Annotated in this window: 52 protein-coding genes (2 of these 52 cut by a window edge); 27 read left to right on the forward strand and 25 right to left on the reverse strand. The window is 75.2% G+C overall.

Translation table 11 applies throughout. The features are described from left to right. The 10 genes from GA0070609_RS20490 to GA0070609_RS20535 form a co-directional block, all read left to right on the forward strand. Positions 1–283, forward strand: the final stretch of a protein-coding gene (locus GA0070609_RS20490; protein WP_088995268.1) for a pyrimidine reductase family protein. Its footprint begins 464 nt before the window's first position; 283 of the gene's 747 nt are visible here — the last part of the coding sequence; its start codon lies beyond the left edge, outside the window; it ends in the stop codon at positions 281–283. Positions 284–496: 213 nt separating this feature from the next. Then, the gene (locus tag GA0070609_RS20495) at positions 497–2,248 is read left to right on the forward strand and encodes an ATP-binding protein (protein WP_088995269.1); all 1,752 of its coding nucleotides are present in this window, start codon (positions 497–499) and stop codon (positions 2,246–2,248) included. Between the two features lie 68 nt (positions 2,249–2,316). Next, positions 2,317–3,465, forward strand: a complete 1,149-nt coding sequence (locus GA0070609_RS20500) for an exonuclease SbcCD subunit D (RefSeq protein WP_088995270.1) — start codon at positions 2,317–2,319, stop codon at positions 3,463–3,465. Then, a complete protein-coding gene (locus GA0070609_RS20505) occupies positions 3,465–5,939 on the forward strand; it encodes an AAA family ATPase (protein WP_088995271.1) in 2,475 nt (824 codons plus the stop codon). Before GA0070609_RS20500 ends, GA0070609_RS20505 begins: the two co-directional genes overlap by 1 nt. After that, a complete protein-coding gene (locus tag GA0070609_RS20510) occupies positions 5,936–6,901 on the forward strand; it encodes a hypothetical protein (protein WP_088995272.1) in 966 nt (321 codons plus the stop codon). Before GA0070609_RS20505 ends, GA0070609_RS20510 begins: the two co-directional genes overlap by 4 nt. A 167-nt stretch (positions 6,902–7,068) precedes the next feature. Next, on the forward strand, positions 7,069–7,926 hold the full coding sequence (locus tag GA0070609_RS20515; protein WP_088995273.1) for a spermidine synthase: 858 nt from the start codon (positions 7,069–7,071) through the stop codon (positions 7,924–7,926). Between the two features lie 83 nt (positions 7,927–8,009). Beyond that, positions 8,010–8,702, forward strand: a complete 693-nt coding sequence (locus GA0070609_RS20520) for a sigma-70 family RNA polymerase sigma factor (protein WP_088995274.1) — start codon at positions 8,010–8,012, stop codon at positions 8,700–8,702. Then, positions 8,699–9,484 (forward strand): anti-sigma factor family protein, encoded by a 786-nt coding sequence (locus tag GA0070609_RS20525; RefSeq protein WP_088995275.1) that lies wholly within the window; start codon positions 8,699–8,701, stop codon positions 9,482–9,484. The genes GA0070609_RS20520 and GA0070609_RS20525 overlap by 4 nt, the downstream gene beginning before the upstream one ends. A gap of 207 nt (positions 9,485–9,691) precedes the next feature. Next, positions 9,692–10,342, forward strand: a complete 651-nt coding sequence (locus tag GA0070609_RS20530) for a COG4315 family predicted lipoprotein (RefSeq protein ID WP_088995276.1) — start codon at positions 9,692–9,694, stop codon at positions 10,340–10,342. A gap of 271 nt (positions 10,343–10,613) precedes the next feature. After that, a complete protein-coding gene (locus GA0070609_RS20535; protein WP_088995277.1) occupies positions 10,614–11,525 on the forward strand; it encodes a DNA-3-methyladenine glycosylase family protein in 912 nt (303 codons plus the stop codon). A 157-nt stretch (positions 11,526–11,682) separates the two neighbouring features. Here the strand turns inward: GA0070609_RS20535 and GA0070609_RS20540 are convergent, their stop codons facing one another. Together GA0070609_RS20540 and GA0070609_RS20545 are read right to left on the reverse strand one after the other, a co-directional pair. Then, positions 11,683–12,186 carry a DUF1990 family protein gene (locus GA0070609_RS20540; protein ID WP_088997869.1) on the reverse strand — a complete coding sequence of 168 codons (504 nt, stop codon included), beginning with the start codon at positions 12,184–12,186 and terminating at the stop codon, positions 11,683–11,685. A gap of 72 nt (positions 12,187–12,258) precedes the next feature. Then, entirely contained in the window at positions 12,259–12,471 is a 213-nt protein-coding gene (locus tag GA0070609_RS20545) for a hypothetical protein (protein ID WP_088995278.1), read from the reverse strand. Between the two features lie 136 nt (positions 12,472–12,607). Here GA0070609_RS20545 and GA0070609_RS20550 point away from each other — a divergent pair, with 136 nt between their 5' ends. Both GA0070609_RS20550 and GA0070609_RS20555 read left to right on the forward strand, forming a co-directional pair. Beyond that, positions 12,608–13,720, forward strand: coding sequence for an ATP-dependent DNA ligase (locus GA0070609_RS20550; protein ID WP_088995279.1), 1,113 nt, complete (start codon positions 12,608–12,610; stop codon positions 13,718–13,720). Positions 13,721–13,774: 54 nt separating this feature from the next. Next, a complete protein-coding gene (locus GA0070609_RS20555) occupies positions 13,775–15,337 on the forward strand; it encodes an alpha/beta hydrolase (protein ID WP_231928903.1) in 1,563 nt (520 codons plus the stop codon). On the opposite strand, the gene GA0070609_RS20560 is transcribed toward GA0070609_RS20555, so the two are convergent. After that, positions 15,264–15,776: a potassium channel family protein gene (locus GA0070609_RS20560; protein WP_088995281.1), complete on the reverse strand. Its 513-nt coding sequence runs from the start codon at positions 15,774–15,776 to the stop codon at positions 15,264–15,266. The two genes, GA0070609_RS20555 and GA0070609_RS20560, sit on opposite strands and share 74 nt — an antisense overlap. Positions 15,777–15,850: 74 nt before the next feature. On the opposite strand from GA0070609_RS20560, the gene GA0070609_RS20565 reads away from it, so the two are divergent. After that, complete coding sequence (locus tag GA0070609_RS20565) at positions 15,851–16,303, forward strand: GNAT family N-acetyltransferase (RefSeq protein ID WP_088995282.1); 453 nt, start codon at positions 15,851–15,853, stop codon at positions 16,301–16,303. 139 nt (positions 16,304–16,442) lie between these two features. Beyond that, positions 16,443–16,976: a hypothetical protein gene (locus tag GA0070609_RS20570; protein WP_088995283.1), complete on the forward strand. Its 534-nt coding sequence runs from the start codon at positions 16,443–16,445 to the stop codon at positions 16,974–16,976. Between the two features lie 147 nt (positions 16,977–17,123). On the opposite strand, the gene GA0070609_RS20575 is transcribed toward GA0070609_RS20570, so the two are convergent. From GA0070609_RS20575 to GA0070609_RS20590, 4 genes are all read right to left on the reverse strand, one after another. Continuing rightward, positions 17,124–17,855 (reverse strand): ABC transporter ATP-binding protein, encoded by a 732-nt coding sequence (locus GA0070609_RS20575; protein WP_088995284.1) that lies wholly within the window; start codon positions 17,853–17,855, stop codon positions 17,124–17,126. A 67-nt stretch (positions 17,856–17,922) separates the two neighbouring features. Further along, positions 17,923–18,918 (reverse strand): ATP-binding cassette domain-containing protein, encoded by a 996-nt coding sequence (locus tag GA0070609_RS20580; protein ID WP_088995285.1) that lies wholly within the window; start codon positions 18,916–18,918, stop codon positions 17,923–17,925. A 1-nt stretch (position 18,919) separates the two neighbouring features. Beyond that, the gene (locus GA0070609_RS20585; protein ID WP_088995286.1) at positions 18,920–21,628 is read right to left on the reverse strand and encodes an FtsX-like permease family protein; all 2,709 of its coding nucleotides are present in this window, start codon (positions 21,626–21,628) and stop codon (positions 18,920–18,922) included. A 43-nt stretch (positions 21,629–21,671) separates the two neighbouring features. Continuing rightward, entirely contained in the window at positions 21,672–24,881 is a 3,210-nt protein-coding gene (locus GA0070609_RS20590) for an ABC transporter permease (protein WP_088995287.1), read from the reverse strand. Positions 24,882–25,133: 252 nt separating this feature from the next. Between GA0070609_RS20590 and GA0070609_RS20595 the strand changes: the two genes are divergently transcribed. Further along, positions 25,134–25,427: a hypothetical protein gene (locus tag GA0070609_RS20595; protein WP_088995288.1), complete on the forward strand. Its 294-nt coding sequence runs from the start codon at positions 25,134–25,136 to the stop codon at positions 25,425–25,427. Between the two features lie 32 nt (positions 25,428–25,459). On the opposite strand, the gene ligD is transcribed toward GA0070609_RS20595, so the two are convergent. Then, positions 25,460–26,491: a non-homologous end-joining DNA ligase gene (gene ligD / locus GA0070609_RS20600; protein ID WP_088995289.1), complete on the reverse strand. Its 1,032-nt coding sequence runs from the start codon at positions 26,489–26,491 to the stop codon at positions 25,460–25,462. Between the two features lie 47 nt (positions 26,492–26,538). Here ligD and msrB point away from each other — a divergent pair, with 47 nt between their 5' ends. Next, complete coding sequence (gene msrB / locus GA0070609_RS20605; RefSeq protein ID WP_088995290.1) at positions 26,539–26,943, forward strand: peptide-methionine (R)-S-oxide reductase MsrB; 405 nt, start codon at positions 26,539–26,541, stop codon at positions 26,941–26,943. Between the two features lie 117 nt (positions 26,944–27,060). On the opposite strand, the gene GA0070609_RS20610 is transcribed toward msrB, so the two are convergent. The 3 genes from GA0070609_RS20610 to GA0070609_RS20620 form a co-directional block, all read right to left on the reverse strand. After that, positions 27,061–27,681 (reverse strand): DUF305 domain-containing protein, encoded by a 621-nt coding sequence (locus GA0070609_RS20610; RefSeq protein WP_088997870.1) that lies wholly within the window; start codon positions 27,679–27,681, stop codon positions 27,061–27,063. 17 nt (positions 27,682–27,698) lie between these two features. Then, complete coding sequence (locus tag GA0070609_RS20615; RefSeq protein WP_088995291.1) at positions 27,699–28,445, reverse strand: lytic polysaccharide monooxygenase; 747 nt, start codon at positions 28,443–28,445, stop codon at positions 27,699–27,701. A 149-nt stretch (positions 28,446–28,594) separates the two neighbouring features. Continuing rightward, positions 28,595–28,870, reverse strand: coding sequence for an isoamylase early set domain-containing protein (locus tag GA0070609_RS20620; RefSeq protein ID WP_088995292.1), 276 nt, complete (start codon positions 28,868–28,870; stop codon positions 28,595–28,597). A 153-nt stretch (positions 28,871–29,023) separates the two neighbouring features. Here GA0070609_RS20620 and GA0070609_RS20625 point away from each other — a divergent pair, with 153 nt between their 5' ends. The 3 genes from GA0070609_RS20625 to GA0070609_RS20635 all read left to right on the forward strand — a co-directional run bounded on the left by GA0070609_RS20625 (position 29,024) and on the right by GA0070609_RS20635 (position 31,071). Further along, a complete protein-coding gene (locus GA0070609_RS20625; protein WP_088995293.1) occupies positions 29,024–29,284 on the forward strand; it encodes a Prokaryotic metallothionein in 261 nt (86 codons plus the stop codon). Between the two features lie 125 nt (positions 29,285–29,409). Continuing rightward, positions 29,410–29,865: a GNAT family N-acetyltransferase gene (locus GA0070609_RS20630; protein ID WP_088995294.1), complete on the forward strand. Its 456-nt coding sequence runs from the start codon at positions 29,410–29,412 to the stop codon at positions 29,863–29,865. A 123-nt stretch (positions 29,866–29,988) separates the two neighbouring features. Next, positions 29,989–31,071: a lytic polysaccharide monooxygenase auxiliary activity family 9 protein gene (locus tag GA0070609_RS20635; RefSeq protein ID WP_088995295.1), complete on the forward strand. Its 1,083-nt coding sequence runs from the start codon at positions 29,989–29,991 to the stop codon at positions 31,069–31,071. A gap of 180 nt (positions 31,072–31,251) precedes the next feature. On the opposite strand, the gene hemQ is transcribed toward GA0070609_RS20635, so the two are convergent. From hemQ to hemE, 3 genes are read right to left on the reverse strand one after another with little or no spacing between them, the layout of a single operon-like run. Beyond that, positions 31,252–31,953, reverse strand: coding sequence for a hydrogen peroxide-dependent heme synthase (gene hemQ, locus GA0070609_RS20640; RefSeq protein ID WP_088995296.1), 702 nt, complete (start codon positions 31,951–31,953; stop codon positions 31,252–31,254). Beyond that, positions 31,950–33,359: a protoporphyrinogen oxidase gene (hemG, locus tag GA0070609_RS20645; RefSeq protein ID WP_088995297.1), complete on the reverse strand. Its 1,410-nt coding sequence runs from the start codon at positions 33,357–33,359 to the stop codon at positions 31,950–31,952. The genes hemQ and hemG overlap by 4 nt, the downstream gene beginning before the upstream one ends. Positions 33,360–33,364: 5 nt before the next feature. Continuing rightward, positions 33,365–34,471, reverse strand: a complete 1,107-nt coding sequence (gene hemE / locus GA0070609_RS20650; RefSeq protein ID WP_088997871.1) for a uroporphyrinogen decarboxylase — start codon at positions 34,469–34,471, stop codon at positions 33,365–33,367. A 160-nt stretch (positions 34,472–34,631) separates the two neighbouring features. On the opposite strand from hemE, the gene GA0070609_RS20655 reads away from it, so the two are divergent. After that, positions 34,632–35,204 (forward strand): DUF3000 domain-containing protein, encoded by a 573-nt coding sequence (locus GA0070609_RS20655; protein WP_088995298.1) that lies wholly within the window; start codon positions 34,632–34,634, stop codon positions 35,202–35,204. A 67-nt stretch (positions 35,205–35,271) separates the two neighbouring features. On the opposite strand, the gene GA0070609_RS20660 is transcribed toward GA0070609_RS20655, so the two are convergent. Together GA0070609_RS20660 and GA0070609_RS34540 are read right to left on the reverse strand one after the other, a co-directional pair. Beyond that, positions 35,272–36,060: a hypothetical protein gene (locus GA0070609_RS20660; protein ID WP_088995299.1), complete on the reverse strand. Its 789-nt coding sequence runs from the start codon at positions 36,058–36,060 to the stop codon at positions 35,272–35,274. A gap of 84 nt (positions 36,061–36,144) precedes the next feature. Then, complete coding sequence (locus GA0070609_RS34540) at positions 36,145–37,530, reverse strand: S1C family serine protease (RefSeq protein WP_088995300.1); 1,386 nt, start codon at positions 37,528–37,530, stop codon at positions 36,145–36,147. Positions 37,531–37,742: 212 nt separating this feature from the next. On the opposite strand from GA0070609_RS34540, the gene GA0070609_RS20670 reads away from it, so the two are divergent. The 4 genes from GA0070609_RS20670 (at position 37,743) to GA0070609_RS34915 (ending at position 43,610) form a co-directional block, all read left to right on the forward strand. Further along, a complete protein-coding gene (locus tag GA0070609_RS20670) occupies positions 37,743–39,074 on the forward strand; it encodes a ribonuclease D (protein WP_088995301.1) in 1,332 nt (443 codons plus the stop codon). A 258-nt stretch (positions 39,075–39,332) separates the two neighbouring features. Beyond that, on the forward strand, positions 39,333–40,526 hold the full coding sequence (locus GA0070609_RS20675; protein ID WP_088995302.1) for a thiolase family protein: 1,194 nt from the start codon (positions 39,333–39,335) through the stop codon (positions 40,524–40,526). After that, a complete protein-coding gene (locus tag GA0070609_RS20680; protein WP_088995303.1) occupies positions 40,523–42,592 on the forward strand; it encodes a 3-hydroxyacyl-CoA dehydrogenase NAD-binding domain-containing protein in 2,070 nt (689 codons plus the stop codon). The genes GA0070609_RS20675 and GA0070609_RS20680 overlap by 4 nt, the downstream gene beginning before the upstream one ends. Positions 42,593–42,749: 157 nt before the next feature. Continuing rightward, complete coding sequence (locus GA0070609_RS34915; protein WP_088995304.1) at positions 42,750–43,610, forward strand: DUF3824 domain-containing protein; 861 nt, start codon at positions 42,750–42,752, stop codon at positions 43,608–43,610. Between the two features lie 67 nt (positions 43,611–43,677). Here GA0070609_RS34915 and GA0070609_RS20690 read toward each other — a convergent pair whose 3' ends face one another. The 4 genes from GA0070609_RS20690 to GA0070609_RS20705 all read right to left on the reverse strand — a co-directional run bounded on the left by GA0070609_RS20690 (position 43,678) and on the right by GA0070609_RS20705 (position 46,772). Next, positions 43,678–44,094, reverse strand: a complete 417-nt coding sequence (locus GA0070609_RS20690; protein ID WP_088995305.1) for a VOC family protein — start codon at positions 44,092–44,094, stop codon at positions 43,678–43,680. Then, a complete protein-coding gene (locus GA0070609_RS20695) occupies positions 44,091–44,498 on the reverse strand; it encodes a VOC family protein (RefSeq protein WP_088995306.1) in 408 nt (135 codons plus the stop codon). Before GA0070609_RS20695 ends, GA0070609_RS20690 begins: the two co-directional genes overlap by 4 nt. 157 nt (positions 44,499–44,655) lie before the next feature. Next, entirely contained in the window at positions 44,656–45,864 is a 1,209-nt protein-coding gene (locus GA0070609_RS20700; protein ID WP_088995307.1) for a sensor histidine kinase, read from the reverse strand. Between the two features lie 239 nt (positions 45,865–46,103). Continuing rightward, on the reverse strand, positions 46,104–46,772 hold the full coding sequence (locus GA0070609_RS20705; protein WP_088995308.1) for a response regulator transcription factor: 669 nt from the start codon (positions 46,770–46,772) through the stop codon (positions 46,104–46,106). A gap of 147 nt (positions 46,773–46,919) precedes the next feature. Between GA0070609_RS20705 and GA0070609_RS20710 the strand changes: the two genes are divergently transcribed. Continuing rightward, positions 46,920–48,179 carry a peptidase C39 family protein gene (locus tag GA0070609_RS20710; RefSeq protein ID WP_231928362.1) on the forward strand — a complete coding sequence of 420 codons (1,260 nt, stop codon included), beginning with the start codon at positions 46,920–46,922 and terminating at the stop codon, positions 48,177–48,179. Position 48,180: 1 nt separating this feature from the next. On the opposite strand, the gene GA0070609_RS20715 is transcribed toward GA0070609_RS20710, so the two are convergent. Beyond that, positions 48,181–49,473 carry an outer membrane protein assembly factor BamB family protein gene (locus GA0070609_RS20715; protein ID WP_088995310.1) on the reverse strand — a complete coding sequence of 431 codons (1,293 nt, stop codon included), beginning with the start codon at positions 49,471–49,473 and terminating at the stop codon, positions 48,181–48,183. A gap of 76 nt (positions 49,474–49,549) precedes the next feature. Further along, entirely contained in the window at positions 49,550–50,938 is a 1,389-nt protein-coding gene (locus tag GA0070609_RS20720) for an outer membrane protein assembly factor BamB family protein (protein ID WP_088995311.1), read from the reverse strand. A gap of 34 nt (positions 50,939–50,972) precedes the next feature. Between GA0070609_RS20720 and GA0070609_RS20725 the strand changes: the two genes are divergently transcribed. Beyond that, positions 50,973–52,811 carry a hypothetical protein gene (locus GA0070609_RS20725; protein ID WP_088995312.1) on the forward strand — a complete coding sequence of 613 codons (1,839 nt, stop codon included), beginning with the start codon at positions 50,973–50,975 and terminating at the stop codon, positions 52,809–52,811. 22 nt (positions 52,812–52,833) lie between these two features. On the opposite strand, the gene GA0070609_RS20730 is transcribed toward GA0070609_RS20725, so the two are convergent. Further along, the gene (locus GA0070609_RS20730; RefSeq protein WP_088995313.1) at positions 52,834–53,784 is read right to left on the reverse strand and encodes an SDR family NAD(P)-dependent oxidoreductase; all 951 of its coding nucleotides are present in this window, start codon (positions 53,782–53,784) and stop codon (positions 52,834–52,836) included. Positions 53,785–53,867: 83 nt separating this feature from the next. Here GA0070609_RS20730 and GA0070609_RS20735 point away from each other — a divergent pair, with 83 nt between their 5' ends. Then, entirely contained in the window at positions 53,868–54,785 is a 918-nt protein-coding gene (locus GA0070609_RS20735) for an AraC family transcriptional regulator (protein ID WP_088995314.1), read from the forward strand. Positions 54,786–54,862: 77 nt separating this feature from the next. On the opposite strand, the gene GA0070609_RS20740 is transcribed toward GA0070609_RS20735, so the two are convergent. Together GA0070609_RS20740 and GA0070609_RS20745 are read right to left on the reverse strand one after the other, a co-directional pair. After that, the gene (locus GA0070609_RS20740) at positions 54,863–56,656 is read right to left on the reverse strand and encodes a hypothetical protein (protein ID WP_088995315.1); all 1,794 of its coding nucleotides are present in this window, start codon (positions 56,654–56,656) and stop codon (positions 54,863–54,865) included. Then, positions 56,656–56,741 carry the end of a hypothetical protein gene (locus GA0070609_RS20745; protein ID WP_088997872.1) on the reverse strand. The gene runs 1,780 nt beyond the window's last position, so only the last 86 of its 1,866 coding nucleotides appear in the window; its start codon lies beyond the right edge, outside the window; it ends in the stop codon at positions 56,656–56,658. Before GA0070609_RS20745 ends, GA0070609_RS20740 begins: the two co-directional genes overlap by 1 nt.

Consider the following 56,741-nt stretch of genomic DNA (forward strand, 5'->3'; position numbering starts at 1 on the left):
GGTCCGCTGCGGCACGGAGACGGTCGACCTCGCCGCCGGCCTGGCCGAGCTGCGCCGCCGCGGCCACGACCAGCTGCTCTGCGAGGGCGGCCCGCGGCTGTTCGGCGCGCTGACCGCGGCCGGCCTGGTCGACGAGGTCTGCCTCACGGTCGCCCCGCTGCTCGCCGGCCCCGGCCCCGGCCGGATCACCGCCGGCGACCCGACCCCGGTGCGGCAGCTGCCGCTGCGGCACGTGCTCGCCGCCGAGGACGGCGTACTGCTGCTGCGCTACGCCCGGGACTGACGCCGGGCCGGGAGGGTGGCCCGCCGCCGGCACCGGGCGCCGACGGCCACGTCACCACGGGAGGTTCACCCAGGGCAGCTGCCCGGTCCCGGTCGGTGAACGCCGCTCGTTCTGCCCGTGGCGTCCGCCGCGTCGCGTGGCGACCTGTCGTACTCCTCGGGCAGGATGCAGGGCGTGCCTCCCCACCCCGATGACCAGCCGACCGGAGTTGCGATGACCGACGACGACGTCGACGGCCCCGGCGAGGGGGTCGGCCGGGTGCTGGGCACCGCCGACGCCACCCCGCTGCAGTTCTGGACGGCGGTCTCCCCCGGCAGCTACCTGCAGCTCGACGACGTGGTGGTGACCCGGCGCGAGCTGCCCGACCGCGAGCCGGTGACCATCGCCGGCGTGGTCACCCAGGTGCGTGCCCGGCACGAGGGCGCCCAGTTCGACTCCGACGTCTTCGCCATCGCCGACGGCACCCTCCCCGCGCAGGTGCAGGAGGCGGCCGAGATCACCACCACCCGGGTCGACCCCGAGCTCTACGTGCCGCCGGCGCCGGGTGCGGTCGTGCACCGTGCCGAGGGCGACGCGCGGGCCCGGGCGCTGCACTTCGACCGGATGGAACGGCGGATCCCGATGGGCATGGGCCGCGACGGGGTGCCGGTCTACCTCAACGCCGACTTCCTCGACGGCTCCCGGGGCGCGCACGTCTCCATCTCCGGCATCTCCGGGGTGGCCACCAAGACCAGCTTCGCCACCTTCCTGCTCTACTCGGTGTTCCGCTCCGGCGTGCTGGGCGGCGACGCGGTCAACGCCAAGGCGCTCATCTTCAACGTCAAGGGCGAGGACCTGCTCTTCCTCGACCACCCCAACACCCGCCTCGACGACGGCACCCGCGCCGGCTACGCCCGACTCGGGCTCACCGCCGGCGCCTTCCCCGACGTCCGGGTCTACGCCCCGCCGCGGGTCGGCGACTCGTCCGGCACCCCCGACGTGAGCAGCCGGCTCACCGGGGTCGACAGCTTCTACTGGACGCTGAGCGAGTTCTGCGCCGACCGGCTGCTGCCCTACGTCTTCGCCGACGCCGACGACGAACGCCAGCAGTACACGATGGTGGTGCACTCGGTCGCCGCCCACCTGGCCCGGCACGCCCAGCCCGCCGACGGCGGGGTGAGCCTCGACGGGGTGCGGCTCGGCTCGTACGCCGACCTGGTCGACCACGTCGTCGAGCAGCTCAACGACGACGAGACCCGCTCGGAGTGGGCCGGCAGCGCGGTCGGGCTCGGCACGGTCAACGCGTTCGCCCGGCGGCTGATCGGCAGCAAGAAGGACCTCTCCCGGCTGATCCGGGGCGACCTGGCCACCCGCCGGCCGCACTCGATCAACACCGCCGAGAGCGCCCAGGTCACCGTGGTCGACCTGCACAACCTGCCGGACCGCGCGCAGCGGTTCGTGGTCGGCGTGACGCTCAAGAGCGAGTTCGAGCGCAAGGAGAAGGCCGGCACCGCCAAGCCGCTGCTCTTCGTGGTGCTCGACGAGCTCAACAAGTACGCCCCCCGGGAGGGCTCCTCGCCGATCAAGGAGGTGCTGCTCGACATCGCCGAGCGGGGCCGGTCGCTCGGGGTGATCCTGATCGGCGCCCAGCAGACGGCGAGCGAGGTGGAGCGGCGGATCGTCACCAACTCGGCGATCCGGGTGGTCGGCCGGCTCGACCCGGCCGAGGCGTCCCGCCCCGAGTACGGCTTCCTGCCCCCCGCCCAGCGACAACGCGCGCTGCTGGCCAAGCCGGGCACCATGTTCGTCAACCAGCCCGACATCCCGGTGCCGCTCTGCCTGGAGTTCCCCTTCCCCGCCTGGGCGACCCGGGTCTCCGAGGCCGGCCGGGCCCCGTCCGAGACGTTGCGCTCGATCACCCAGTCCGCCGACCCGTTCGCGGTGGTCGGCTCGGGCGGCGGCGCCGACGACGACATCCCGTTCTAGGAGGACGGCACGGTGAGCGCGAGGAGTGAGCTTGCGAGCCCGGCAGTCGTGACCGGAAGGCTGGCACGGTGAAGATCCTGCACACCTCGGACTGGCACGTCGGCAAGGTCCTCAAGGGGCAGTCGCGGGCCGAGGAACACAAGCAGGTGCTGGCCGGGGTGATCGACATCGCCCGGGCCGAGCGGCCCGACCTGGTCATCGTCGCCGGTGACCTCTACGACACCGCGGCGCCGACGCCCGAGGCCACCCGACTGGTCACCCGGGCGCTGACCGCGCTGCGCCGTACCGGCGCCGACGTGGTCGCCATCGGCGGCAACCACGACAACGGGCAGGCCCTGGACGCGCTGCGCCCGTGGGCCGAGGCCGCCGGCATCACGCTGCGCGGCGGAGTCCGCGACAACCCTGACGAACACGTCGTCGACGGCACCACCACGGGCGGTGAGCGGTGGCGGCTGGCCGCGCTGCCGTTCCTGTCCCAGCGCTACGCGATCCGCGCGGTGGAGATGTACGAGCTGACCGCCGCCGAGACCACCCAGACCTACGCCGACCACCTGGGCCGGGTGCTGGGCCGGCTCACCGAGAGCTTCACCGAGCCCGACCGGGTGCACCTGGTCACCGCGCACCTGACGGTGGTCGGCGCGGCCACCGGCGGCGGCGAGCGGGACGCGCACACCGTGCTCGGCTACGCGGTGCCGGCGACGGTCTTCCCGGGCACCGCGCACTACGTGGCGCTCGGTCACCTGCACCGCTCGCAACGGGTGCAGGGGCCCTGCCCGATCCGCTACAGCGGCAGCCCGCTGGCGGTGGACTTCGGCGAACAGGAGAACATCCCGTCGGTGACGCTGGTCGAGGTGACCGCGACGACGGCGGCGCAGATCCGCGAGGTGCCGGTCGCCGCGGCGACCCCGCTGCGCACGGTCCGCGGCACGCTGGCCCAGCTCGCCGAGCTCGACGCCCCGGACGGCTGGCTGCGGGTCTACGTCCGGGAGCAGCCGCGCGCCGGGCTCCGCGAGGAGGTGCAGGAACTGCTGCCCCGGGCGCTGGAGATCCGGATCGACCCGGAGCTGGTGCCGGCGCCGGGCAGCGGCACCCGGGTCGCCCAGCGGTCCGGCCGCTCCCCGAGCGAGCTCTTCGCCGACTACCTGAGCGGCCGGGGGCACGCCGACGACGGAGTCCGGGAACTCTTCGACGAGCTCCTCGAGGAGGTGGATCACTGATGCGCCCGATGCGGCTGGACATGGCCGGCTTCACCGTCTTCCGCGACGAGACCACCGTCGACTTCACCGACGCCGACTTCTTCGCCCTGGTCGGCCCCACCGGCTCGGGCAAGTCGACGGTGCTGGACGCGATCTGCTTCGCCCTCTACGGCACGGTGCCCCGCTGGGGCGGCGCCCGTGGCCTGGCCAACGCCCTGGCGCCGTCGGCCACCGAGGCCCGGGTCCGGCTGGTCTTCGAGTCCGGCGGGGCCCGCTACGTGGCCACCCGGGTGGTGCGCCGGGACGGCCGGGGCAACGTCAAGACGGCCAACGCCGGCCTGCAGCTGATGCCGGCCGGGTTCGACGTCACGAAGCTGGACACCGGGCTCAGCCCGGAGGATCTCGGCGAGGTGGTGGCCGGCACGCCGGCCGAGATGGACGAGGCGGTGCTGGAGGCGGTCGGGCTGCCGTACGAGCAGTTCACCAGCTGCGTGGTGCTGCCGCAGGGACAGTTCGCCGACTTCCTGCACGCCAAGCCGGCAACCCGGCAGCAGATCCTGGTCAACCTGCTCGGCCTCGGGGTCTACGAGGAGGTGCAGAAGAAGGCGACCGCGCGGGCCGCGCAGGCCGAGGCGCGGTTGGAGACGGTCGACCAGCTGCTCGGCGGGCTGACCGAGGTCGACGACGCCGCGCTGGAGGCGGCGACCGCGCAGGTCGACCGGCTGCGCGAGCTGGCCGGGGCGGTGGCCGCGGCCGTACCGGAGCTGGACGCGGCCCGGGCCACGGCCCTGCAGGCGCGGGCGGCGCTGGCCGCCCTCGACGCCGACCTGGCCGTGCTCGGCGCGGTGCGGGCGCCGGCCGGGGTGGCCGAGGTGGCCCGGGCGGTGACCGCCGCGCGCGCCGACGCCGACGCGGCGGCGAGCGCGGTGGCGCTGGCCGAGGAGCGGGAGGAGAAGCTCCGGGGTGAGCTGGCCGCCGCCGGTGACGAGAGCGCGCTGCGGTTGCAACTGAAGGCGTACGCCGACCGGGAGAAGCTGGCCGGCGAGGCGGAAGCGGTCCGGGCGGCGCTGGCGGTGGCCGGGGCCGAGCACGACGCGGCCGTACGCGCCCTGGCCGAGGCGCGGGCGGCGGCGGAGCGGGCCGAGGAGGAGTTGGCGGCGGCGTTCCGGGCGCACGAGGAGGCGAAGGCCACCGACCAGGCGGTGGCGCTGCGGGCGCACCTGGCCGACGGCGACGCCTGCCCGGTCTGCGAGCAGGTGGTGGCGACGGTGCCGGCGGTGCCCGCCGGTTCGGCGGTGGCCCGCGCGGTGGCGGCCGGCAAGGCGGCCCGGGCGGCGAGCGAGGCGGCCCGGCGGCTGGTGCAGGAGCGCGACGCGGCGGCCCGCGACCTGGAGCGGGTGCTGGTGCAGGCCCGCGCCCGGCAGGACCAGCTGGACGACCGGTTGGCCGAGCTGGACGCCCAGCTCACCGGGGCCGCGACGGCCGAGGCGCTGCGGGACCGGCTCGCCGAGCACGCCCGGCTGCGGCGGTCGCTGGAGGAGGCGGGCGGGGCGGTCCGCGCCGGCCGGGAGTCGGCCCGCACAGCCCGCGGCGCGGTGGACGCCGCCGAGCAGCGGCTGCGCGCGGCGTGGCGGGCGTTCGACGCGGCCCGGGACGGGCTGGCCCGGTTCGGCCCGCCGGCGGCCGACCGGGAGGACGTCGCGGCGGCCTGGACCACGCTCACCGACTGGGCCGGGGCCGAGGCGGAGCAGCGCCGGGCGGAGCGGGCCGGGCGGGTCACGGCGGTGGCCGAGGCCGAGGGGGTCGCCGCCGCGGCGACGGAGCGGATCGCCAGCCTCTTCGCCGCCGCCGGGCTGCCGGCCGCCGACGACCCGGTCCGCGCCGCCGCGGTGGCCGTCGAGCGGGCCGAGGCCGACCGGCGGCAACTGGTGCAGCGGCGGGAGCAGGCGGCGGGGCTGCGCGAGCAGCGCGCCGGGCACGAGCGCGAGGCGCAGGTGGCCCGGGCGCTCGCCGGGCACCTGCGGGCCAACAACTTCGAGCGGTGGCTGCTGGCCGAGGCGCTGGACCTGCTGGTCGACGGCGCCTCCGGGATCCTGCGGGACCTCTCCGGCGGCCAGTACGACCTGGTGCACGACAAGGGTGAGTTCTTCGTCGTCGACCACCACGACGCCGGGCTGCGCCGGGGCGTGCGCACCCTCTCCGGCGGCGAGACGTTCCAGGCGTCGCTGGCCCTGGCGTTGGCGCTCTCCGAGCAGCTGGCCGGGATGTCCACCACCGCGGCGAGCCTGGAGTCGATCGTGCTGGACGAGGGCTTCGGCACGCTCGACGCGGCCACCCTGGACACGGTGGCCGCCACCCTGGAGAGCCTGGCCGCCCGAGGTGACCGGATGGTCGGCGTGGTCACCCACGTGCCGGCGCTGGCCGAGCGCATCCCGGTCCGGTTCGAGGTACGCAAGGACGCCCGCTCGGCGCGGGTGGAACGGACCGGCCGGTGACCGCCCGGTTCTTCGTCGACGCGTGGGATCCCGCGTACGGGGCGTCGTTCGAGGCGTCGGCGGCCGGGCCGGCCGCGCCGAGCAGCGCCCAGGTCGACCCGGACGCCGAACTGCCGGCGGTGGACTGGCGGGCCATCGACGTGCGCCCGGGCCTGCGCGCGCCGGACGTGGTGCTGCTCGTCGACGGGGTGCGCCGGATCGACGCCAGCGTCTGGACGGCGGAGGCCGACGGCGGTTCGTTCCCCGGCCTGGCCGCCTCCTACGCCGCCGGGGTGGTCCGCTGTGACCTGCAACGGGGCGCGGCGCAGCTGGCCGGCACCCGGGTGGGCCGGGGCCTGTTCACCGCGAGTCCCTCGGCCGAGGACGTGGTGGCCGGGCGGGTCCGCTATCCGGTGCACCGGGTCAGCGGCACCGGTGAGCTGGCCAAGCTGCCGGCGGCCGTGCAGGGTCCGCTGACCGCGCTGGAGGTGGAGGTCTCCGGCGCCGCCCGGGTCGACGGCGACCTGCTGGTGGTGGACGGTCCGCTGCGCAACCGGCGGCAGCTGCCCCGCACCCTCGGCTACATCAAGACCCAGCACAGCCAGTACCTCGACGCCCGGCTCACCGCAGTGGTCACCGGCCTGGCCGCCGGCCAGCGCTCCCCCGTGTTCCGGCTCGGCACCGCCTGGGGCGGCTGGTCCTGGTACCTGCGGTTGCCGGTGGCCGCCGGGGCGCCCTGGGCGGGCATCGTCCGGATGGAGTGCTCGGCCGACCTGACCATCACCGAGGCGGTCGAGCTGGCCGACCTGTCCCTGGTCACCCTGCCCCGGTTCGCCTCCACGCCGTACAAGGACCCGCGGGCCCCGCAGAACCTGATCCCGATCGCCGGCCTGGAGCGCCGGCTGCGGGCGCTGCTCGGTGACGCCCGGCTGCTGCACCGGGCGCTGACCGCCGCCGCCCGTCCCGCCGCCCGCCGCCCCTGACCCGGCGCGCGGCGCGCGCGGTGGAGGATCGACGCGGGATGCGGGAAGTCGGCGTATCCGACGGCCGGGCCACCCCGAGTTCCCGCGAACGGAGTCGATCAAGCGGGCGAGGCCGCGCGGGTGGGGCACGGGACGGCCGCCGGCGGGTCGCCGGGATACTGGGCGGCATGGGGCGCAGGCGGGCCGGGGACCGGGTGGTGGAGCAGGTCGACACCGGGCTCGCCGAGCTGGCGCCGGACCCGGACCGGGCCGGCTCGTGGACCCTGCTGCTGGACGGCGCGCCGCAGTCGCACGTCGACCTGGCCGATCCCACCCACCTGGAGTTCGAGTACGTCCGCCGGCTGGCCGCGGCGATCGACCTGGTCGCGCCGGCCGGCGCCCCGCTGCGGGTGCTGCACCTGGGCGGCGGCGCGCTGACCCTGCCCCGGTACGTCAGCGCCACCCGCCCGGGCTCGACCCAGCGGGTGGTCGAGGTGGACGGCGGGCTGGTGGACCTGGTCCGGCGGGTGCTGCCGTGGCGCGCCGACCCGCGGCTGCGGGTCCGGGTCGCCGACGCCCGAGCGGTGTTGGCCAGCACCCGCGAGGCCAGCTGTGACCTGGTGGTCGCCGACGTCTTCGCCGGCGCCCGGACCCCGGCCCACCTGACCTCCGTCGAGTACGCCGCCGAGGTGGCCCGGGTGCTGCGCCCGGAGGGCTGGTACCTGGCCAACGTCGCCGACGGCCCGCCGCTGCGGTACGCCCGCGGCCAGCTGGCCACGGTCCGTTCGGTGCTGCCCCGGGCCTGCCTGGTCGGGGACGCGGCCGTGCTGCGCGGGCGGCGCTACGGCAACCTGGTGCTGGTGGCCGGCCGGGTGGAGCCGTCGGTGCCGGAGCTGACCCGGCGGGCCGCCGGGGACTGGTTCCCCGGCCGGGTGCTGGCCGGGGCGGACCTGGACCGCTTCGTCGGCGGCGCCCCGGTGGTGCGGGACGCCGACGCCACCGCCTCGACGCCGCCACCGCCCGGGATTTTTTCCGTCCGCCGTTGATCCGTTCGGCCCGGCGCTGCGTACCACCGGGCGGCCATGCCCGTGGGGGGAGGGCCGATGTCATCGGACACCCGGAGGTCTGCATGCATGCGGTGGCGGTCGGCTGGCACGGCGACTCGGTGCGGGCGGACTGGATGTCGGCGCGGTCCCAGTCGCGCTCGACCCGGTCCGCACGTGGGGTCGACGCCCGCCCGTCGCCTCGCCAGAATGACCCGGTGACGCCGCGACCGGCGCCGGGACGCCACCAGGCGGCGTCGTCCGAGGCCGCTCACTCCGACCAGTTGATCCGGCTGCTCTACGCCGAGCACGCCGGCCCGCTGCTGATGTTCGTCATGCGGCTGACCGGTGGGGACCGGCAGCGCGCGGAGGACATCGTGCAGGAGACCCTGCTGCGGGCCTGGCGCAACGCGCACCGCCTGGGGGCGCAGGGGCAGGGGTCGCTGCGACCCTGGCTGGTCACCGTGGCCCGCCGGATCGCCATCGACGAGCACCGCAGCGAGCAGGCCCGGCCCGCCGAGACGTACGACCGGGACCTGACCGCGTTCGCCGAGGCGGACAGCACCGACCGGGTGCTGCGCACGATGACCGTGGCGGACGCGCTGCGTACGCTGAGCCAGTCGCACCGGGAGATCCTGGTGGCCACGTACTTCCGGGGCCGGACGGTGCCCGAGGCGGCGGAGGAGCTGGGGCTTCCGCTGGGCACCGCCAAGTCGCGGGTCTACTACGCGCTGCGCGCGCTGCGCACGGCTCTGCAGGAACGGGGGGTGACGGAATGAGCCGGGCGGACCACATGGACGTCGCGGCGTACGCGCTGGGCGTGCTGGACGAGCAGGACACCGAACGGTTCGAGGAGCACCTCGCCACCTGCTGGGCGTGCGCCGCGGAGCTGGAGACCATGGTCCCGGTGGTCGGGCTGCTCTCCGGCATCGACGGCGAGACGATGTCCGCGCTGGAGCAGACGCAGACCGACCCGGCGCTGCTGGACCGCACCCTGGTCGCGGTCCGGGCCGACCGGCGGCGTACCCGGTTCCGGCAGCTGCTGGCCACCGCGGCCGCCGTGGTGGCGCTCGGCGGCCTGACCGGGATCGGCTTCGCCAGCGTGGTCGAGCGGGACGACGCCCCGCCGGACGTGATCGCCGGACCGACCACCGGTGCCCCGCCCACCCCGCCGGACGGGACGCGCTCCGCCGGCCCGAACGAACCGGGCGTCGGCGGCAACGAGGAGGAGGGCGACCGGCACGACGTGGTGGACCCGAGCACCGGCGTGAAGTCGACGTTCTTCGTGGTGTCCAAGGAATTCGGCACCCGGGTCAACTTCAGCCTCTCCCGGCTGCCCGGGCCGCGGATCTGCCGGCTGGTGGTGGTGCGGAAGAACGCCACCACCGAGGTGATCTCCACCTGGTCGGTGCCGGGAGGTGGGTACGGCACCAACACCAACCCGCAGCTGCTGACCCTGTCGGCGGCCACCTCGACGCCGGTCGACGACATCAAGCAGTTCCAGGTGCAGTCGGTGGACGCGAACGGGGTGGCCAGCCCGCTGGTGACCGTACCGGTCTGACCGTCGATGCCGATCGGCGCCGGCCAGCGACAATGGCCGGCGCCGATCGGTCGTTGGCTCTTCTGAATGGCGGTCGTCGATGGCGCACACGCATCCGGAGCGCGCCCGGTTCAACCATTCCTTGTGAAATTGGCCACGGATCCGATTTCAACCTTGACAGCCCTCGTGCCGTATTACCCCGTGAACTGCCAAGCATGAGGAGGGCACGTGGCACAGATGAAGCGGACCGTCATCGTCGCGAGCGCGATGGTCGCACTTACGGCCTGCGCTCCCGCGGGTTACGACGGGGCGAACCAGAGCGCGGCCGAGCCGGTCGCCGTCGCCGCGGCCGAGCCCAGCGCGACGGCTGAACCGGAGGCGTCGGCATCGGCGGAGGCCCCGGTGGCCGACGCGCCGCCGCCCGCCGACGTCGAACTCACCGACCGGCTCATCGGCAAGAAGGTCGCCCGGATGGGCAGCGTGGTCACCGACCAGGACGGGTGGATCCTGTACCGCTTCGACAAGGACACCAACGACCCGGCGGCGTCCAACTGCGTCGACAAGTGCGCGGAGGTCTGGCCGCCGGCGCTCACCGACGGCAACCCGCAGCTCAACGGCGTCTCCGACGACAAGGTCGGCACCGTGACCCGGCAGGACGGCACCCGGCAGATCACCCTGGACGGCTGGCCGCTCTACCGCTACATCGGCGACAAGAAGCCCGGCCAGTGGAAGGGCCAGGGCGTCGGTGGCACCTGGTTCGTGGTGGCGCCGGACGGCAAGAAGAACCTGACCTGCCTGCCCACCGGCACGCCGAAGCCGGTGGCCCCGCCCTCGGACGACCAGGGCGCGCAGGGCGGCGACTCCGGCTACTCGTACTGACCCACTCCTGGGCCCGGTGGCCGGTCGCAGCCGGGGAGGGCGCGGCCGGTCACCGTCGTCGACCGGGTCGGCGGCACCGGCCGCCGGTCCCGGCGAACCGGGAGCGGGCCCGGGTCGGTGGCGCGCCGACGCCAGCAGGCGCTGCCCACCGAGGTCCCCCCAACCCGCACCCACGGCCGGATCCCGGCCGGTCCGCTCCCGAGGCACCGCCGACGCCACGCGCGTCGGCGGTGTCGTGTGTCACCCGGACCGGCCGTGACAGCATGTCCCGGTGACCGAACCCACCGCGCGCCGGGCGCTGCGCCCGCCGGCCGGCTACCGGCTGGCCGCGTCGGTACGGGCGCTCACCTTCAGCCCGTACGACCCGTGCGCCCGGATCGTGGACGGCGCCTTCTGGTGGGCCGCCCGCACCCCGGCCGGGCCGGCCACCCTGTCCCTGCGCCCGGCCGCCGGTGAGCTGGTCGCCGAGGGGTACGGCCCCGGCGCCGACTGGCTGGTGGACCGGGCGGACGCGGTGGCCGGGCTGCGCGACGACCTCACCGGCTTCGCCGCGCTCGCCGCCGCCAACCCGGTGGTGGCCCGGCTGGCCGCGCAGCACCGGGGGCTGCGGATGCCGGCCACCGGGCTGGTCTTCCCCCGGCTGCTGCGGGCGGTCTTCGAGCAGAAGGTGACCGGCAAGGAGGCCTACCGGGCGTACGCGGCGACGGTTCGCCACTTCGGCGAGCCGGCGCCCGGCCCGCTGCCGCTGCTGCTGCCGCCGGAGCCGGCCGCCGTCGCGGCCACCCCCTACTGGGTGTTCCACCCGTTCGGGGTGGAGCAGCGCCGGGCCGAGACGCTGCGCCGCGCGGCCGCCGCCGCGGAGCGGTTGCAGCGGTGCGCGGACGCCGCCGAGGCGACCCGCCGGCTCACCGCGATCGCCGGCATCGGCCCGTGGACCGCCGCCGAGGTGGTCCGGGTCGCGTACGGCGACCCGGACGCGGTCAGCGTCGGCGACTACCACATCCCGAACACGGTGGCCTGGGCGCTGGCCGGGGAGCCGCGTGGCGACGACGCCCGGATGCTGGCCCTGCTGGAGCCGTTCCGCGGGCACCGGGGTCGGGTCTGCGTGCTGCTGGAGGCCGCCGGCGTCCAGGCGCCGAAGTTCGGTCCCCGCGCCCCGATCCGCTCCTTCGCCCGGTTCTGACGACCGGCTCCGGCGACAGGCACGCCCGGCCGGCTCCGACGACAGGCGCGCACGACCGCTGCCGACCGGGACCGCGGGCCGGGTGGCCACGGCGGGCCGGGCGGGGCGATGGCCGGGGGCACGATCGCGCGCACCGGCGCGAGCCGTCGCGGCGGCGTCAGCGGCGGGCGCAGAGCCGGCGCAGGGTGCGCCCCAGCCACCAGGCGTACGCGTGCTGGAAGAGCCGGCCGGCCGGGCCGGCCGCGCGCATGAGGCACCCGCCGGGGCGGCTGAACGCCATCACCTCGAACCAGACCCGCCCGACGGCATCGCGGCTGACCACGAACGCCTCCTCACCCCGCGCCGGGTGCCCGGGCAGCGTGCCGTACCCGAAGCCGGCCCGGTCCGCGTCGTCGACGGCCCAGACCACCTGGCAGGGCGCGGCCATCCGCAGCGGGCCGACGCCCAACCGGGAGACGACCCGCACCCCGGGCTCGGCGCGGGCGGCGTCGGTGTCCATCCGGATCCCGGCGGACCGGTGCACGCGCCAGGAGAGCACCGCCGCGCCGGCGGCGGCGAAAGCGCCGTCCGGCAGCCGGACCCGGTGCCGCACGTGCCGCCAGCCGGCCGGCAGCCGGCCGTCCCGGGTGGCGCCGACGTGCGGATAGGTCAGTGCCGGCACGTGCACCCCCAGGCTCGACGGATCACCGCCAGCCTACGGGCGCGCCGGGCTCGCCCGCCGGGAACGCGCGGCTCAGGCGGCCTCGCGCAGGTCGGCCAGTTCGAGGGGGGTACGCCGGCGCAGCAACTCCTCCAGTTCGGCCACCGAACCGACCTCGCCGAGCACGTTCTTGCCGCCACCGAACTGCCGCGGGTAGCGGTGCACCAGCCGGTAGCGGTACCGGCCCCGGATCAACTCGACGGTGACCCGCCAGCGACCACAACACCCGCAGACCCACTCGGACACCCCGCGAAAGTAGCTCTGAGCTGCGGTTATCTGATCCGGCCGGCGGGGCGGAAGCGGGACGGGGGCGGACACGCCGCCCGCGTACCGGCGGTGATCTGCCTCACCGTTGTCGGTGCCGTCTGGTTGACTGGTCGCCGTGGAGCTGCCGATCAATCCGCCGGTCGAGCCGATGCTGGCCAAGAGCGTCCAGAAGATCCCCACCGCCGCCGGGATGACCTACGAACCGAAGTGGGACGGCTTCCGGTGCATCGTCTTCCGGGACGGCGACGAGGTCGAGCTGGCCAGCCGGGGCGGCAAGACGATGACCCGCTACTTCCCCGAGGTGGTCGAGCAGGCCCGGCGGCAGCTGCCCGAGCGGTGCGTGGTCGACGGCGAGCTGATCGTGATCCGCCGCGACGGGCCGGGCGGCCAGCCCCGGCTCGACTTCGAGCTGCTGGCCCAGCGCATCCACCCGGCCGCCTCCCGGGTGAAGCTGCTCGCCGAGACCACCCCGGCCGACTTCGTCGCCTTCGACCTGCTCGCGCTCGGCGACGAGACGCTGCTCGATGCGCCCTACCCGCAACGGCGGGCCCGGCTGGAGGCCGCGCTCGCCGGGGTGCGCCCGCCGGTGCACGTCACCCAGGTCACCACCGACCCGGACACCGCGCACCGCTGGTTCGACGTCTTCGAGGGCGCCGGCCTGGACGGGCTGATCGCCAAGCCGGCCGACCTGCCGTACGAGCCGGGCAAGCGGCTGATGTTCAAGGTCAAGCACGCCCGCACGGCCGACGTGGTGGTGGCGGGCTTCCGCTGGCACAAGTCCGGCCCGGTGGTCGGCTCGCTGCTGCTCGGCCTCTACGACGACGCCGGCGTGCTGCACCACGTCGGGGTGTGCGCGTCGTTCACCATGGCCCGCCGGGCCGAGCTGCTGGACGAGCTGGCGCCCTACCGGGACGCCGGCGCCGAGCACCCGTGGGTGCACGGCGACCACGAGCGGGGCCAGCGGATCCCGGGCGGGGTCAGCCGGTGGACCGGCACGAAGAACCTGGAGTGGGAGCCGCTGCGTCCCGACCTGGTGGTCGAGGTCGGCTACGACGCGATGGAGGGTGACCGGTTCCGGCACACCGCCCAGTTCGTCCGCTGGCGGCCCGACCGCGACCCCCGCTCCTGCGGCTACGACCAGCTCGACCGTCCGGTCCGGTTCGACGTCGACCAGGTGCTGCGCGGTGACCCGGCGGCGACCGTCGGGTCCGCCGCCGGCTCCGCGTAGCCTGGCCGTCGACCCGATCACGGAGGCTCGCTCGTGACCCGCACTTCCGACCGGATCCGCCGGTTCCGGCTCACCCTGGCCGGGCTGGCCGGCGCCGCGTTGATCGCCGCCGGCTGCACCCTCCCGGCGCTCGCGCCGCGCACGGACACCGACGACGGGGCCGCCGCGCCGGGCACCGCGCCGACCTGGCGGGCCTGCCCGGAGGTGGCCGAGGACCTGGTCGGGCGGAGCGCCCCGGGCATGCGCTACGAGTGCGCCCGGATCGCGGTGCCACGCAACTGGGGCGCCGGCACCGGGGCCACCACCGGGCCGGGCGTCGGCGAGACCTTCGAGATCGCGCTGCTGCGGGTCCGCTCCACGAAGCAGCGCGACCGGATCGGTTCGCTGGTGGTCAACCCCGGGGGCCCGGGCGGCTCCGGTGTGGACACCGCCGTCTACCTCTCCTTCGGCCCGGCGTTCGGCGGCCTGCCGGCCTCGGTGACCGACCGCTTCGACATCGTCGGCTTCGACCCGCGCGGGGTGTCCCGGTCCAGCCCGGTGAAGTGCATCTCCGACGCCGACCTGGACGCCAGCTTCGGCTACGACCCCGATCCGGAGAGCCAGTCGGCGTTCGACGGGTTCGTGACGCTCAGCCAGCGGATCGGGCGCGGCTGCGGCGAGCGCTACGGCGACCAGCTGCCGCTCTACGGCACCGAGCAGGCCGCCCGGGACATGGACGCGGTGCGCGCTGCCGTCGGCGACGACAAGCTGACCTACCTCGGCTACTCCTACGGCACCCTGCTCGGCGCCACCTACGCCCAGCTCTACCCGCAGCGGGTACGCGCCCTGGTGCTGGACGGCGCGGTCGACCCGAAGCTGGGCCTGATCGCCGGCTCGGAGAGCCAGGCCAAGGGCTTCGAGCGGGCGTTCGACAACTTCACCCGGTGGTGCGCCGCCAACACCGGGCGCTGCCCGATCGCACCGGACGCCCGGGCCGCGGTCACCTCGGCGATCGACAAGGCGCGGGTCTCCCCGGTGCGGGGCGCCGACGGGCGGGACGCGACCCCGGGCTGGGTCTTCTACGCGGTGATCTCCTCGCTCTACACCGAGTCCGGGTGGCAGGAGCTGGCCCGGGCGATCGACCGGCTGGAGGGCGGCGACCCGGAGCAGGTGTTCCGCCTCGCCGACGCGTACGCCGGCCGGGAGGAGGACGGGCGCTACTCGAACCTGTTCGACGCCAACCTGGCGGTGAACTGCGCCGACGAGGAGGAGAAGCCGAGTCGGGAGCGGATTCGCCAGTTGCAGTCGCAGTGGCGGGCGAAGTACCCGCTGTTCGGCCCGGCGCTCGCCGTCGGCATGCTCTCCTGCACCGAGTGGCCCGGTGGCCGCGACCCGTACCCGACGGGTCGGGCCGACGGGGCGCCGCCGATCGTGGTGGTCGGCACCACCGGCGACCCGGCGACCCCGTACGAGCAGACCGGGGCGCTCGCCACGATGCTCGGGGTGGGCCGGGTGCTGACCTGGGAGGGCGAGGGGCACACCGCGTACCCGCAGACCGCCTGCATCACCGCTGCCGTGGACGCCTACCTGATCGACCTGACCGTCCCCAGGGCGGGGCTGCGCTGCCCGGCCCGCTGACCGGGCGCTCCGCCGGCAGGTCCGGCAGCTCGATGCCGTGCCGGGCGGCGATCTCCTCCAGCAACGCCCGCATCCGGCGTACGTCGGCTTTGAGCTGCTCCTGCTCCTCGTGCTCGAAGGCGTCGTCGTCGACGATCAGCCGGCTGGCGAAGTGCGCGGTGATCAGCGGGATGACCAGCAGCACCATTGTGGAGATGAGCAGTGCGGCCAGCGTGCGGCCGGCCCAGCTGGTGGGTGAGATGTCGCCGTAGCCGACGGTGGAGGCGGTCACCACCGCCCACCAGACGGCGTCGGCGGGGTTGCGGTTCTCCACCTCGCCGTAGATGACGCCGGCCACCACGATCATCAGCAGGTACGAGGTGATCAGCGTCCGGGGCGAGTTGGCGAACCAGACCAGCCCCCGGTAGATCCACCGGAACGGCAGCAGCAGGGCGTCCATGTCGCATCATGCTGCCCGGTACCGGCAACCGGTGCCCACACATCGGCCGGGATCGCTGTGCCAGGCTCACCGGCATGAGCGACGTGATCTTCCGTGAGGCGGTCCGGGCCGATCTGCCCGCGATCGTCGCCCTGCTCGCCGACGACGTGCTCGGCAAGGCGCGCGACCACGCCGAGGTGGACGCGGCGTACGAGAAGGCGTTCGCCGACATCACCGCCGACCCGCGCAACCAGCTGATCGTCGCCGACGCCGGCGGCGAGCTGCTCGGCTGCATGCAGCTGACCTACATCCCCGGGCTCGGCCGGCACGGCGCCGAGCGGCAGCTGATCGAGTCGGTGCGGGTCCGCTCGGACCGGCGCGGCCAGGGGCTCGGCCGGACGATGATGACCTGGGCGATCGACCAGGCGAGGCGGCGGGGCTGCGCGCTGGTGCAGCTCACCACGGACAAGACCCGGCGCGACGCGCACCGCTTCTACCTGAACCTCGGCTTCGTCGCCAGCCACGAGGGGATGAAGCTCCCGCTCTGACGGCTCCCCGCGACGTCCGCGCGGCCGGCTCGACCCGCCGGCGCTCCCCCGCGTCGGGGAGCCGGATCCCCCGGCGGCGGGGTGGCGGGCCCGTCCCGGCCGGCCAGGCTGGAACGGTCGCCGAGGAACGGAGTCCGTCATGACCAGCGCAACCGCCGTCGCCCCCGCCCCGTCCCGCCATGCCAGGGACGGACGGCCGGCGCCCCGGTGGGCGGTGCGGACCGCCCACCTGATCCCGCTGCTCACCCTCCCGTCCGGGTTGTGGCGCATCGCGCTGGTGGCCGGCGTACCGCTGGGCACGGTGGGCGTGGACGGGCCGATCGAGGGCTGGCTGGCCGTCTACATCGTGTCGCTGAGCGTGGTCTCCGAGGCGCTCGCACTGCTCGCGATCGGGCTGGTCCGACCGTGGGGCGAGACCTTCCCGCGCTGGCTGCCGCTGGTCGGCGGCCGGCGGGTGCCGCCGGCGTTCGCCGTCACCGCGGCCACCGCGGGCGCCGTCGCGCTCATCCTGATCTGGGGGTACGCCGCGGTGAACCTGGTGCTCGGCGACCTGACGGGCTTCACCCCGGGCGGGTTCGCGCTGTTGGTGGTCTGCTACGCACCGCTGCTGCTCTGGGGGCCGCTGCTGCTCGCCCTCACCGCGGCCTACCACCAGCGCCGCTGCCGCGACTGAGGCCGGACGGACCGGGCTGCGCCGGGCCTGACGGTCGGACCCGGCGGCGCGACCGGAACCGATCCGGGGCAGTGGTCGCGGTCGAAGCAGGACGGACCGGGCCGGACGGCGGGTTCGCACCGTGAGCCGGTGCGAACCCGCCGTGGCTCAGTCGTCGACCAGGTGGCCGTCGCGCAGGGTGAGGACGCGGTCGGCCAGGTCGATCAGGGCGGAGTCGTGCGTGGCGACCAGGGCGGTCATCCCCCGGGCGTGCACCACCGCGCGCAGCAGGTCCATGATGGACCGGCCGGTCTCCGAGTCGAGCTGGCCGGTGGGTTCGTCGGCGATGAGCAGGTCCGGCTCGTTGGCCAGGGCCCGGGCCACCGCCACCCGCTGCTGCTGGCCACCGGAGAGCTCGTACGGCCGCTGCGCCGCGTGCCCGCCGAGACCGACCATCTCCAGCAGCACGGCCACCCGCTCCTCCCGCTCCGCCGCCGGCACCCGGGCCAGCCGTAGCGGCACCCCGACGTTCTCCGCGGCGGAGAGGATCGGCACCAGCCCGAAGGTCTGGAAGACGAACCCGATGGTGCCTCGGCGCAGCTCCAGCAGCTCCCGCTCGCCGGCGCTGGTCACCTCGTGCCCGGCCACCACCACCCGGCCGGCGTTCGGCCGGTCCAGCCCGCCGACCAGGTTCAGCAGTGTGGTCTTGCCGGCGCCGGAGCGGCCCCGGACGGCGACCAGCTCGCCGCGCCCGGCGCTGAACGAGACGTCCCGGACCGCGTGCACGGCGTGCTCGCCGCGCCCGAAGGTCCGGCTGAGCCCCTCCACCCGGACCACCTCGTCGGTGGTCACCGCGCGCCCGCCGACCGCCAGACCCCGCACCACGACATCCTCGCTCATGCCAGCACTCCGCTCCGCCCCGTACCGTCCTGAGGCACCACCGCGCTCAGCCTGATGGTTCGCCCGCTCATGCCCCCGCCTCCCGCTCGTCCCGGGCCCGGTCGCCCGGGCGCACCTCCACGTGGTCCGGCTCCAGGTTGAGCCGGACCCGGTCGCGCAGCGACAGCGCCTCGACGAAGGGCGCCGGCAGCTGCATCCGGCCGGACCGGTCGAGCACCGCGTACTCCTCGGCGACCAGCTCGGTGTTGCCGTCGGCGCCGACCCGCGCGGTCCGGCGTACCTCCGAGGCGGTCCGGCCGTCGCGGATCGCGACGGTCCGGCGGACCTGCTCGGCCACGGCGTGGTCGTGGGTGACCACGACGATGGTCACGCCCAGCTCGGCGTTGATGGTCCGCAGCGCGGCGAACACCTCGGCGCCGGTCGCCTCGTCCAGCTCACCGGTCGGCTCGTCGGCGAAGAGCACCTCGGGGTCGTTGGCCACCGCCACCGCCACCGCGCAGCGCTGCTGCTCGCCACCGCTGAGCTGGCCGGGCCGGCGGTCGGCGCAGTACCCGACGCCCACCATGTCGAGCAGTTCGCGGGCCCGCTGCCGGCGGGACCGCCGGCCACCACGCCCCGCCAGCTGCATGGGCAGCTCGACGTTCTCCAGCGCGGTCAGGTACGGCAGCAGGTTACGGCCGGTCTGCTGCCAGACGAACCCGACCATCTGCCGCCGGTAGCTCAGCCGTCGACGGGCGGAGAGGTCGAGCAGGTCGTAGTCCCCCACCCGGGCGATGCCGGCGGTCGGGGTGTCCAGCCCGGAGAGGATGTTGAGCAGGGTGGACTTGCCGGAGCCGGACGCGCCCACGATCGCCACCAGCTCACCCCGGTCGATCACCAGGTCCAGGCCCTGCAGGGCGACCACCTCGACGCCCTCGGTCTTGAAGATGCGCACCAGGCCGTCGCAGACGATGTGCCCGCGCAGCCGGTGCCGGCCGCCGGCCCGCTCGGCCGCACGCTCGGCGGCCCGTGCCTGGAGGGCGGCCAGGTCCGGCACCATCGGAGTCTGGGCGGTAGCGGTCATCTCAACTCTCCTCTCCGAGCCGGAGCACCTCACCGAGGCGCAGCCGGCGGTTGTTCAGGGTCTCGACGGCGACCGCGAAACCGAGCGCGACGGCCCCGAGCACGACGACCCCGGCGACCAGACCGGGCTCGAACGCCACCGTGACCGGCGCGCCGCTGGTGAAGCTGGCCAGGTTGAGCCGCGGGGTGAGCAGCAGCGGCAGCAGCGCCCCGACCAGCGCGCCGGTGAGCACCGACACGCCCACCAGCGGGGCCAGTTCGACCACCAGCAGGCCCCGCCACTGCCGGCGGGACAGCCCGAGGGTGCGCAGCCGGGACAGCACCTGCCCACGGGCCCGGGCGCCGGCCAGCACGCTGAACGCGACGGCGAGCAGACCGAGCACCGTGCCGCCGGCCGCGCCGGCCACGAACCCGAAGACCAGCACCCCGTTGGCCCCGCCCTCGCCCACCTGGCGACGGACGTCCGCCCAGGTGAGCACCTCGACGCCGCGCGGCCGTTCACCGCCGGTGACCGCACCGCCGGTCTGGTAGCGGGTCTGGCCCTCGTCGCCGACCCGGCGCAGCGCCTCGGCGTCGAGGCCGTCACCGGCGACCAGGAAGCCGGTCGGCACCGGGTCGTAGTCGCGGCGCGGCAGCGACTGCAACGGCAGGATGACGAACCGGTCGTTGGCGGGCCGGAGCAGTGGGAAACGCTCCGCCCGTTCGGCCACCCGGAACTCGTACCGCTGGCCCTGCACGCTGACGAAGGCGGAGTCGGCCAGCCCGGCCTCGGCCAGGTCCTCGGCGACCAGCGGGGAGACCACGGCGGGCAGCGCGCCCGCCTGGCCGACCGGGGCGAGCAGCGCCGCGGGCACCGCGACGTCGACACCGGCCGACCGGGTGAGCCGGTCCAGCGCCGGTCCGTCCACCAGCAGCACGGTCACCGTGCCCATCAGGGCCTCGGCGCCGAGCGCGTCCGCCGCCGGCCGCTGCGCCGGTTCGTCGAGCACCGCGGCGGCGACCCGCACGCCGGGCAGCCGTTCCAGCTCGGCGCCGGTGTCCGGGGCGAGCCGATCGCCGCGGATCAGCGCGTCGCCGGGCACCGTCCGGTCGGCGACCCGGTCGCGGCTGGCCTCGATGCCGGTGGCGACCACCGCGCAGAACGCCGCTGTCGCGATGGCCAGCACCACGACGACCAGCGGGGCGGCCACCACCGATCGGCCGGCCCGCGCGGTGCCCAGGAACGCGACGCTGCCCCGGGTCCGCGCGGCGAGCCGGCTGACCAGCCGTAGCGGCCACGGGTACACGCGCAGCGCCAGCACCGCCGCGGCGACCGCGAGCAGCACCGGGACCGACACCAGCAACGGGTCGACCTCGCCGGGGGTCAACCCCCGGCGGACCAGCAGGACGGTGGCCAGCGCGGCCAGCAGCAGCACGAACACCTCGACGGTGAGCCGGCGGGAAGACGGGCGCACCCGGATCAGGTCGCGTCGACCCGGACCGCCGACCGGGGCGACCAGCGTGGCCAGCGGCAGCACGACGGTGAGCAGCGCGGCCGCCGCGACGGCGAGCGGCCAGGTGCCGCCGGGCGGCCCCGGGACGAGCGTGCCGAGCAGCCAGCCCGCCGCCGCGGCGACCGGAATGACCAGCAGCGACTCGGCCAGGCTGCGCCGGGCACCGGCGGTCGCCGAACCGCCCCGCGCGCGCAGCAGGGTGAACTCCTCCCGCCGTCGCCGCGTGCTCAGCGCGGCAGCCAGCGCCACCAGCCCGGCCAGGGTGGCCAGTACGCCGGCCGCGATCACCGCGAGCAACGTCCGGGCGGCGGTCAGCGCGGCGGCGAACTCCCGCAGCGGGATGTCGAGCCCCTGCACGAGGGTCCGCCTCGGCGGCGTCTCCCGCTTCATCTGCTCGATGCTGTCGATCATCTGGCCCAGCTTCCGGGCGTCGATGCCGTCCGCGCCCATCCGGTAGCGCCAGCTGAACCGCAGCGGCACCCCGACCAGCGCCTGGTCGTCCAGCCCGGCGGGGCTGACCAGTCCGACACCGATGAACGGCATGCCGTCGCCGGGCGGCTCCACCACCTCCAGCGCGGACGGCAGGTTGTCCCAGATCCCGTCGGACCGGTCGATCGGCTCGAACAGCCCGACCACGGTCACCGGCAGCCGCGCCGACGTGTCGTCCGGCGTCCCGGTGGCCATCTGCAGCCGGCTACCGACGCTCAGGTTGAGCCGCCGGGCGACGTCGGTGTTCAACGCCACCTGCACCGGCTGGTCGGGCGCCCCACGGTCCTCGGGCCAGTGGCCCTCGACCAGCGTGGCGGCCTCCTGCACGCCGGGCATGGTGCGCAGGGCCAGGTCGACGAGGAGGTTCTTCGCCGCCAGGTGTGGACCGGTCACCCGGTGCTGCTCGGACTCAGCGGCGTACCAGCGCTGCGCCACCGCGTCCCGCACGGCCGGCGGCATGCCGGCCTGCAGCGTGTCCAACTCACGCTGGTACGCCTCGACCAGCTTGGTCGCCCCGGGAGCGGCGGTGAGCGGCTGGGTGCTGTAGGTCAGGTCCCGCCTCGCCGCCGGCTGGCCGGCCAGGTGTTCCCGCAGCCCCTGCTCGGCGAGCCGGTTCACCACCCGGGGCACCCCGCTGATCAGCAGCGAGACGACCAGGGTCAACATCGCCAGCAGCAGGAACTGCCCGCCGTGGGCCCGGACCCGGCGGATGGCCGCGCCGATGCTCATCGCGCCGTCTCCCCACACTCGCTGGTCAGTCCGTTCCGCCCGGTCACCGCTCTCCCCCGATCCGCAACTGCGCCGCCGCCACCCGCTGCCGGATGCCGAGCGCGATGAACACGCTGAAGGCCAACGCCGCCAGCAGGAGGCCGACCGCGGTCGCCCCGATCGGCGCCCAGTGCAGCGCGAACGCCGCCTCGGGCACCGGCCGGCCACCGGCCGGCGTGAGGATGACCAGCGGGGCCATGGTCGCGCCGACCGCCGCGCCGAGCAGCAGGCCGACGCCGACGCCGATGCCGGCCAGGAAGGTCTGCTCGGCCAGCAGCGCCCGGGCCAGCAGCCGTGGGCTCGCGCCGAGGGTGTGCAGCACGGCGAACTCGGTCAGCCGGTGCCGCGCGGTGGCCCAGACGTCCACCACCAGGCCGACCAGCGCGAGCAGCACGGAGCCGAGCGCGGCGGCGAGCAGCCCGGTCCGGGCACCCTGCCAGTACGGGTCGCGGGCGGCCTCCGCGGCCACCTCGCGCCGGTCGAGGACGGTGGCGCCGGCCAGTTCACCGGCGGCCCGGGCCGCCTCGTCGTGCCCGCCGGCGGTGGTACTCACCCACCATTCCGGCACCGGCCGCACCGCGCCCTGCTCCCGGACCAGCCAGTCCATCGCGGCGGGCAGGTCGAGCAGCACCCCGGCCCCGGCGGCGGACGGCAGCGCGTCCACCTCGCCGACCAGGGTGACCGGCACCGACACGCCGGAGAGCGCGAGGGTGTAGGTGTCCCCTTCGCGCAGGCTCAGCGCCTCCCGCACTGCCGGGGTCATCAGCGCCGGCACCGGGGGATTGTCGTCGTCGGGCACGACGGCGAACCGGGACGGCGGCTGGAAGGCGAACCGGCCACCGGCGAGGTATTCCACCGCGTAGTCGGCGGTCAGCCCGGTCGGCGTCACCGTCACGGGAGTGCTGTCGTCCCGCACGCCGCTGGTGGCCGCCCAGGTGCCGGCGAGCTCCGCCGGGCGTGCGGTGCCGTCGGCCCCGACCAGCTTGAGATCAGCGACCGCCAGCCGGTACGACCGGCCCGCCGCGTCGCCACCGTCGGCCTCGAAGCCGGCCAGGCGCAGCCCGGCGCCACCGGTGTCGGGCAGCTCGACGGTGAACGGGACGGCCCGACCGTCGCTGCCGGCGGTGGCCACCGGTAGCCGGAAGGCCAGCCCGTCCCGCTGGGTCAGCAGGATCGACACGGCGATCTCGTGCGGGCGCACCGCCTTCTGGACGGGGGTGCGGACGGTGCCGGTGAGCGAGCGGGTGCCGGCGGGCAGCTCGACCCCGGCCGGGGCGGCCCGCTTGCTGACCAGCCGGTCGTACAGCGCCGAGGGCGGGACGTCGGCGAGCCGCTCGTCGAGCCGCACCACATCGGCCGCGGCGGCCGCGTCCACGGCCACCACGGTCACCGGCAGGTCGTTCCGGCCGAGGCGCACCTCGTCCCGCCAGGCCGGCAGCGTCCGGTCGGCGCCGGCCAGCGCGGCGATCTCCCCGGCGCGCTGCCCGGTGGCCTCGACCGGCACCCCGCCGGTCCGCTCGACCACCCGCAGGTCGGCGCCGACCGTGTGGTCGGCCTGGTCGAGGTGGGACCGCTCGCCGGTGGCGACCAGCGACCAGGCGAGGGTGCTGCCACCGACGGCGAGGGCGAGCAGCAGCACCGGCCCGGCGTGTGGGCGGCGGCCGGCCTGCCACATGCCGAACATGGTCGCCGTCCACAGCTTGCGGTCGATGAACCGCTCGGCGAACCGGGTGGCCGGCGGGAGCAGCCGCAACGCGACCACCGCGCCGGCGAGCACGCCGAGCGTCGGCGCGGCGACCAGCAGCGGGTCGAGGCCGAGCCGGCCGGCCGCGCCGGTCAACGGGGAGGAGTACTGGCGCAGCTGCACCCAGGCCAGCACGGCGAGCGCGACCAGCGCCAGGTCGAGGCTGGCCCGCTGCATGGTGGCGGAGCGGGTGGGCCGGGACAGGGCGGCCATGTCGGCCACGTACGTGCCGGAGCCGCGCAGGGTCGGGGCGACCATGGCCACCAGGCACCCGGCGGCCGCCGCGGACGCCGCCGCCCAGACCAGCGTGCCGCCGCCAGTGGCGGTGCTCAGCCCGGCCGGCCCGCCGGTGCCCACCAGCCGTAGCGCCTCGCCGGCCAGCAACGGCCCGAGCAGGGCGGCCGGGAGGACGACCAGGGTCGCCTCGCGGGCGGCGAGGCCAGCCAGCTGGCGGCGCGCGGCGCCCCGGGCCCGCAGCAGCGCGGTCTGGCCCCGCCGGTCCTCGTGCAGCAGCGCGGCGACCAGCACCAGCGCGTACCCGCCGAGGACCACGATCAGCAGCAGCGGGGTGGCCAGCGCGGAGCGGCCCACCAGGTCGGCCCGGGCGATCCGGTCGATCAGCCGCTCCATCGACGTGACGGTGCGGGCGGAGGAGCCGAGGTCGGCCGCCTCGGGCACCTCGGCCACCGCCTCGGCCAACGCCTTGCGCAGCTCGGGCAGGCGGCCGATGCCGGCCGCCACGAGATCCGGTTCGACCACCCAGGACGCCGAGACCGAGCCCGGGAAGGTCGCCTCGAAGTCGGCCCGGTCCAGCACGAACGGCCCGTACGAGCTGCCGGAGTCGGCGCTGCTGCCCGCGCCCACCCCGGGTGCCAGCTGCCAGTACGGGTCGGTCGTGTCGCGCGGTCGCCAGGTGCCGGCGAGCACCACCTCGCTGGACCGCTCGGTGGCCCGGTCGCGCAGCGGCACCCGGTCGCCCGGGGTGAGGCCCAGCGCGCCGGCGACCTTCTCGGGCAGCGTCACCTGCGCCGGCACCGCCCCCGCGGTAGGCCAGGCGCCGCTGGTGAGGTCCGCGTGGGCGGGCAGGTCGTCCAGCGTGGCGAGGTTGGCGAAGATCGGGTCGTCGTCGGTCCGGACCACCGAACCGAGGTCGCCGGTGAGTTCCCGGCCGGTGCCGTAGCGGGCCCCGGTGACCGCGAACGGGGCGTCGCCGAGGGCGGCGGCGAAACCGTCCCGGATGGCCCGGTCGCGGGTGGTGTACTCGGCGACGTCCTTGCCGCCGGAGCCGGTCACCAGCAGGCTGCGCTCCTCCATGGGTGCCCGGGCGAGCAGGGCCTGCTGCCCCGCCTCGACCGCCCGCCGGCTGTAGTCGGAGAGCCCGGTGACCAACGCGACCGCGACCAGTGCCGCCACCACGGCGGCGGCCAGCAGACCCCGCGCCGCTCGGGCCCGCCTCCACACCAGCTTCATCCGACGCCCTCCCCTGGCCCCCGTCGGGCCGACGAACAGCTAGAGCGGCGACGGGTCGGGAAAGGTTCGCGGCCGTTACTTGATCGTTACCCGACGCTTCCCGGCTCGGCCGGCTCGCCCGACCGCCCGGAGGTCGCCGGGTCGGCGCATTTCGGACCTGGGCGGATCCCGCCGGGTCGGGGCCGCGGAGGTCGTCGAGGCGCCGGGGCGGGTGCGGCCGGGCGCTGGTCCCGGGCTGCTTGGATGGTCGGCATGGAGACCCCCCTCACCGTCCTGCTGCTGGGCGTCGTCGCGCTGCTCATCGCGCTGCTGGCCCGCACCCCGCAGCAGTCGCACACGGCGTACCGGCTCGGGCAGATCGAGCGCCGCCTGCAGCTCGTGATGGACCACCTGGGCGTGCAGGATCCGAACCCGGTGCCGGTGGAGGTCCGGGAACACCTGGCCCGGGGCGACAAGATCAAGGCGATCGCCGCGTACCGGAAGCTGACCGGCGCCGACCTGCGCACCGCCAAGGCCGCCGTGGAGAGCTTCGCCGGCCCCCGCTGACGGCGTGATCCAACCCGCTGACGGTCGGACGATCACGAATCGCGGGGGCGGTCGCGGTCCTTGGAGGGTTGGACGCGCTTCGGTTCACCCGGCATCTTGGGGTGGTCGGGCGGGTAGGGCATGTCGCCCTGGCCGGCGGCGGCGTCCCGCTCGGCCCACTCCAGCAGCGGGGTGATGTCCCAGGCCGCGTCGTCGATGCCGGCGTGCGGGTCGCCCCGCTCGGCCAGCCGGGCCGGCACGGTACGCAGGTCGAAGTCGTCCGGGTCGACGTCGGGCAGCTCGTCCCAGCCGACCGGGGTGGAGACGGTGGCCCGGGCGTTGGCCCGCAGCGAGTAGGCGCAGGCGATGGTGCGGTCCCTCGCCATTTGGTTGTAGTCGACGAAGACCCGGGTGCCGCGCTCCTCCTTCCACCAGGCCGTGGTGACCAGCTCCGGCCGGCGGCGTTCCAGCTCGCGGGCCAGCGCGATGGTGGCCCGGCGCACCTCGACGAACGTCCAGCGCGGCTGGATCCGCAGGTAGACGTGCACGCCCCGGCCACCGGAGGTCTTCGGCCAGCCGGTGACGCCCAGCTCGTCGAGGATGGCGCGCAGCTCACCCGCGGCGGCGGCCGCGTCGGCGAAGTCGGTGCCGGGCTGGGGATCGAGATCGACGCGCAGCTCGTCGGGGCGGTCGACCTCGGCCGCGCGGACCGGCCACGGGTGGAACACGACGGTGCCCATCTGCGCGGCCCAGGCCACGTGGGCCAGGTCGGCCGGGCAGAGCTCGGCCGCCTTCCGCCCGCTCGGGAAGCTGATCTCGGCGGTCGCCACCCACGGCGGTACGCCCCGGGCGGGCACCCGCTTCTGGAAGAACATCTCGCCCTCGATGCCCTCGGGGAAGCGTTGCAGCGTCGTCGGGCGGTCGCGCAGGGCGCGCATGATCCCGTCGCCGACGCCGAGGTAGTAGTGGAAGACGTCCGCCTTGGTGAAGCCGCGCTGCGGGAAGATGACCCGGTCGGGGCTGGTCAGCCGGACGGTGTGCCCGGCCACGTCGAATTCTTCGGCCGCTGCCTTCGTGCCACCCATTGCGCGACCATATGCCACCGGTCCGACGACCGACGTACCGTTGGCGGGTGAGTCTCGACGACACCGAACTGCCCCGCACCGAGGACGAGTGGCGGGTCCGGCTCAGCCCCGAGGAGTTCCGGGTGCTGCGCGAGGCCGGCACCGAGGCCCCGTGGACCGGCGAGTACGTGGACACCAAGACGCCGGGCGTCTACCACTGCCGGGCCTGCGGGCTGGAACTCTTCGCCAGCGACACCAAGTTCGACTCGCACTGCGGCTGGCCGAGCTTCGACGACGCCATCCCCGGCCGGGTCAAGGAGATCGAGGACCGCAGCCTCGGCATGGTCCGCACCGAGATCCGCTGCGCCCGCTGCGACAGCCACCTCGGGCACGTCTTCCGGGGCGAGGGCTTCACCCCGAAGGACACCCGGCACTGCGTCAACTCGGTCTCCATCCGGCTGGAGCCGCGCTGACCGGCGGCCGGCGCGGGTCGGCTGTCGGAGCGGGATGAGCCTCCGCGACGTACGTCGGCTGGCCGCGACCGGCCCCGACCACGCCGCCGCCCGCCCTGGGGTCGGGTGACTAGCGGCTCACCCGCCGGCGGCCGGCCGCCGGGCCATCAGCTCGACCTGGGCGGTGCGCGACTGCTCGACGCGCCGGGCGAGGTCGGCCACCTCCGGGGCGACCGCTGTCGCCCGGTGCGCCCGGGCGAGGTCGGCGGCCGCCTGCTGGTGCGCGGAGAGCACCTCGCGCAGCACCCGGTCGACGTCGGCCCCGGTGGCGGAGCGCAGCCGGTCCAGGTCGGCCGCGTCGGCGTGCCCGGCGTGGTCGTGCCGGCCGGCGGTCGCGGCCGGGTCGGCGGCGCGCAGCCAGCCGCGCATGATGGTCAGCTCGTCCGACTCGGTCGTCTCGATCGCGGCGACCAGGGTGCGCAGCTCGCCGTCGGTCAGCCGGTCCCGCACCAGCCGGACGATCTCCAGCGTCCGCTCGGTGTGCGCCACCATCATGGTCAGGAACACCACGTCGAGGCCGCGGACGGCGGCGCTCGCCGTTCCGGCGGCCGCGGGGGCGCCCGCCGGTGGCGGTGCGGGGTCGGCGGCGCAGCCGGTGACCAGCAGCAGGCCGAGCAGCGCGGCGAGGCCCGCGGGGCGACGCCGGCCGGTGGCCCGGTCGCCCCGTCGGGCAGTGGCGGGTGCGGCGCACGCGGGCACGGGCCGCACCCGTACGGTCAGATCCGGGTCCACAGCGCCGGTACGTTCGGCGGTTCCCAGCCGGGCAGAGCGGTGTGCGCCTGCCGGCAGCGGTAGCTCTGCCCGTTGTAGGTGACCTGGTCACCGACCTGGTAGGCGCTACCGGCCGTCCAGCTGCCGCCCGGGGCCGGCGGGCTGGTGGGCGACGTCGGCGTCGGGGTGGGCGACGCGGTCGGCGGCGGGGTCGGCGTGGGGCTGGGCGTCGGGCCGCCGCCGCCACCGATCTGCAGGTCCACGCAGGAGTAGAAGGCGTTGGCGGTGTCGGCGATGTTCCAGATCGCGAGGACCTTCTGCCGGCCCGAGTAGCCGCCCAGGTTGACGGTGTGCGACACGGTGGAGCCGGGCTGCTGCCCGCCACCGTTGAAGACGGCGATCCGGCTGCCGCCGATGTAGTACTCCCAGTTGCTGGTGGCGTGCCGGGCGGTGTTGACCCAGGTGAAGGTCACCGAACTGCCGACCGAGGTGGCCGGCCAGCCCCGGCTGTCGTCGTTGAGGACGGCGAAGTGGGCGATGTTGGCGTGGCAGTTGCGCAGCCCCTTCGGGCCCTCGACGCTCTGCGGCTCGTACTTGATCTGACCGCAGTCCGGGACCCGGTTCTGCGCACAGAGTGCCTGCCGGCTGGGCGGTGACGAGACGTAGCCGTGCGCCTGCGCGGGGGCGGCGACGGCGAGCGAGGACGCGACGGCGCCCGCCGCCACGAGCGGGACGGTGATTCTTCGACGCATGCTGGCAACTCCCTCGGCTCGGGCCTGCGGTGGTGTGCCAACAACGTAAATTAAACCTTGTTAACAGTAAAGACTCCTGTCGATAAAATCATCGACATCGCTCAACTTCTCACGAGCCGTGGCGGGACGGCTCCCGCGGGTGAACCGAGTCAGAGCCGCAACAGTCCGCCCCGCTCGTCGACCTCGTCGGCGGAGTCGTCGTCGAGCCACACCCCGCCGGTGGCGAGGTACCGGAACCGGTACTCCCCCGGACCGAGCTTCACCGTCACCGTCCGGGTGCCGTCCCGGCGGGCCACCAGTTCGTGCCGGCCGGGCTGCCAGTCGTTGAAGCAGCCGACGACGCTCACCGTGCCGGGCGGGGTGTCCCGGGGCAGGCAGAAGGTGACCCGGGTCTGGTTGCCGAAGAGCCGGTTGCGCTTGATCACGTGTTCCTCCGGGGGTCGGGCGGTCCAGCAGGTACAACGCCCGACACGCCGGGAGCGACACGCCGCCGACCGACCCTCGTTCGCCCGTTTCGTCCCGTCCAACCGGCCGGTGCCGCACGCTGGAGGAAACGGTCGAGTTCGGAGGGATCTGTCGTGGCAACCTGCGAGGTCTGCGGTAACGACTACTGGATGGCGTTCGAGGTGCGGACGGTCAGCGGCGACGTGCACACCTTCGACTGCTTCGAGTGCGCGGCGCACAAGCTCGCCCCGATCTGCGAGCACTGCCAGATCAAGATCATCGGTCACGGCGTGGAGGTCTCCGGCCGCTTCTTCTGCTGCGCCCACTGCGCCCGCGCCGAGGAGGGCGCCCAGGGTGCCGAGATCCGCGACGCCGTCGGCGCCCGCCCCGCCTGATGGGATTGTCGTAGCCAGCCGACACTCATGATCGTCTGTCCGGTAGCAGGACGACCCGCCGGAGGTGCACCTGCCCAGGATCAGACGATCAAGGACTGGCGTGGGGGCGGAACTAGGATCGCGGGATGCCGTCGTTGAGTATCGAGGTCCGGGCCGCCCGCTTCGCCGACCTGGACGCCCGCACCTTCCACGACCTGCTGCGGCTGCGCATCGACGTGTTCGTGGTCGAGCAGCGGTGCCCGTACCCGGAACTCGACGGTCGGGACGTCGAGCCCGGCACCCGGCACCTCTGGCTGGAGCACGACGGGGTGCCGCTGGCGTACCTGCGGATCCTGGCCGACCCGGACGGCGTGGCCCGGATCGGCCGGGTGGTGGTGGCGCCGGAGGCCCGCGGCGGCGGCCACGCCGGCCGGCTGATGGCCGCGGCGCTCGCCGAGGTCGGCAACCGGCCCTGCGTGCTGGAGGCGCAGTCCCATTTGGTCGACTTCTACGCCCGGCACGGCTTCACCGTCAGCGGGCCGGAGTACGTCGAGGACAGCATCCCGCACACCCCGATGCGCCGGGAGTCGATTGACGGCTGACGATCGGTGTGGCAGCCTGCCGGGCAGCGCCACACGAGAGCCACGGGAGCCACGCGAGCGCCGGGAGGGGCAACTCCGGGCCGTCCGGGCGTCGTCGTCCGACCTCTGCCCTGGGGGCTCCCCTTGTCCACTCAGCTCCGAAAACCACGCGTCCTGTGGCTGCTCGCCGTCGCGGCGGCCGCCGTCCTCCTGCTGACCACGGCGCTGGCCAACCCGGTCTCCGCACACGGCTCCGTGGTCGACCCCGCGTCCCGCAACTACGGCTGCTGGCAGCGCTGGGGCAGCGACTTCCAGAATCCCCGGATGGCCACCGAGGACCCGATGTGCTGGCAGGCCTGGCAGGCCAATCCGAACGCCATGTGGAACTGGAACGGCCTGTTCCGCGAAGGCGTCGCCGGCAACCACCAGGCGGCCATCCCGAACGGCCAGCTGTGCAGCGGCGGCCGCACCGAGGGCGGGCGGTACAACGCGCTCGACACGGTCGGCGCCTGGAAGACCACGCCGGTGTCGAACAGCTTCCGGGTCCGCCTGTACGACCAGGCCAGCCACGGCGCCGACTACATCCGGGTGTACGTGACCCGGCAGGGCTTCGACGCGCTCACCGAGCCGCTCGGCTGGGACGACCTGGAACTGGTCGGCCAGATCGGCAACACCCCGGCGTCGCAGTGGAAGCCGGAGACCAACGGTGTCTCCATCGAGATCCCGGCGAACGCGCCGGGTCGCACCGGCCGGCACATCGTGTACACCATCTGGCAGGCCAGCCACCTCGACCAGTCGTACTACCTGTGCAGCGACGTCGACTTCTCCGGTGGCGGCGGGCCCACCACGCCGCCGCCGACCACCCCGCCACCCACCACGCCGCCGCCCACCACTCCCCCGCCGACCACCCCGCCGCCGGCCGGAGCGTGCACGGCGACGTACCGGGTCACCGGGCAGTGGGCCGGCGGCTTCCAGGGTGAGGTGCAGGTGACCAACGGCGGATCGCCGATCAGCGGCTGGTCGGTGACCTGGACGTACGCCGACGGCCAGCAGGTCAGCTCGGCGTGGAACGCCACGGTCGACACCAGCGGAAACCGGATCGTCGCACGCAACGTCGGATACAACGGCAGCCTCGGCGCCGGGGCGAGCACCACCTTCGGCTTCCTCGGCTCGTGGAACGGCAGCAGCAACACCGCACCGATGCTCACCTGCACGACGGGCGGCTGATCCCCGGCCGGGGCCGCGTCCCCCTGCCTCCGGACGCGGCCCCGGCCGGCCAGCGCGGCCCACACCATCGGGCGCGGTCAGCCGGGCCGGCCGGCCAGCCGGTCGAACCGGAGGTGCGACACCATCGCCGGATCCGGTCCGGGCCGTCGCCCGGCACGCGACGCGGCCGCCGGACGGAACTCAGACCAGGCAGTTGACGATGTCGGCGATGGACCGGCGGCGACCGGTGTAGAACGGGATCTCCTCCCGGACGTGCCGGCGGGCGCCCGAGGCACGGAGGTCGCGCATCAGGTCGACGATCCGGTGCAGCTCGTCGGCCTCGAAGGCGAGCATCCACTCGTAGTCGCCGAGCGCGAACGAGGCGACCGTGTTGGCCCGCACGTCCGGGTACCCGCGCGCCATCCGGCCGTGCTCGGCGAGCATCTCGCGCCGCTCCGCGTCCGGCAGCAGGTACCACTCGTAGGAGCGGACGAACGGGTAGACGCAGAGGTAGGCGCGGGCCTCCTCGCCGGCCAGGAACGCCGGGATGTGGCTCTTGTTGAACTCGGCCGGCCGGTGCAGCGCCATCTGCGACCAGACCGGGGTGAGCGCGCGGCCCAGCGTGGTCCGGCGGAACCGCAGGTACGCGTCCTGGAGCGCGTCGCTGGACTCGGCGTGCCACCAGATCATCAGGTCCGCGTCGGCGCGCAGCCCGGCCACGTCGTAGGTGCCCCGGATCACCACGTCCTTGCCGGCCAACTCCTCGAAGAGCGCCTCGACCTCGCCGGTGACGTTGTCCCGCAGCGACGGCAGCGGACTGCTGGCCCGGAACACCGACCACATCGTGTAGCGGATGGTCGCGTTCAGCTCGCGCAGCCGGGCCGCGTTGGTCTGCTCGGTCATCTCGCCGATCCCTCCAGTGCTGTGATGATCTCGTCGGCCGCCGTCGCCCCGGAGCGCACGCAGACCGGGATGCCGACCCCGTCGTACGCGGCGCCGGCCAGCGCCAGGGTGGGGTGCCCCACCCGCAGGGCCGCCCGGGCGGCGGCGACCCGGCCGGCGTGCCCGGGCGTGTACTGGGGCAACGCACCGCCCCACCGCTGCACGTGCCCGTCCACCGGGGCGGGCAGCGGAACGCCGAGCACCGCCGACAGCTCCCGGTGCACGGTCGCCGCCAGGTCCTCGTCCGTACGCTGCAGCAACGTCTCCTCGCCGTACCGGCCGACCGAGGCGCGGACCAGCGCCAGCCCGTCCGGCCGGCGCAGGTGCCCCCACTTGGTGGTGAAGAACGTGGACGCCTTGATCAGCAACCCCTCGGTGCTCGGCACCAGGAAGCCGGACAGCTCCGGCAGCTCCGGCTCGGGCAGCGCCAGGGTGACCAGCGCGACGCTGGCGTAGTCCAGCCCGCCGACGGTGTCCGCCAGCTCCGGCGCGGGCCCGGCGAGCAGCCGGGCGGCCGGGCGGGCCGGCACGGCGAGCACCACCGCGTCGACCTCGACCTGCTCCGCGTCCCGGGTCGGGCCGACGGTCAGCCGCCAGCCGTCCGGCGTCGGGTGCAGCTCGCGGACGGCCGCGTTCCGGCGGAGCGTCGCACCGCTGGCCCGGGCCGCCGCCTCGACCAGGGTGCCGAGCCCGCCGGCCAGGGTGCCGAAGACCGGGGCGCCGGGTGCGCGCGGCGCGGCGGCCTGCGCGGCCCGGACGGCGCCGACCAGGGTGTGCTCCACCCGGGCGGCGCGGGCCAGCGCGGGCATCGTGGTGACCAGCGACAGGTCGTCGGCCCGGCCGGCGTACACCCCGCCCAGCATCGGGTCGACCAGCCGGTCGACCACCTCGTCGCCGAACCGGGACCGGACCAGCGCGCCGACGCTGACGTCGGCGTCCGGACCGAGCAGCGGACGGCCCTCGTCCCGGTCGGCCGCCGCGTCCGGTCGGGCCACCGTGGTCACCGTGGCCAGGTCCCCGGGTACGCCGACCAGGGTGCCGCCCGGGATGGGCCGCAGCTGTCCGGCCAGGGCGAGCGCGGCCCGCCCGACCGTGGGGTGCACGATCCGGTCGGTCAGCCCGAGCCGGCGGACCAGGGCGACCGCGGCGGACTCGCCGCCGGCCGGGTCGCGCATCAGGAAGGACTCGGCGCCGAACTCCACCGGCTGGCCGGCCAGCTCGCCGGTGCGCAGCTTCCCGCCGAGCGCGCCGGACTGCTCGTACACGGTGATCTCGGTGCCGTCCGGGGCGCGGTCGCGCAGCTGGACCGCGGCGGCCAGACCGGCGATCCCGCCGCCCACCACCGCCACCCGCCACGGCTGCGCCACCGGGCTCAGCTCCCGTCGGCCGGGCGTGCGGACAGCTCGTGCACCAGCGCGACCACCCGGGTCAGCACGTCGGGATCGGTCTCCGGCAGCACGCCGTGGCCGAGGTTGAACACGTGCCCGGGGGCGGCCCGCCCCTCGGTCAGGATCCGCCGCACCTCGGCCTCGACCACCGGCCACGGGGAGAGCAGCACGGCCGGGTCGAGGTTGCCCTGCACGGCCTTGTCGGGGCCGATCCGCCGGGTCGCGGTGTCCAGCGGCGTACGCCAGTCGACGCCGACCACGTCCGCGCCGGCCTCGCCCATCGCGGTGAGCAGTTCGGCGGTGCCCACCCCGAAGTGGATCCGCGGCACGCCGGCGTCGGCCAGGCCGGAGAGCACCGCCGTCGAGTGCGGCAGCACGTAGCGGCGGTAGTCGGCCTCCGACAGCGCGCCGGCCCAGGAGTCGAAGAGCTGCACGGCGGAGACCCCGGCGTCCACCTGGACCCGCAGGAAGGCCAGGGTCACCTCGGCCAGCCGGGCGCAGAGCGCGTGCCACAGCTCCGGGTCGCCGTACATCAGCGCCTTGGTCTTCGCGTGGGTGCGCGACGGGCCGCCCTCGACCAGGTAGCTGGCCAGCGTGAACGGCGCCCCGGCGAAGCCGATCAGCGGGGTGTCGCCGAGCTCGGCGACCAGCAACCGGACCGCCTCGTCCACGTAGGAGACGTCGGCCCGGGTGATCGGGCGGATCCGCTCGACGTCGTCGGCGGTGCGCACCGGCTCGGCCACCACCGGCCCGGTGCCGGGCACGATGTCCAGGTCGACCCCGGCGGCGGCGACCGGCACCACGATGTCGCTGAACAGGATGGCGGCGTCCACCCGGTGCCGGCGCACCGGCTGGAGGGTGATCTCGGCCACCAGCTCGGGGCGGCGGCAGGATTCCAGCATCCCCACGTTGGCCCGGATCTCCCGGTACTCCGGCAGCGACCGGCCGGCCTGACGCATGAACCAGACCGGGGTGTGCGGGCCCGGCCGGCGCCGGCAGGCCCGGACGAAGGGCGAGTCGGCCGGTCCGCCGGGGCGGGGTGCCTCGTCTCGGGCGGCGGTGCCCGTGGTGTCGGTGGTCATCGCGGCCATCGTGCCACGGTGCCCGCTGTCGCCCGCGCCCACCGCCGCCTTTTGTGATGTGGAACGAGGGGGCCGAACGCCTCTGGTCGGCCGGGCCGGCCCGGTGCGCGGCCGCCCCGCTCGGCGTGCCGTCCCGGTCGTCGGCCGGACGCGGGCATAGGCTGCCGGCATGGCCCCCCCGATCGCGCTTCCGGAGACCTTCGCCCGCGCGGTCGCCGGGTTGCGGTCGGCGGCACCCCGGCCCGAGATCGTGCTCGAGGAGGTGGGCGCGCCGCAGCGGCTCGCCCCGTACGCCTTCGCGCTCTCCGCGGCCGTGCTGCGCGACGGCGACGAGGTGGCCGCCGGGCGGCTGATCCTGCTGCACGACCCGGCCGGCCACGAGGCCTGGCAGGGGACGCTGCGACTGGTCACCTACGTGACCGCCGAGCTGGAGGTCGACCTGGCGGCCGACCCGCTGCTGCCCGGGGTGGGCTGGACCTGGCTGACCGACGCCCTGGACGCCCAGGACGCCCGGCACCGGGCGATCGGCGGCACGGTCACCCAGACCATGTCGACCCGGTTCGGCGAGCTGGCTGGCCCGCCTGCGGCCGGCGACATCGAGATCCGCGCCTCCTGGACGCCGGTGGACGACGACCTGGCCCCGCACCTGCTCGCCTGGTGCGCGCTGCTCGCCTCGACCGCGGGCCTGCCGCCGCCCGGGGTGACCGCCCTGCCCGAGCGGCGCCCCGCCGGCGCCGCCTGACCCCGCCGGTCGTGGCGTGCGGCGCACCGCAGGCCCACGACCGACGTGCCGGGTCAGACCCGCCGGGTCAGAGGTAGTCCTCGGCCTCGTTGCAGACCTTGTCCAGGCCCTTGTTGGCCTTGTCGAAGGCGGCACGGTTGCCGGTGGCGGCCGCGTTCAGCGCGGTGGTGAGCTTGTCCAGGCAGGTCGCGATGATCTTCTTCTGCCGGGCCTGCTCGTCGCGGTCGTTACGGGTGCCGGTCAGGTCCTGCTCGGTGTCGGCCAGCTTGTCCTGCACGCTCTGCAGGTCGGCCTTGAGCTTCTCGATCTCCGTGGCGTTCGCCGCGATGGTGCCGTCCCGCTGGCTGACCTGGCTGGCCATCTGCTTCTCGGTCCGGTCCAGCTTGCCGCTGGTGGTGACGAAGAGGCCGGTCATCACCCCGCCGAGGACGAAGAGCAGGCCGGCCACCACGGCCAGGACCAGCACGGTGCGCCCCTTCGCGGCGGCCGGTGCGGCGCCGTACGGCGGCACCGAACCGGGCGGCCCGGACATCGGCGGGCCGGACATGGGCGGGCCGGACATCGGCGGGCCGGACATCGGCGGCGCGGACATCGGCTGGCCGTACCCCGGCCCGGAGGCGGCCGGCGCGGCGGCCGGGCCGCCGTAGGACGCGCCGGTCGGGGCGTACCCGGTCGGGGCGGGAGCGGTGGCGGGCGGCGCCGGGGGCGTGGACTGCGGAACGCCGGCGTACTGCTGCGGCGCGGGCTGGCCGGCGCCGTACACGGTGCCGCCCGCGGGCGGCTGACCGGGCGCGGCCGGCGGCTGCGGCGGGTACGGCGGCGGGTAGCCGCCCGGCCCGGTCGGTGGCTGGGACATCTCTGCTCTTCCTCCAGGTGCGCGTGGTCCGGGCAGGGTGGGCCCGCCGGACCGGGATCGGTACGGGTCGGTGGCTGACCGGGGTCAGCAGATCTTGAAGCCGTCGCAGGCGGTCTTGATCGGTACGGCGAGACCGATGCCCTCGGCGTCCCGGGCCTTGGCGGTGGCGATGCCGACCACCTGCTTGCTGCCGTTGACCACCGGGCCGCCGGAGTTGCCGGGGTTGATCGGCGCGTCGAACTGGATCACCGGGCCGTCGCCGCCCTCGGCCTTGCGGAACGCGCTCACCACACCGGTGGTGACGCTGTCCTCCAGCCCGAGCGGGGCGCCGACCACGACGATCTGCTGGCCGGACTTCACCGCGGCGGGGGCCGCCACCAGCCCGGTGAACTTGCTGGTGGTGCGCAGGTGGGCGATGTCGTTGGCCTCGTCGACCTTGACGATGGTGGCGGGGAAACGCTGGTCGGTGCGCTCCAGGAAGACCTCCCGGCCACCGCCGTCCCAGACCGCCTCCACCACGTGGAAGTTGGTGAACAGGTTCGTGCCGCCGCCGGCGGCCGGCTTGCCGATCGCGAACGCGGTGCCGGTGAACTGACCGGCCCGCACCCGGAACACGCTGGGCAGCACCGCGCTGGCGACCGCCTCCGGGTTGAACGCGGCACCGGCCTGCTTCTCCAGCGCTCCCGCCCGCTGCTCCAGCCCGTCGAACCGGGTGCCGTCGGCGGCCTGGGCGCTGTCCAGCCGGCGCCCGGTGTCGCCGAGCCGGTCGGAGAGCAGGTGGATCTGGATCGCCTGGACGATGGTCGCCACGGCCAGCACGGCCACCAGCACCGCGAGCGTGATGGTGCGCCAGCGGCCTGGGCGGGGAGCGGCCGGGACCGCCCCCGACCAGGCATCGCCGCCGGCGGTCGGCAGGCCCGACGATCCGGCCGGCGGGTAGGTCGGGCCGGCGGCGGGCGGGTAGGCAGGTCCGGCCGGCGGCGGGTAGCCCGCTCCGGCGGGCGGATAGGTCGGCGTCGGCGGGTTGCCCGGGCCGGCCGCCGGCGGCTGACCGGGCGCGGCGGCCGACGAGGTGCCCGGCGAGCTGCCGGCGCCGCCGGCCGGCGGATAGCCGGACCGGGTGCCGGGACCGGCGGCCGGCGAAGGGCCGGTGGTCGGCGGGTAGCTGGGCGGGGTGCCGGGGCTGCCGGCCGGCGGATGGCCGGGCGCGGCGGCGGGCGGGTAGGCCGGGCTGGCGGCCGGCGGCGCACCGGCCGATCGGCCCCACTGCCCCTGCTGCGGCGGGGACCAACCGCCCCCGGCCGGCGGGGCGGCCGGCTGACCCGCGGGGTACGCCGCGGCGGGCGGCCGGGGCGGCTCGACCCGGGGCGGCAGTGGGCCGGGCCGGCCGTAACTCCCGTCCGGCGGCGCGCCGCCCGAGCCGTCGCCCCCCGCCGGTCCGGTACCCGCCGACCCGTAGCCCGCAGTCATGTTCGCCACGCCCTCCCCCGTAGCCGCCCCCAGTGGCCGCCGCCCCGGCTGGGAAACACGCACCAGCGGGGCGGCCGGATGGACCGTACCTGCGCGATCGGGGTTTGTCTTCCCCGATGTCCGGCCCGTCGGGACGCCTGAGGGTCACCTGACCGACACACGCCGGACCCCGGCTGCACCCGCGGAATCCGGTGGCGCACTAGGGTTGTCAGGTGACCGACGAACCACCCCTGCGCCGTCGGGCCGCCGAAAGCCGTACGGGAAACGCACCGCACGACCCGCCGTCGGCCCGGCCGGAGCCGGCGGACGCGGGAGACGACCCGACCGCCGGCGGGCCCGTACCGCTGACCGCTCCGCGGGAGGGCACCCCTGAGCCGGTGGCCACGCAGCGCGAGCTTGACGAGGTCGTGGCCCGTTTCGCGGCGGGCACCGGCCCGGTCGCCCTGGACGCCGAGCGCGCCTCGGGCTACCGCTACAGCCAGCGTGCCTACCTGGTCCAGTTGCGCCGTGCCGGCGCCGGCACGGCGCTGGTCGACCCGCTGCCGCTGCCCGACCTGACCGCCCTCGACGAGGTCATCGGCGAGGCCGAATGGGTGCTGCACGCGGCCAGCCAGGACCTGCCCTGCCTGGCCGAGCTCGGGTTGCGTCCGCGCCGGCTCTTCGACACGGAACTGGCCGCCCGGCTGGCCGGATTCGAGCGGGTCGGCCTGGCCGCACTGACCGAGCAGCTACTCGGGTTCAGCCTGGAGAAGCACCACTCGGCAGCCGACTGGTCGACCCGGCCGCTGCCGGAGTCGTGGCTGACCTACGCCGCGCTCGACGTGGAACTGCTCACCGACCTGCGCGACGCGCTCGACGCGGAGCTGACCCGGCAGGGCAAGAGCGAGTGGGCGGCCGAGGAGTTCGCCGCGCTGGTGCGCACGGGCGCCCGGCCGCCGCGGGTGCGCGCCGAGCCCTGGCGGCGCACCTCCGGCATCCACCGGGTACGCGGCGCGCGGGCGCAGGCCCGGGTCCGCTCGATGTGGTACGCCCGGGACCAGATCGCGGCCCGGCGGGACGCGGCTCCGGGCCGGGTGCTGCCGGATTCGGCGATCATCGCGGCGGCCGAGCTGGACCCGAAGGACGAGCAGACCCTGCTCACCCTGCCCGGCTTCGGCGGCCGCTCGGTACGCCGACTGGCCCGCACCTGGCTGGCGGCGCTGGACGACGCCCGCCAGTTGCCGGACGACGCGCTGCCGGTGACGCCGGCGGCCGAGGGCCCGCCGCCGCCGCACCGCTGGGCGGAACGGGACCCGGTGGCGGCGGCCCGGCTGGTTCGGTGCCGGGAGGTGGTGACCCGGGTCGCCGGCGAGCACAACCTGCCGCCGGAGAACCTGATCGCCCCGGACTCGGTGCGCCGGCTGGCCTGGGTCCCGCCGGAGGAGATCACCGAGCAGGCGGTGGCGGACACGCTGCGCGGCTTCAACGCCCGCGAGTGGCAGATCCGCCTCCTCCTCCCCGCCCTCGCCGAAGCCCTCCAACCCCCACCCCCCACCACCCCCTAACCCCCGGCCCCCCGGCCCGACCGGCGTTGATCATGAGGTTGGCGGCAGTCACGGAGATCGACTCCGCCGCCAACCTCATGATCAACGGGGACAGGGCGGGTGGGAGGGGTGTGGGGTGGGCCACAGGGGGGGTGGTGTCGGGTTTGGTTACTGGCGAGTAGCATCCGAGGGACCACGCCCGTGCCGGCGACCTTCATTCGGCCCGCGCGCCGCCCGGCGGCGCGGCGACCGGATCATGGTCGAAAAGGAGGCTCTCAAGTGCCCCGTGAAGTTCGGGATGTCGTCTTCGTCGACGGCGTCCGTACCCCGTTCGGCAAGGCGGGTGGCATGTACGCCAACACCCGCGCCGACGACCTGGTGATCCGCTGCATCCGCGAGCTGCTGCGCCGCAACCCGCAGCTGCCGCCGGAGCGGGTCGAGGAGGTCGCCATCGCCGCCACCACGCAGATCGGCGACCAGGGCCTCACCATCGGCCGGACCGCCGCCCTGCTGGCCGGCCTGCCCAAGACCGTTCCCGGCTTCGCCATCGACCGGATGTGCGCCGGCGCGATGACCGCGGTGACCACCGTCGCCGGCGGCATCGCCATGGGTGCCTACGACATCGCCATCGCCGGCGGCGTGGAGCACATGGGCCGCCACCCGATGGGCGAGGGCGTCGACCCGAACCCGCGGATCATCGCCGAGAAGCTGGTCGACCCGTCCGCGCTGGTCATGGGCGCGACCGCGGAGAACCTGCACGACCGGGTCCCGCACATCACCAAGGAGCGCACCGACGCGTTCGCGCTCGCCTCGCAGCAGAAGACCGCGAAGGCGTACGCCAACGGCAAGCTCCAGCCCGACCTGGTGCCGGTCGCGATCCGCGACCCGGAGGCCGGCTGGGGACTGGCCACGGTGGACGAGGCGCCGCGGGACACCTCGATGGAGAAGCTCGCCACCCTGAAGACCCCGTTCCGCCCGCACGGCAAGGTGACCGCGGGCAACGCGGCCGGCCTGAACGACGGCGCCACCGCCAGCCTGCTGGCCGCCGAGGAGACCGCCCGCGAGCTGGGCCTGCCGGTCGCCATGCGGCTGGTGTCGTACGGCTTCGTCGGCGTCGAGCCCGAGGTGATGGGCGTCGGCCCGATCCCGTCGACCGAGAAGGCGCTGCGCATCGCCGGCCTGAGCATCGACGACATCGGCCTGTTCGAGCTGAACGAGGCGTTCGCCGTGCAGGTGCTCGCCTTCCTCGACCACTTCGGCATCGCCGACGACGACCCGCGGGTCAACCCGTGGGGCGGCGCGATCGCCATCGGCCACCCGCTGGCCTCCTCGGGCGTACGGCTGATGACCCAGCTCGCCCGGCAGTTCGCCGAGCACCCCGAGGTCCGCTACGGCCTCACCGCCATGTGCATCGGCATCGGCATGGGCGGCACCGTGATCTGGGAGAACCCCCACTGGGAGGGCAACAAGTGAGCGCGCTCGCGGCACCGAACGAGGTCGTCACCAAGGCGCTGCTGCGCCAGGTGAACGTGCCGGGGCTGGACCGGCCGGCCGCCCTGATCACCCTGGACAACGGCTTCGACCACACCAAGCCGAACACCTTCGGGCCGGGCGGCCTGACCAGCCTCGACGAGGCGATCACCGCCGCGCTGGCGGCGAACCCGGCGTTCATCGCGGTCACCGGCAAGCCGTACGTCTTCTGCGTGGGCGCCGACATCGTCGGCCTGCCGGCGCTGGCCGACCGCGAGCAGGCGCTGGAGATCGGCCGGCTCGGCCACCGGGTCTTCGCCCGGCTCAAGGACAGCCAGATCCCGACCTTCGCGTTCGTCAACGGCGCGGCCATGGGCGGCGGCCTGGAGCTGGCCCTGCACTGCCACTACCGGACCCTCTCCGGCGGCGCCGCGGCGCTGGCCCTGCCCGAGGTCTCGCTCGGCCTGGTGCCCGGCTGGGGCGGCACCCAGCTGCTGCCGAACCTGATCGGCATCCCGGCCGCGACCCAGGTGATCATCCAGAACCCGCTGATGCAGAACAAGATGCTCAAGCCGAAGCAGGCTGCCGAGCTGGGCATCGCGGACGTGCTGCTGGAGCCGGCGGACTTCCTGGAGCGGTCGCTGGAGTGGGCCGCCGGCGTGGTCCGCGGCGAGGTCACGGTGACCCGGCCCGAGGTCGACAAGGACATGTGGGCGGGCGTGCTCTACTTCGCCCGGCAGACCCTCGACCAGCGGCTGCACGGCGCGGTCCCGGCCGCGTACAAGGCGCTGGACCTGCTGGAGACGGCGAAGGACGCGGACTTCGTCACCGGCACCGCCGCCGAGGACGAGGCGCTGGCCGACCTGGTCTTCTCCGAGGAGCTGCGCAGCGGCCTGTACGCCTTCGACCTGGTGCAGCGGCGGGCCAAGCGGCCGGCCGGCGCGCCGGACAAGGGCCTGGCCCGCCCGGTCACCAAGGTCGGCATCGTCGGCGCCGGCCTGATGGCCAGCCAGCTCGCGCTGCTGTTCGCCCGCCGCCTCCAGGTGCCGGTGGTGATGACCGACCTCGACCAGTCCCGGGTCGACAAGGGTGTCGGCTACGTGCACACCCAGATCGAGAAGGCCGTCAGCAAGGGCCGGATGGACAAGGGCACCGCCGCCAAGCTGTACGGCCTGGTCAGCGGTTCGGTGGACAAGTCCGTCTTCGCCGACGCCGACTTCGTCATCGAGGCCGTCTTCGAGGACCTGAACGTCAAGAAGCAGGTCTGGGCCGAGCTGGAGAAGATCGTCAAGCCAGAGGCGGTGTTGGCCACCAACACCTCCAGCCTGTCGGTCACCGCGATGGCCGCCGACCTGGAGCACCCGGAGCGGGTGGTCGGCTTCCACTTCTTCAACCCGGTGGCGGTGCTGCCGCTGCTGGAGATCGTTCGGGGCGAGCGCACCGACGACGCCACGCTGGCCACCGCGTTCGCGGTCGGCAAGCAGCTGCGGAAGTCCTGCGTGCTGGTCAAGGACGCCCCGGCATTCGTGGTCAACCGGCTGCTCACCCGCTTCCTCGGCACGGTCTTCGCCGCCGTGGACGCGGGCACCCCGCTGGAGGTGGCGAACAGCGCGCTGGACCCGCTGGGCCTGCCGATGCGCCCGCTCGCCCTGCTCCAGCTGGTCGGGCCGGCCGTGGCGTACCACGTCGGTGGCACCCTGCACGGCGCGTTCCCGGACCGGTTCGGGGTCAGCGAGAACCTCAAGCGGATCGCCGACTCCGGCCAGCCGATCGTGGTCGACGACGAGGTCAACGCCGAGGTGGCGAAGCTGCTGGTGGTCGGCGACCAGCCGCTGACCGCCGAGCAGGTACGGCAGAACGCGCTCGACGCGCTGGCCGAGGAGATCCGGCTGATGCTCGACGAGGGCGTGGTGGCCGAGGCGCAGGACATCGACCTGTGCATGATTCTCGGCGCCGGCTGGCCGTTCCACCTGGGCGGCGTGACGCCGTACCTGGACCGCACCGGCACCAGCGAGCGGGTCACCGGCCGGCGGTTCCTGCCGCGCGGAGCCGCCAGCCTGCCCGCCTGATCCCCCCCGCTCCCCCGCGACCGCGGTGGTCGGTCGCGTCCTCGACGGACGCGATCGGTCACCGCGGTCGTCTTTCCCACCGTGTCGGTAGCCGGGCAGCGCCGTCTTGATCGGCGTCACTAGGATCGCTCCGACTCGACAGATCTGGAGCTGACTGATGTCCCAACCGCCGGCCAGTCCCTACGGGGACCACGGCTCGTACCCGCCCCCGTCCGGGGGCTACCCCACACCGCAGCAGCCCGGGGGCTACCCGGCGCCGCAGCAGGGCGGTTACCCGTCCCAGCAGCCCGGTGGCTACCCGCACCAGCAATCCGGCGGCTACCCCTCCCAGCAGTCCGGCGGCTACCCGCAGCAGTCCGGTGGCTACCCGCCGCAGGGCGGCTACCCGCCCGCCCAGCCCGGTCAGCCGTACGCGCCCGCCGGCCCGCCGCCGAAGAAGAAGTCCGGCGCCGGCAAGATCGTGCTGATCGTGCTGGCCGTGGTGCTGGTGCTCTGCCTCGGCGGCGCCGCGGTCACCTGGTTCGCGGTCAAGGACGACGTGGGCGACGCGGTGGACGCCGCCAAGACCCGGGTGGTCGCCCCGGCCACCCTGGCCGGCCGCCCGCAGCTCACCGACACCGAACTCGCCTCGCTCTCCGAGCAGATGGTCAGCGAGATGAAGTCGACGGTGCAGAACGAGACCAGCGCCGTCGGTGCCTTCTACGGCGACCCGGCCAAGCAGGACCTGGTCATGGTGGCCGCCGCGTCCGGGCTGATCGCCGACCCGAAGAAGGAACTCGACGACGCGGTCAACGGGCTCTCCGCCGAGCTGGCGGTCAGCAACATGGCCGATGTCGACCCGGGCCCGCTCGGCGGCGACGCCCGCTGCGGCGACGGCAAGACCGACGCGGTGGAGCTCGGCGTCTGCGTCTGGGCCGACAAGGGCAGCGTCGGCATGATCGTGATCTTCTTCTCCTCGGCGGACAAGGCGAAGGCCGAGTTCGTCGGCATGCGCGGCCAGATCGAGCAGCGCTCCTGAGGCCGTGACCCGACGGGCCGGGCTCCCGCCACCGAGGTGGCGGGAGCCCGGCCCGCGTTCTACAGGGTCAGGCCGACGGCGCCTCGCCGGCCGGGGCGGCGGCCGGGGTGGCGGCCCGCTCGGCGGCGCTGCGCAGCACGCAGAACTCGTTGCCCTCCGGGTCGGCCAGCACCACCCAACCCGAGCCGTCCGGCCGGCGCTCGTCGGCGACCTGGGTGGCGCCGATGCCGAGCAGCCGCTCGACCTCCTCGTCCCGGGTCCGGTCGGTCGGCTCCAGGTCCAGGTGCAGCCGGTTCTTCACCACCTTGCCCTCCGGTACGGCCAGGAAGAGCACCTCCGGCCCGCCCGGCGGCAGCAGCATCGCCTCCGGGTCGCCGGGGAAGTCGTCGGGCTGGCGGGGGCACTCGAAGACCTGCGCCCAGAAACCGGCCAGGGCGTAGGTGTCGCGGCAGTCGATGCCGATGTTGTGGATGCGTGCGCTCACTGCTGTTCCTCCAGGTCGGACGTACCTGCCCGCTCCGCCGCACTGCGCAGGACGCAGAACTCGTTGCCCTCCGGGTCGGCGAGCACCACCCAGCCCGTGCCGTCGGCGCGCCGCCGGTCGTCGACCAGGACGGCGCCGAGCCCGAGCACCCGGTCGACCTCCTGGTCCCGGGTCCGGCCGGCCGGCTCCAGGCAGATGTGCACCCGGTTCTTGACCGACTTGGCCTCGGGAACCTGCTGGAAGAACACGTTCGGACCGGCGCCGTCCGGTGGCAGCAGCACCGCCTCCGGGTCACCAGGGACGTCGTCGGCGTGCCGGCCGTAGCCGAGCACCGCCGACCAGAAGCCGGCGAGGGCGTAGGTGTCGTGGCAGTCGAAACTGATGTTGTGGATTCGTGGGTACACGGGTGAAGCCTCCGTGATCGAGGCGCCCCGAGTGCGTGAGCGTCAGCCGGCGAGACGGGGCGCGGATGTCATGACGATGGACATTCGACGCACCCCCCTCCGCTCTCGGGCTGACGGCGTGATCTTTCCATCCGCCCGGCAGTGGCCGCAACCCCGGTCAGCGGCTCCCCGCCGGCCCGGCGTGCTCCTCGGCGGTCACCGCCGGGGCCGCGTCCGCCGCCGGCAGCGTCACGGTCACCTCCAGGCCGCCGCCGGGCTGAGCGACGGCCTGCACGGTGCCGCCGTGCGCGTCGCAGACCGCGCGGACGATGGAGAGCCCGAGGCCGGAGCCGCGGGCGCCGGTACGCTCCCGACCGCCACGGCGGAACGGCTCGAACAGCCCCGGCACGTCGGCCGGGTCCACCTCGAACCCGGTGTTCCCCACCACCAGCCAGGACCGGCACCCGTCGGAGCCGGTGCGCACCCAGAGCCGGCCGTGCAGGTGGTTGTAGCGGACCGCGTTCTCCACCAGGTTGCCGGCCAGCCGGTCCAGCAGCCCGGGATCGCCGACCACCGGCGCCGACTCCAGCGAGGTCTGCACCCGCAGCCCGATCCGCTCCACCTCCCGGCGCACCGCCGACAGGGCGTTGGCGGTGCCGGCGGCGAGGTCGCACTCGGTGCGCCGGCCGAGCCGGCGGCCGGCCTGCGCCTCGCTGCGGGCCAGCACCAGCAGCGCGTCGACCAGCCCGTTGGCCCGCTCGGAGGCGTCCCGGACGACGGTGGCCATCCGGCGGTACTCGGCGGTGTCCGCCTCGTCGTCGCTGAGCGTCACATCGATCTCGGTGCGCATCACGGCGAGCGGGGTCCGCAGCTCGTGCGAGGCGTTGGCGACGAACCGCTTCTGCGCCTCGAACGCGGCGGCGATCCGGTCCAGCATCGCGTCGAACGTCTTGGCCAGCTCGGCCACCTCGTCGTCCGCGCCCGAGTAGCCGATCCGCTGGTCCAGGGTGGCCTCGCCGAGCCGCTGTGCGGTGGCGGTGACCTGGTGCAGCGGCCGCAGCGCGCGCCCGGCCACCGCGTACGCCCCGGCCACCCCGACCACGCTGATCGCCAGCAGCGCGACCAGCCCCTTGGCCAGCAGCTCCGCGGAGGCGGCGTCGACCAGCTGCCGCTGCCACTGCGCGGCGTCCAGCGTCCGCCCGTCGGCGAGCACCACGGTGGTGCCGGGGAGCAGCTCGTCGGTCGGGCGCAGCGCGTCGCGGACCAGCAGCCAGGCCAGCAGCACCAGGATCGCCCCCGCGCCCACCAGCAGCACGCCGTTGAGCAGCGTCAGCCGCAGCCGCAGGGTGGGCCGCAGGCGGGACCGGCGGCCCGTACGCTCGCTCATGCCGGCACTCCGCTCCGCTGCGTGCCGCCATGAGGCACCTTCGCGCTGAGCCTGATGATTCGCTCGCTCCGCTCGCTCATGCCGGCACTCCGCTCCGCTGCGTGCCGCCATGAGGCACCTTCGCGCTGAGCCTGATGATTCGCTCGCTCCGCTCGCTCATGCCGGCACTCCGCTCCGCTGCGTGCCGTCATGAGGCACCTTCGCGCTGAGCCCGATGATTCGCTCACTCACTGGGCTACTCATGCCTCCACCTCGGCCGTGCGGTAGCCGGCGCCGACCACCGTCTCGATCAGCGGCGGGTCGCCGAGCTTCTTGCGCAGGGTCATCACGGTGACCCGGACGATGGTGGTGAACGGGTCGGTGTTGGCGTCCCAGACCCGTTCCAGCAGTTCCTCGCTGGAGACCACCGCGCCGCGTGCCTTGAGCAGCTCGCACAGCACGCCGAACTCCTTGTTGGTGAGGTCGACCGGCACGCCGCCGCGGGTCACCACCCGGCGGGCCGGGTCGAGCACCAGATCGGCCAGGGACAGCACCGGCGGCGCGGCCGGGGTGGCCCGCCGGCCGAGCGCCTGCACCCGGGCCACCAGCTCGTCGAAGGCGAACGGCTTGGGCAGGTAGTCGTCCGCGCCGAGCTGCAACCCCTCCACCCGGTCGGCCACCGTGCCGCTTGCGGTCAGCATCAGCACCCGGGTCAGCGTCCCGGAGGCGGCCAGCTCGGCGCAGATCTGGTCGCCGTGCATGCCGGGCAGGTCGCGGTCGAGCACCACCACGTCGTAGCGGGTGACGAAGGCCAGCTCGTGTCCGCTGTCGCCGTCGTAGGCGACGTCCACCGCCATGCCGCGCCGGCGCAACCCGCGCGCGATCGCGTCCGCGAGGTTCCGCTCGTCCTCGACCACCAGCACCCGCATCCCGGTCCTCCTCGCCGCTGACCACCCGACAACCTAGTGCCGGCCGCCAAACCAGCGTCCCGCGCCGTCCCGGTCGGCCGCCATTGCAGAAAACCTTCGTCGTACGTAATGCTGCTGGCGGGAAACTACGGAACGGACGGACCTGTCATGACCGACGCGGCGGCCCGGCGGGACATCGCCTACCAGGGCTTCCGGCTGCCCGGCGACCTGGCCGACGGGGAGGCGGCCGGGGTACGCGCGGCGGCCGGGGGCCTGGCGCTGGCCGAACCGGCCGGCCGCCAGGAGCACCCGCTCGCCGACGGCAGCAGCGCGACGTACGAGTGGGGCAGCTGGACCACCCCGCCGGTGCCGGTGGGCTTCGCCGTGCACGAGGTGGTGCCGTCCTGGACCGCCGACAGCCCGGCGGGCTGCTGGCTCCGGGTCGAGCTGCGCGGCTGGCACGACGGCCGCCCGACCACCGGCTGGTACCTGCTCGCCGACTGGGCCGCCGACGACGCCACGGTGCGGCGCACCTCGGTGCCCGGGCAGCGCGACGGGGACGCCCGGGTGGACACCGACACGCTCGTCGTCGGCGACGCGACGGTCACCGGCTGGCAGGCCCGGGTGACCCTGTTCCGGCCGGTCGGCGCGGCGGCCGGCCCGGTGCTGCGTTCCGTCGGCGCGGTGGCCTCCGGTCGGCCGGTCGTCGCCGCGGCCCGGCCCCCGGCCGGCGGCCCGGACGCCCCGGGCCCGGACGGCGTCCGCCCGGCACTGGTGGCCCCGACGCCGACCGGCGCACCCGATCGGCGGCCCGGCTGGGGCACCGTGCTCGACGTGCCCCCGTACTCGCAGCGGCTGCACGCCGGCGAGCACCGGCAGTGGGGTGGCGGCGGCGACTCCTGGTGCAGCCCCACCTGCACCTCGATGGTGCTCGCCTTCTGGGGTGCCGCCCCGGCCCCCGAGCGGTACGCCTGGGTGCGCCCGCCGGGCCCCCGCCCGGTGGTGGTGCACGCCGCCCGGCACTGCTACGACCACGCCTACGCCGGGGCCGGGAACTGGCCGTTCAACACCGCCTACGCCGGGCTGCACGGGATGGACGCCTTCGTCACCCGGCTGCGCTCCCTCACCGAGGCGGAGGCGTTCGTCGCCGCCGGCATCCCGCTGATCGTCTCCGCCGCCTTCCGGGCCGGCGAGGTGCCGGGCCTGGACTACGACACCCGGGGGCACCTGATGGTGCTGGTCGGCTTCACCGCGGCCGGCGACCCGGTGCTCAACGACCCGTACGCCGCCGACGACGAGGGGGTGCGCCGCACCGTGGAGCGGGACCGGTTCGAGGCGGTCTGGCAGGCCGGCAGCGGCGGCGTGGCGTACGTCGTCCGCCCGGCCGGGGTGCCGCTGCCACCGGCCCCGGCGCAGGCCAACTGGTGACTCACCGCAGGTGCCAGATCCGCAGCGTGTTCTCCGGCGCCTGGCAGACCAGCGTGCCGGCCTGCGCGCCGCACCGCCGCGCCCACGAGGGCAGCACGGTGAGCACCCTGGTCCGGGCGGCCGCCATGTCCAGCTCGGCCAGCAGCATCCGCCCGTCCGCCAGCCGGCGCAGCCCGTACCGCGGCTGAGCCGCCGGCCACTCCCAGAGTGCCTGCCAGCGGCCCAGCTCACCGAGCACCCGGCCGGTGGCCGGATCCAGCACCGCCAGCGGCCGGTCCTCCCGGTCGTCCGGCCGGCCCGCCTCGGCGAGCAGCCGGTCACCGACCAGCACCAGGTGCGACCAGCGCGGGTCCGCCCAGCGGGTCCGCCCGGTCGCCGGGTCGACCACCCGCACCCCGGCGTCGGGCCGGTGCAGGCAGACCCCCGGTCCGCACGGGCTCGCCCAGCCCATCTGCGGGTCGGGTGGCAGGGCCCAGCGCCGGCGCAGCGACGGCACGTCGTAGCCGGCGATCCCGCCGGTCCCGTCGCCGACCAGCAGCACGTCCCCGATCAGCTCCAGGTAACGGTTCCCGGCCTGCCCGACGCTCGGCAGGTCGGCCGCGCCGAGCCGGGCGCCGGTAGCCGGGTCGTGCAGCTCCACCCGCCCCGCGGGCGAGACCGCGGCGACCAGGTCGACGCCCCCGCCGGCGTACCGGTAGGCGGCGAAGCCCTCCGCGGCCACCGGCACGGCCCAGCCCGGTTCCCCGGTGGCCGGGTCCACCGCCCGCACCGTGTACCCCGGCCCCGGCCGGTGCGTCTCCAGCAGCACCCCGCCGCCCGCCACGGGCAGCGCCCGACCCGGCCGCTGCCACCGCGGCTCGCCGCCGTCGAGGGTGAGGGCACTGGTGGACGCTTCTTCGCCGTCGGGTGACCCGGTGCTGACCAGGAGCAGGTCGCCATGCACGGTCAGTCCCATCGGGACGTCGTCGTCCGGCAGCGCCCGGCGCCAGAGCGGCTCCCCGCCCGGCAGCCGGTACGCGACCATCTCCCGGGCCGCGCCGTCGGTCGGCAGCAGCCCCTGCAGCACCAGCAGCCGGTCACCGAGCAGCAGGAAGTCGGCCGGATCGGTCGCGGGCACGGTCACCGTCGGCGGGCCCGTCGGTGGGGCCGCGCCGGCGGTGAGCGTGCCCAGGGCGAGCAGCAGCGGCAGCGCCACCCGCCACCAGCGGGCCGGCGGTCGAGGCCGGCCGGCAAACAGCTCGGGCTCGGGGCCGCGCGGCCGCTCCCCCAGGTCGATGACCACGTCGCCGCTCATGTTGGCACCCCGCTGCGCTGCGTGCCGCCACGAGGCACCACCGCGCTGAGCCTGCTGATTCGCTCACTCCGCTCGCTCATGACGGCAGCCGCCGCACCAGGAAGCCGTCGCCCGGTCGACGGCACAGGATCAGGTCCTCCTCGAGCTGGCAGTCCCCCGCCACGTCCCGGAGCACGTCGTGCCGCCGCGCCCGGGCGGTGGCGGGGTCCAGTTCGGCGACCAGCAACCCGCCACCGGGTACCGGCCGGGTCCCGACGACCCGGTCGTCCACCGACCGGGACGGCACGAGCTGCCAGGCGCCGAGGTCGGCGAGTTCCCGGCCGGTCGCCGCCGCCACCACGACCACCCGGTCCGCCCCCGACGGGGTCGGCGCGAACGCGAGCATCGCGCCACCCCGCACGCTCAGCAGGGCCGTGCGGCTCGGGTCGCTCCACCGGAGGAGGCCGGTGGCCGGGTCGACCATCCGGATCCCACCGGTCCGCCCGGCCGCGCAGAGCAGGGCACCACAGGGGTAGAGGTACTCCACCAGCGGCAGCTCCGCCTCCCAGCGCCGCCGCAGCCCGTCCAGCTCGTACGCGGTCACCCGCCCCGCCGGTTGCCGCACCACCACCAACAGGTCCCCGATGACCTGGGGGTACACGTCCGGCTGCTCCTGCCCGCCCGGCTCGCCCATCGGCAGCTCGTTCCGGCTCACCAGCACGCCGGTGCCGGCGTCGTAGATCTCCACCCGCCCGCCGTCGATGACCACGACCTGCTCGATCAGGCCGTCGCGGCCCCGGTACTGCGCTCCCTGCGACGGGACCGGCAGCGACCACAGCGCCCGACCCGACGCGAGGTCCACCGACCGGAGCGTGCCCGTACCGTCGCGGCCACTGGTCTCCAGCAGCAGCCGGCCGCGGGCGTCCAGCCAGGCCAGGCCGGGCTGCTGCCACCGCGTCCGCCCGGTGTCGGCGTCGAGGACGATGGTGTCGCCTCGGGAGCCGCCGAATCCGGCGACGGAGAGCAGCACCGCCCCGTCGCGGGCATGGAATCCCCAGAGGTCGCCGGCGCGCGGCATGGGCACCCGCCACAGCGGCGCGGGCCGCTGCGGGGTGGCCGTCGCCCGCTCGGGCAGGGGGTAGGCGAGCAGGTCGCGGCTGCCGTCGGTGACCCCCTCCGCCGGCCGCACGACGTAGAGCCGGTCACCGGCGAGGAAGGCGTGTGCGGAAGCGGAGCCGGGCACGACGGCCGTGACCCGACCCGGCGGCGGGGTCGCGCCGGCCGCCACCGCCAGTACCAGCGCCAGCAGCAGCACCGTCCGCAGTGGACGACCGGCCGGCCGCAGGCGGCGGGGTGGCGCCGTCCGCTCCGGCTCCGGCGCGTCGCGCAGGTCACCGAGGTCGATCAGCGTCACGTCGTCCTCCCCGTCGGCCCCCGCGCCCGGCGAACCGGCCAGGGCCGTACCGGGCCGGCAAATGCGACGCATCACGCCTGTACGATGGCGCGTCGTGGCTGCGCCGATGGTAGACCCCGCACCGACCCGAGTTGCCGACCCAGTCGCGGCGCGGCCGTCCCGGCGCTCCCGCTGGCGGCCGGCCCGCGCCGACGTGCTGGCCGTGGCCGCCTACCTGGCGCTCGGCGTCCTCGTCTGTCTCAACTACTGGGTGGACGTGCAGCACCGGGTCTCGTCGCACCTGCCCACCGACCACAGCTGGTTCGAGTGGCTCTTCTCGCACGGCGCGTACTCGGTGCGGCACCTGGAGAACCCGCTCTTCACCACCCGCCAGAACGCCCCGGACGGGGTGAACATGATGGCGAACACCTCGCTGCTCGGGGTGACGCTGCCGCTGGCGCCGCTGACCATGCTGCTCGGCCCGCAGGTGATGTACGCGCTCTACCTGGGCGCGGCGCTGGCGGCGACCGCCGGCACCGCGTACTGGGCGCTCTCCCGGCACCTGGTGCGCTCCCGCGCGGCGGCCTTCGTCGGCGGCGCGTTCCTCGGCTTCGCGCCCGGCATCGTGCACCACGCCAACGGCCAGCCCAACTTCGTCTCCAACTTCCTGCTGCCGCTGATCGTGGTGCGGGTGCTGCGGCTGGGCGAGCCGGGCCGCTGGCGGCGCAACGGCGTCGTGCTCGGCCTGCTGGTCGCGTACCAGATCTTCATCAACGAGGAGATGCTGCTGCTCACCGCGCTGGCCTGCCTGGTCGTGGTGCTGGCGTACGCGGTCATGCGGCCGCGCCGGGCGTGGGCGATGGCCGGCACCTTCGCCGCCGCGCTCGGTGTCGGCGGCGGGCTGGCGCTGCTGCTCACCGCGTACCCGATCTGGTTCCAGTTCAACGGCCCGCAGTCCTACCGGGGGTTGCAGGGCGGGGTGTTCCACAACTGGGGCGAGGACCTCAAGGCCTTCGTCACCTTCGCCCGGGACACCGTCGCCGGTGACGAGGCGGTGGAGCAGACCATCGGGCTCACCGAGCAGAACACCTGGTTCGGCTGGCCGCTGGTGCTGCTGTCGCTGGTGGCGCTGGTGCTGCTGGTCCGCCGCTGGTTCGCCGCCCGGATCCTGGCCGTGCTCGTGGTGGTCTTCACGGTGGCCTCGATCGGCCCGAAGGTGCGGTTCGACGGGATGGAGACGGAGACCGACGGCCCGTGGGCGTACGTCCCGGACGACCTGCCGCTGGTCGAGATGATGATGCCGACCCGGCTGGCCCTGGTCGTGGTGGCCGCCGTCGGCGTGCTGCTCGCGCTGGCCTGGGAGGCGGTGTCCGGGGTGGGCCGCCCGCCGGTGCCCGCGCAACGCACCGGCGAGGCGGACGCACCGACCCGGCCGCGCCGCCGCTGGGTCCGGCCGGTCGGCTACGCCGCCATCGCGCTGGCGGTGCTGCCGCTCGTCCCGCGTCCGCTGCCCGCGCAGCCGGTCGACCCGCCGCCGCACTTCATCACCGCCGGCGGCTGGCGGCCGTACGTGCCGCAGGGTCGCACCCTGGTGCCGGTGCCGATCCCGAGCAACGTGCACGGCCTGCCCACGCTGCGCTGGAGCGCGTTGACCCAGCACGCGTTCCCGATTCCCGGCGGTTACTTCATCGGCCCGAACGAGCTGGGTGAGGGTGTGTTCGGCGCGCCGAACCGGCCGACCAGCAGCCTGATCTACACCACGATGGACCAGGGCACGGTGCCGGCGCTGACCGAGGAGAACCGCCGCCAGGCGGTCGAGGACCTGCGCTTCTGGAAGGCGTCGGTGGTGGTGCTCGGGGCCCACCCGCGCGAGGCGGTGCTGCGCGAGCTGGTGACCGCCCTGCTCGGCCCGCCGCAGCGGGTCGACGACGTGTGGCTCTGGGACGTCCGCCCGCTGGTGCCCTGACGCCGGACCGGCGCTCCGGCGCTCAGCGGGACGCCAGGGCCCGCTCGGCGTACGCCCAGAGCCGGTCGGCGGCGGCCGGGTCCACGGCGTGGGCGGCCACCCCGCCGGTGGCCTCCGGGCCGCCGGCCACCACCTCCGCCTCCTGGTTGTCGTCGAAGTACCGGCCGGTGACCCGCTCGACCAGCGGTGACGCGGCCAGCAGCACGGTGGTCGCCGCGCCCTGCTCGGGCGTCTTGTAGTACGGCAGGTCGACCCGGTTGCCCGCCTCGTCCAGCACCCCGAACGCCCGCAACGTGTCGTCGTCCATGTGGCGTTGCAGGTTGGTGTTGATGTAGCCGGGGTTCAGGGCGTTGGCGGTGACGCCGTCGGCGGCCCAGCGCCGGGCGATACCCGTGGCGAGCAGGACGTCCGCCGTCTTCGACCGGCCGTACGCCGACCACGGGTCGTACGGCTGCCGCTCGAACTGCGGGTCGGCGAAGTCGAACGCCTCCCGCAGGTGCGCGCCGGAGCTGACGACCACCACCCGGGCGGAGCCGGCGGCGCGCAGGTTGCCGTGCAGGCCGCGGGCGAGCGCGAAGTGGCCGAGGTAGTTGGTGCCGAGCTGGAGTTCCCAGCCCAGCGGGGTGAGCTGCCGGGTCGGGATCGCCATGATCCCGGCGTTGGCGACCAGGGCGTGCAGCGGGCCGTCCCAGGCCGCGACGAAGGCGTCGACCGAGGCCAGGTCGGCCAGGTCGAGGGCGGCGGCCCGGACGCTGCCCGGGCCGGCGAACTCGGCCACCAGGGCGTCGGCGCTGGCTGGGTCGCGGGTGGCCACGGTGACCTCCGCCCCGGCCCCGGCCATCGCCCGGACGGCCGCCGCGCCGATGCCGGAAGCGCCGCCGGTGACGATCATCCGGCGGCCGGTGAGGTCGACGCCGGCGAGGATCTCGGCGGCGGTGGTACGGGCGGTGTACGGGGTGGTCAGGCGCGTCATGGCGACAACGCTAGGGACGCCACCGCTGGACTGCCCATAGTCTGGAATCCGCCACTCTTTAGCGTGAGTCCAGGAGGTGTCGGGTGGACCCGTTGGAGGACGTGCTGGCGCTGCTCGCCCCGACGAGTCGGGTGTCCTCCGGTCTGGCCGCGGGCGGGCGCTGGGCGCTCCGGTTCCCCCCACCGGCCGGGGCCAAGTTCAACGCGGTGCAGCGGGGTCGTTGCTGGCTCCGGGTGGACGGCCTGCCCGACCCCGTCCGCCTCGCCGAGGGCGACTGCTTCCTGCTGACCCGGCCCCGGGCGTTCACCCTCGCCAGCGATCCCGACCTGCCGGCCGAGCCGGCGCAACCCGTCTTCGCCGCGGCCGTTGACGGCGTGGCCCGCGCCGGCGACGGCGACGACGTGCTCGTCATCGGCGGCGCGTTCTCCTTCGCGGAGCGGGCCCGCGCCCTGCTGCTGGACAGCCTGCCGCCGGTCATCCACGTGCCGGCCGGCGCACCGGAGGCCGCCGCCGTGCGCCGGGCCGTCGGCGAGATCGACGCCGAGCTGCGCCGGCGGCCGGTGGGGGCCACGCTCGTCGCCGAGCACCTCGCCCTGGTCATGCTGATCCGGATCCTGCGCCTGCACCTCGCCCACGACGGCGGTGGCCGGTCGGGCTGGCTGGCCGGCCTCGCCGACCCGGCGGTCGGCGCGGCGCTGCGCGCGATGCACGACCGGCCGGCCCATCCGTGGACGGTGGCCGAGCTGGCCCGGGCCGCCGCCGTCTCGCGGTCCACGCTGGCGGCCCGGTTCAAGGAGGTGGTCGGCAAGGGCCCGCTGGAGTACCTCACCGAGTGGCGGATCGAACTCGCCGCCGACCGGATCCGGCGCGGCGGCGAGACGCTGGCCACCATCGCCCGGTCCGTCGGGTACGGCTCGGAGAGCGCGCTCAGCGTCGCCTTCAAGCGCACCACCGGCCGCACGCCGCGCACCTACCGCGGTGAGCTGACCCGACCCGGCTGAGGCTCCGCCCGACCGGGCCGCCGATCGCGTCGGCGCGGCGGCGCGACGTGCGCCCGGGCCGACGGGCGGGGCCGGCGTCAGCCGACGAGCGGACGCACGTCCCAGACCCAGGCGCCGCCGATCTCCCGGCCGGGGCCGAGCAGCTGATCCACCGTGCGGCGCACCGGGTCGCCCCGGTGCAGTCCACCCTGGACGACCACGGCGGCCCGCCAGTGCCGCAGGTCCTCGACCGCCTGGCGGCGGTCGGCGTCGGTGACCACCGGCACCTCGCCGGTCTCGGCGACCCGGCGCAGCAGCACCGAGGTGGGCCGGTCCGGGGCGCCCCAGCGCGCCGCCGGGTCGTCGGCCGACCGGGGGCCGATGAAGTAGCCGCCCGGCGCGTCGAAGGCCAGCCCGGTCCGGGCCGACCAGAACATCGCCGGGCTCAGGCCCGCGCCGGTCACCGGCGGCACCGGCACCACGGTCCGGCCGGCCGGCACGGCCGCCCGCCAGCCGCCCTCGGCCACGTACGGCGGCACCGGCCACGCCGGCACGGTCCGGATCGGCGTCGGGGTCAGCGGCAGCAGCGCGGCGGCCACCGCGCCGGCCCAGAGCAGCCGCACCGGCACCCCGGCCGCCGGACCGGCGTCGGCCGCCGGCCGGAGCGACCGGACCCGGTCCAGCGAGAGGGCGAGCAGGATGCCCAGCACCGGTACGCAGACCAGCGACAGCCGGGCCGGCACCGCCAGATCCAGCAGCGGCAGCCCGGACACCAGCCGGTACGGCCCCGGGATGCCGGTCGGGGCGCCGTCCAGCCGAATCTGCTCACCGAGCGAGAGCAGGGCGAACAGCACGCCGCAGACGGCCAGCGCCTGCACCAGCGGCCGGCGCCACAGCCAGCCGGTGACCACCACGGCGAGCACCAGCAGCCCCGGGCCGAAGAACGAGTTCTCCTCCGTGGGGTTCGGCGACAGCAGGCCGGGCAGGTAGTCGTCACCGAGCACGGTCTGCCGGGCCGACGCGGTGAACGAGGCCGCGTCCAACTGGTAGCCGTAGGCGTGGAAGGGCATCCCCCGGTAGTGGCCGGGGCCGAAGAACTGGAACCACAGCGGGTACGCCAGCAGCACCACCGCCACCGCCGCGCCGATCCCGATCCGGGCGAGCATCGCGGGCGCCAGCCGGCGGGCCGCCGCCCGGTCGGCCAGCGCGTACGCGAGCACGAACACGCCGGCCGCCAGGGCCACGAAGACCAGCACCTCCTCGCCGAGGAAGACCTGGTAGGTGACGGTCAGGCCGAGCAGCACGCCGGAGCGCCAGACCCGGTCGGGCGCCGGCCGGAACACCAGCGCGAGGATCACCGGCACCAGGAACTGCGCCGCCATGTGCAGGTGCGCCCCGGCCTGAGCCACCATGCCCGGGGCGAAGCCGCAGCACAGCCCGCCGACGGCGGCGGCCACCCGGGAGTCGACCAACCGGCGGCGCAGCAGCGCGTACCAGGCGGTCGCGGTGCCGGCCAGACAGCAGACGACGGCGGTGAGGAAGGCGGCCTGCGAGCCGAACAGCAGGGTGACCGGGGTCAGCGGCACGCCCAGGCCGAGCACCGAGGTGTTGGCCATCAGGTTCACCCCGTCCGGGGCATTCAGCGCCCTGCTGTACAGCGGGTTCTCCGCCTCGACCACCGACCGGGCGGCGCGGGCCAGCATCCACTCGAAGAGGACCTGGTCGCCGGCCTGGTGGAACAGCCGATCCGGGCGACCCCACTGCCCGGTGGTGAGCAGCACCGCCAGGGCGAGGTACCCGGCGACCACCAGCAGGTCCGCCCGGCGGACCGGCCACCGGCGCCGGCGGGCGGGCGGGGCGTCGGCGGGTGCGGTGGTGGTGCCGACCGCCATCAGGCCGGCTGGTCGGTCAGCGCCCGAACGTCCCAGACCCAGACGTCCAGCTCCCGGCGGCCAGGGCCGACCAACTGCTCGACGG

It is taken from the genome of Micromonospora echinaurantiaca (genome assembly GCF_900090235.1).
In the GTDB taxonomy this organism is placed as follows: domain Bacteria; phylum Actinomycetota; class Actinomycetes; order Mycobacteriales; family Micromonosporaceae; genus Micromonospora; species Micromonospora echinaurantiaca.

Bases quoted from the DNA above. Each gene is read 5' to 3' on its own strand.
- GA0070609_RS20495 (WP_088995269.1), top strand. From the start codon at position 497: ATGACCGACGACGACGTCGACGGCCCCGGCGAGGGGGTCGGCCGGGTG.
- GA0070609_RS20505 (WP_088995271.1), top strand. From the start codon at position 3,465: ATGCGCCCGATGCGGCTGGACATGGCCGGCTTCACCGTCTTCCGCGAC.
- GA0070609_RS20515 (WP_088995273.1), top strand. From the start codon at position 7,069: ATGGGGCGCAGGCGGGCCGGGGACCGGGTGGTGGAGCAGGTCGACACC.
- GA0070609_RS20520 (WP_088995274.1), top strand. From the start codon at position 8,010: ATGCATGCGGTGGCGGTCGGCTGGCACGGCGACTCGGTGCGGGCGGAC.
- GA0070609_RS20525 (WP_088995275.1), top strand. From the start codon at position 8,699: ATGAGCCGGGCGGACCACATGGACGTCGCGGCGTACGCGCTGGGCGTG.
- GA0070609_RS20560 (WP_088995281.1), bottom strand. From the start codon at position 15,776: ATGGACGCCCTGCTGCTGCCGTTCCGGTGGATCTACCGGGGGCTGGTC.
- GA0070609_RS20565 (WP_088995282.1), top strand. From the start codon at position 15,851: ATGAGCGACGTGATCTTCCGTGAGGCGGTCCGGGCCGATCTGCCCGCG.
- GA0070609_RS20570 (WP_088995283.1), top strand. From the start codon at position 16,443: ATGACCAGCGCAACCGCCGTCGCCCCCGCCCCGTCCCGCCATGCCAGG.
- GA0070609_RS20575 (WP_088995284.1), bottom strand. From the start codon at position 17,855: ATGAGCGAGGATGTCGTGGTGCGGGGTCTGGCGGTCGGCGGGCGCGCG.
- GA0070609_RS20580 (WP_088995285.1), bottom strand. From the start codon at position 18,918: ATGACCGCTACCGCCCAGACTCCGATGGTGCCGGACCTGGCCGCCCTC.
- GA0070609_RS20585 (WP_088995286.1), bottom strand. From the start codon at position 21,628: ATGAGCATCGGCGCGGCCATCCGCCGGGTCCGGGCCCACGGCGGGCAG.
- GA0070609_RS20590 (WP_088995287.1), bottom strand. From the start codon at position 24,881: ATGAAGCTGGTGTGGAGGCGGGCCCGAGCGGCGCGGGGTCTGCTGGCC.
- GA0070609_RS20595 (WP_088995288.1), top strand. From the start codon at position 25,134: ATGGAGACCCCCCTCACCGTCCTGCTGCTGGGCGTCGTCGCGCTGCTC.
- ligD (WP_088995289.1), bottom strand. From the start codon at position 26,491: ATGGGTGGCACGAAGGCAGCGGCCGAAGAATTCGACGTGGCCGGGCAC.
- GA0070609_RS20615 (WP_088995291.1), bottom strand. From the start codon at position 28,445: ATGCGTCGAAGAATCACCGTCCCGCTCGTGGCGGCGGGCGCCGTCGCG.
- GA0070609_RS20630 (WP_088995294.1), top strand. From the start codon at position 29,410: ATGCCGTCGTTGAGTATCGAGGTCCGGGCCGCCCGCTTCGCCGACCTG.
- hemQ (WP_088995296.1), bottom strand. From the start codon at position 31,953: ATGACCGAGCAGACCAACGCGGCCCGGCTGCGCGAGCTGAACGCGACC.
- hemE (WP_088997871.1), bottom strand. From the start codon at position 34,471: ATGGCCGCGATGACCACCGACACCACGGGCACCGCCGCCCGAGACGAG.
- GA0070609_RS20655 (WP_088995298.1), top strand. From the start codon at position 34,632: ATGGCCCCCCCGATCGCGCTTCCGGAGACCTTCGCCCGCGCGGTCGCC.
- GA0070609_RS20660 (WP_088995299.1), bottom strand. From the start codon at position 36,060: ATGTCCCAGCCACCGACCGGGCCGGGCGGCTACCCGCCGCCGTACCCG.
- GA0070609_RS34540 (WP_088995300.1), bottom strand. From the start codon at position 37,530: ATGACTGCGGGCTACGGGTCGGCGGGTACCGGACCGGCGGGGGGCGAC.
- GA0070609_RS34915 (WP_088995304.1), top strand. From the start codon at position 42,750: ATGTCCCAACCGCCGGCCAGTCCCTACGGGGACCACGGCTCGTACCCG.
- GA0070609_RS20700 (WP_088995307.1), bottom strand. From the start codon at position 45,864: ATGAGCGAGCGTACGGGCCGCCGGTCCCGCCTGCGGCCCACCCTGCGG.
- GA0070609_RS20705 (WP_088995308.1), bottom strand. From the start codon at position 46,772: ATGCGGGTGCTGGTGGTCGAGGACGAGCGGAACCTCGCGGACGCGATC.
- GA0070609_RS20710 (WP_231928362.1), top strand. From the start codon at position 46,920: ATGACCGACGCGGCGGCCCGGCGGGACATCGCCTACCAGGGCTTCCGG.
- GA0070609_RS20715 (WP_088995310.1), bottom strand. From the start codon at position 49,473: ATGAGCGGCGACGTGGTCATCGACCTGGGGGAGCGGCCGCGCGGCCCC.
- GA0070609_RS20720 (WP_088995311.1), bottom strand. From the start codon at position 50,938: ATGCGTCGCATTTGCCGGCCCGGTACGGCCCTGGCCGGTTCGCCGGGC.
- GA0070609_RS20725 (WP_088995312.1), top strand. From the start codon at position 50,973: ATGGTAGACCCCGCACCGACCCGAGTTGCCGACCCAGTCGCGGCGCGG.
- GA0070609_RS20730 (WP_088995313.1), bottom strand. From the start codon at position 53,784: ATGACGCGCCTGACCACCCCGTACACCGCCCGTACCACCGCCGCCGAG.
- GA0070609_RS20740 (WP_088995315.1), bottom strand. From the start codon at position 56,656: ATGGCGGTCGGCACCACCACCGCACCCGCCGACGCCCCGCCCGCCCGC.